60 protein-coding genes and 1 pseudogene are annotated in these 57,671 nt (G+C 38.0%); 15 read left to right on the top strand and 46 right to left on the bottom strand.

All coding sequences use genetic code 11. The features are described from left to right. Positions 1-116 precede the first annotated feature (116 nt). The 20 genes from AW165_RS19490 to AW165_RS16835 form a co-directional block, all read right to left on the bottom strand. Positions 117-257 carry a hypothetical protein gene (locus AW165_RS19490; RefSeq protein ID WP_032003705.1) on the bottom strand — a complete coding sequence of 47 codons (141 nt, stop codon included), beginning with the start codon at positions 255-257 and terminating at the stop codon, positions 117-119. A gap of 356 nt (positions 258-613) precedes the next feature. Then, positions 614-1,075, bottom strand: coding sequence for a hypothetical protein (locus AW165_RS16920; RefSeq protein WP_060466510.1), 462 nt, complete (start codon positions 1,073-1,075; stop codon positions 614-616). Between the two features lie 115 nt (positions 1,076-1,190). After that, positions 1,191-1,670: an SMI1/KNR4 family protein gene (locus AW165_RS16915; protein WP_032003707.1), complete on the bottom strand. Its 480-nt coding sequence runs from the start codon at positions 1,668-1,670 to the stop codon at positions 1,191-1,193. 66 nt (positions 1,671-1,736) lie between these two features. Continuing rightward, positions 1,737-2,243, bottom strand: coding sequence for a DUF2247 family protein (locus tag AW165_RS16910; RefSeq protein WP_060466509.1), 507 nt, complete (start codon positions 2,241-2,243; stop codon positions 1,737-1,739). Positions 2,244-2,342: 99 nt separating this feature from the next. Beyond that, positions 2,343-2,822: a hypothetical protein gene (locus AW165_RS16905; protein WP_060466508.1), complete on the bottom strand. Its 480-nt coding sequence runs from the start codon at positions 2,820-2,822 to the stop codon at positions 2,343-2,345. A 24-nt stretch (positions 2,823-2,846) separates the two neighbouring features. Next, complete coding sequence (locus AW165_RS16900) at positions 2,847-3,542, bottom strand: hypothetical protein (protein WP_060466507.1); 696 nt, start codon at positions 3,540-3,542, stop codon at positions 2,847-2,849. Positions 3,543-3,704: 162 nt separating this feature from the next. After that, positions 3,705-4,547 (bottom strand): hypothetical protein, encoded by an 843-nt coding sequence (locus AW165_RS16895; protein WP_060466506.1) that lies wholly within the window; start codon positions 4,545-4,547, stop codon positions 3,705-3,707. 173 nt (positions 4,548-4,720) lie between these two features. Then, a complete protein-coding gene (locus AW165_RS16890; protein WP_060466505.1) occupies positions 4,721-5,299 on the bottom strand; it encodes an SMI1/KNR4 family protein in 579 nt (192 codons plus the stop codon). A 78-nt stretch (positions 5,300-5,377) separates the two neighbouring features. Beyond that, a complete protein-coding gene (locus AW165_RS16885; RefSeq protein ID WP_060466504.1) occupies positions 5,378-5,893 on the bottom strand; it encodes a hypothetical protein in 516 nt (171 codons plus the stop codon). Positions 5,894-6,027: 134 nt separating this feature from the next. Beyond that, entirely contained in the window at positions 6,028-6,357 is a 330-nt protein-coding gene (locus AW165_RS16880) for a hypothetical protein (protein WP_228138762.1), read from the bottom strand. A gap of 56 nt (positions 6,358-6,413) precedes the next feature. Then, positions 6,414-6,977, bottom strand: a complete 564-nt coding sequence (locus tag AW165_RS16875; protein WP_212823879.1) for a TetR/AcrR family transcriptional regulator — start codon at positions 6,975-6,977, stop codon at positions 6,414-6,416. A gap of 234 nt (positions 6,978-7,211) precedes the next feature. Then, positions 7,212-7,373 carry a hypothetical protein gene (locus AW165_RS19675; RefSeq protein ID WP_153227538.1) on the bottom strand — a complete coding sequence of 54 codons (162 nt, stop codon included), beginning with the start codon at positions 7,371-7,373 and terminating at the stop codon, positions 7,212-7,214. Positions 7,374-7,740: 367 nt separating this feature from the next. Then, entirely contained in the window at positions 7,741-8,643 is a 903-nt protein-coding gene (locus AW165_RS16870) for a bile acid:sodium symporter family protein (RefSeq protein ID WP_032034041.1), read from the bottom strand. A gap of 73 nt (positions 8,644-8,716) precedes the next feature. After that, entirely contained in the window at positions 8,717-10,357 is a 1,641-nt protein-coding gene (locus AW165_RS16865) for an AMP-binding protein (protein ID WP_060466502.1), read from the bottom strand. A gap of 68 nt (positions 10,358-10,425) precedes the next feature. Continuing rightward, on the bottom strand, positions 10,426-11,799 hold the full coding sequence (locus AW165_RS16860) for an outer membrane protein transport protein (protein WP_060466501.1): 1,374 nt from the start codon (positions 11,797-11,799) through the stop codon (positions 10,426-10,428). A 157-nt stretch (positions 11,800-11,956) separates the two neighbouring features. Beyond that, positions 11,957-13,780, bottom strand: coding sequence for an acyl-CoA dehydrogenase (locus AW165_RS16855; RefSeq protein ID WP_060466500.1), 1,824 nt, complete (start codon positions 13,778-13,780; stop codon positions 11,957-11,959). Between the two features lie 3 nt (positions 13,781-13,783). Continuing rightward, positions 13,784-14,251, bottom strand: a complete 468-nt coding sequence (locus AW165_RS16850; RefSeq protein ID WP_060466499.1) for a MaoC family dehydratase — start codon at positions 14,249-14,251, stop codon at positions 13,784-13,786. Between the two features lie 2 nt (positions 14,252-14,253). Beyond that, entirely contained in the window at positions 14,254-15,165 is a 912-nt protein-coding gene (locus AW165_RS16845; RefSeq protein ID WP_060466498.1) for an SDR family NAD(P)-dependent oxidoreductase, read from the bottom strand. Positions 15,166-15,210: 45 nt separating this feature from the next. Continuing rightward, a complete protein-coding gene (locus tag AW165_RS16840; protein WP_039762566.1) occupies positions 15,211-15,966 on the bottom strand; it encodes an SDR family NAD(P)-dependent oxidoreductase in 756 nt (251 codons plus the stop codon). A 12-nt stretch (positions 15,967-15,978) separates the two neighbouring features. Next, on the bottom strand, positions 15,979-16,743 hold the full coding sequence (locus AW165_RS16835) for an SDR family oxidoreductase (protein ID WP_060466497.1): 765 nt from the start codon (positions 16,741-16,743) through the stop codon (positions 15,979-15,981). A gap of 178 nt (positions 16,744-16,921) precedes the next feature. Here AW165_RS16835 and AW165_RS16830 point away from each other — a divergent pair, with 178 nt between their 5' ends. After that, positions 16,922-17,857 (top strand): LysR family transcriptional regulator, encoded by a 936-nt coding sequence (locus AW165_RS16830; RefSeq protein ID WP_060466496.1) that lies wholly within the window; start codon positions 16,922-16,924, stop codon positions 17,855-17,857. Between the two features lie 39 nt (positions 17,858-17,896). Here AW165_RS16830 and AW165_RS16825 read toward each other — a convergent pair whose 3' ends face one another. Genes AW165_RS16825 through AW165_RS16805 form a run of 5 tightly spaced genes read right to left on the bottom strand, consistent with a single transcriptional unit; the run spans position 17,897 to position 22,524 of the window. Further along, the gene (locus AW165_RS16825) at positions 17,897-18,772 is read right to left on the bottom strand and encodes a metal-dependent hydrolase (protein ID WP_060466495.1); all 876 of its coding nucleotides are present in this window, start codon (positions 18,770-18,772) and stop codon (positions 17,897-17,899) included. 35 nt (positions 18,773-18,807) lie between these two features. Continuing rightward, positions 18,808-20,037 (bottom strand): NADH:flavin oxidoreductase/NADH oxidase family protein, encoded by a 1,230-nt coding sequence (locus AW165_RS16820; RefSeq protein ID WP_060466494.1) that lies wholly within the window; start codon positions 20,035-20,037, stop codon positions 18,808-18,810. A 57-nt stretch (positions 20,038-20,094) separates the two neighbouring features. Beyond that, a complete protein-coding gene (locus AW165_RS16815; RefSeq protein ID WP_060466493.1) occupies positions 20,095-20,964 on the bottom strand; it encodes a metal-dependent hydrolase in 870 nt (289 codons plus the stop codon). Positions 20,965-20,977: 13 nt separating this feature from the next. Then, on the bottom strand, positions 20,978-21,724 hold the full coding sequence (locus AW165_RS16810) for an acetoacetate decarboxylase family protein (RefSeq protein WP_060466492.1): 747 nt from the start codon (positions 21,722-21,724) through the stop codon (positions 20,978-20,980). Then, positions 21,721-22,524: an SDR family NAD(P)-dependent oxidoreductase gene (locus AW165_RS16805; RefSeq protein WP_060466491.1), complete on the bottom strand. Its 804-nt coding sequence runs from the start codon at positions 22,522-22,524 to the stop codon at positions 21,721-21,723. Before AW165_RS16805 ends, AW165_RS16810 begins: the two co-directional genes overlap by 4 nt. 107 nt (positions 22,525-22,631) lie before the next feature. Between AW165_RS16805 and AW165_RS16800 the strand changes: the two genes are divergently transcribed. The 3 genes from AW165_RS16800 to AW165_RS16790 all read left to right on the top strand — a co-directional run bounded on the left by AW165_RS16800 (position 22,632) and on the right by AW165_RS16790 (position 25,487). Beyond that, the gene (locus tag AW165_RS16800) at positions 22,632-23,678 is read left to right on the top strand and encodes an AraC family transcriptional regulator (RefSeq protein WP_060466490.1); all 1,047 of its coding nucleotides are present in this window, start codon (positions 22,632-22,634) and stop codon (positions 23,676-23,678) included. Positions 23,679-23,758: 80 nt separating this feature from the next. After that, the gene (locus tag AW165_RS16795; protein WP_060466489.1) at positions 23,759-24,328 is read left to right on the top strand and encodes a TetR/AcrR family transcriptional regulator; all 570 of its coding nucleotides are present in this window, start codon (positions 23,759-23,761) and stop codon (positions 24,326-24,328) included. Between the two features lie 139 nt (positions 24,329-24,467). Further along, positions 24,468-25,487, top strand: a complete 1,020-nt coding sequence (locus tag AW165_RS16790) for an MBL fold metallo-hydrolase (RefSeq protein ID WP_060466488.1) — start codon at positions 24,468-24,470, stop codon at positions 25,485-25,487. A gap of 57 nt (positions 25,488-25,544) precedes the next feature. On the opposite strand, the gene AW165_RS16785 is transcribed toward AW165_RS16790, so the two are convergent. Further along, entirely contained in the window at positions 25,545-25,913 is a 369-nt protein-coding gene (locus AW165_RS16785; protein ID WP_081325743.1) for a hypothetical protein, read from the bottom strand. Between the two features lie 202 nt (positions 25,914-26,115). After that, positions 26,116-26,805: a type 1 glutamine amidotransferase domain-containing protein gene (locus AW165_RS16780; protein ID WP_060466486.1), complete on the bottom strand. Its 690-nt coding sequence runs from the start codon at positions 26,803-26,805 to the stop codon at positions 26,116-26,118. Between the two features lie 155 nt (positions 26,806-26,960). Here AW165_RS16780 and AW165_RS16775 point away from each other — a divergent pair, with 155 nt between their 5' ends. Together AW165_RS16775 and AW165_RS16770 are read left to right on the top strand one after the other, a co-directional pair. Continuing rightward, positions 26,961-27,377: a MerR family transcriptional regulator gene (locus AW165_RS16775; RefSeq protein WP_060466485.1), complete on the top strand. Its 417-nt coding sequence runs from the start codon at positions 26,961-26,963 to the stop codon at positions 27,375-27,377. 75 nt (positions 27,378-27,452) lie between these two features. Beyond that, positions 27,453-28,259: a type 1 glutamine amidotransferase domain-containing protein gene (locus tag AW165_RS16770; protein WP_060466484.1), complete on the top strand. Its 807-nt coding sequence runs from the start codon at positions 27,453-27,455 to the stop codon at positions 28,257-28,259. Between the two features lie 61 nt (positions 28,260-28,320). Here the strand turns inward: AW165_RS16770 and AW165_RS16765 are convergent, their stop codons facing one another. The 3 genes from AW165_RS16765 to AW165_RS16755 all read right to left on the bottom strand — a co-directional run bounded on the left by AW165_RS16765 (position 28,321) and on the right by AW165_RS16755 (position 31,630). Next, on the bottom strand, positions 28,321-29,388 hold the full coding sequence (locus AW165_RS16765; RefSeq protein WP_060466483.1) for a saccharopine dehydrogenase family protein: 1,068 nt from the start codon (positions 29,386-29,388) through the stop codon (positions 28,321-28,323). 15 nt (positions 29,389-29,403) lie between these two features. Then, on the bottom strand, positions 29,404-30,642 hold the full coding sequence (locus AW165_RS16760) for an NADH:flavin oxidoreductase/NADH oxidase family protein (protein WP_060466482.1): 1,239 nt from the start codon (positions 30,640-30,642) through the stop codon (positions 29,404-29,406). 157 nt (positions 30,643-30,799) lie between these two features. Beyond that, positions 30,800-31,630: an alpha/beta fold hydrolase gene (locus AW165_RS16755; RefSeq protein ID WP_060466481.1), complete on the bottom strand. Its 831-nt coding sequence runs from the start codon at positions 31,628-31,630 to the stop codon at positions 30,800-30,802. A 328-nt stretch (positions 31,631-31,958) separates the two neighbouring features. On the opposite strand from AW165_RS16755, the gene AW165_RS16750 reads away from it, so the two are divergent. Then, positions 31,959-32,855, top strand: a complete 897-nt coding sequence (locus tag AW165_RS16750; RefSeq protein ID WP_060466480.1) for a hypothetical protein — start codon at positions 31,959-31,961, stop codon at positions 32,853-32,855. Between the two features lie 449 nt (positions 32,856-33,304). Beyond that, complete coding sequence (locus tag AW165_RS16745; RefSeq protein WP_060466479.1) at positions 33,305-34,915, top strand: bifunctional 3-(3-hydroxy-phenyl)propionate/3-hydroxycinnamic acid hydroxylase; 1,611 nt, start codon at positions 33,305-33,307, stop codon at positions 34,913-34,915. 32 nt (positions 34,916-34,947) lie between these two features. Here AW165_RS16745 and AW165_RS16740 read toward each other — a convergent pair whose 3' ends face one another. The 9 genes and pseudogenes from AW165_RS16740 to hcaE all read right to left on the bottom strand — a co-directional run bounded on the left by AW165_RS16740 (position 34,948) and on the right by hcaE (position 44,187). Beyond that, complete coding sequence (locus AW165_RS16740; RefSeq protein WP_060466478.1) at positions 34,948-35,844, bottom strand: LysR substrate-binding domain-containing protein; 897 nt, start codon at positions 35,842-35,844, stop codon at positions 34,948-34,950. Between the two features lies 1 nt (position 35,845). Continuing rightward, a pseudogene (locus AW165_RS16735) lies at positions 35,846-37,035 on the bottom strand (MFS transporter). Between the two features lie 168 nt (positions 37,036-37,203). Continuing rightward, positions 37,204-38,412 (bottom strand): 3-(3-hydroxy-phenyl)propionate transporter MhpT, encoded by a 1,209-nt coding sequence (gene mhpT, locus AW165_RS16730; RefSeq protein WP_060466477.1) that lies wholly within the window; start codon positions 38,410-38,412, stop codon positions 37,204-37,206. A gap of 420 nt (positions 38,413-38,832) precedes the next feature. Continuing rightward, entirely contained in the window at positions 38,833-40,053 is a 1,221-nt protein-coding gene (hcaD, locus tag AW165_RS16725) for a 3-phenylpropionate/cinnamic acid dioxygenase ferredoxin--NAD(+) reductase subunit (protein ID WP_060466476.1), read from the bottom strand. A gap of 10 nt (positions 40,054-40,063) precedes the next feature. Continuing rightward, positions 40,064-41,020 carry a 3-carboxyethylcatechol 2,3-dioxygenase gene (locus tag AW165_RS16720; protein ID WP_060466475.1) on the bottom strand — a complete coding sequence of 319 codons (957 nt, stop codon included), beginning with the start codon at positions 41,018-41,020 and terminating at the stop codon, positions 40,064-40,066. Between the two features lie 62 nt (positions 41,021-41,082). Continuing rightward, complete coding sequence (gene hcaB / locus AW165_RS16715; RefSeq protein WP_060466518.1) at positions 41,083-41,898, bottom strand: 3-phenylpropionate-dihydrodiol/cinnamic acid-dihydrodiol dehydrogenase; 816 nt, start codon at positions 41,896-41,898, stop codon at positions 41,083-41,085. 2 nt (positions 41,899-41,900) lie between these two features. Further along, positions 41,901-42,227 carry a 3-phenylpropionate/cinnamic acid dioxygenase ferredoxin subunit gene (gene hcaC, locus AW165_RS16710; protein ID WP_060466474.1) on the bottom strand — a complete coding sequence of 109 codons (327 nt, stop codon included), beginning with the start codon at positions 42,225-42,227 and terminating at the stop codon, positions 41,901-41,903. Then, on the bottom strand, positions 42,227-42,787 hold the full coding sequence (gene hcaF / locus AW165_RS16705) for a 3-phenylpropionate/cinnamic acid dioxygenase subunit beta (RefSeq protein ID WP_060466473.1): 561 nt from the start codon (positions 42,785-42,787) through the stop codon (positions 42,227-42,229). The genes hcaC and hcaF overlap by 1 nt, the downstream gene beginning before the upstream one ends. After that, positions 42,784-44,187: a 3-phenylpropionate/cinnamic acid dioxygenase subunit alpha gene (gene hcaE / locus AW165_RS16700; RefSeq protein ID WP_060466472.1), complete on the bottom strand. Its 1,404-nt coding sequence runs from the start codon at positions 44,185-44,187 to the stop codon at positions 42,784-42,786. The genes hcaF and hcaE overlap by 4 nt, the downstream gene beginning before the upstream one ends. 266 nt (positions 44,188-44,453) lie before the next feature. Between hcaE and hcaR the strand changes: the two genes are divergently transcribed. Next, complete coding sequence (gene hcaR / locus AW165_RS16695; RefSeq protein ID WP_060466471.1) at positions 44,454-45,353, top strand: DNA-binding transcriptional regulator HcaR; 900 nt, start codon at positions 44,454-44,456, stop codon at positions 45,351-45,353. 113 nt (positions 45,354-45,466) lie between these two features. Here hcaR and AW165_RS16690 read toward each other — a convergent pair whose 3' ends face one another. The 7 genes from AW165_RS16690 to AW165_RS16660 all read right to left on the bottom strand — a co-directional run bounded on the left by AW165_RS16690 (position 45,467) and on the right by AW165_RS16660 (position 53,276). Beyond that, positions 45,467-46,327 carry an alpha/beta fold hydrolase gene (locus AW165_RS16690; RefSeq protein WP_060466470.1) on the bottom strand — a complete coding sequence of 287 codons (861 nt, stop codon included), beginning with the start codon at positions 46,325-46,327 and terminating at the stop codon, positions 45,467-45,469. A gap of 184 nt (positions 46,328-46,511) precedes the next feature. Then, on the bottom strand, positions 46,512-47,822 hold the full coding sequence (locus AW165_RS16685) for an OprD family outer membrane porin (RefSeq protein WP_060466469.1): 1,311 nt from the start codon (positions 47,820-47,822) through the stop codon (positions 46,512-46,514). 416 nt (positions 47,823-48,238) lie between these two features. Next, entirely contained in the window at positions 48,239-49,258 is a 1,020-nt protein-coding gene (gene dmpG / locus AW165_RS16680; protein WP_060466468.1) for a 4-hydroxy-2-oxovalerate aldolase, read from the bottom strand. 11 nt (positions 49,259-49,269) lie between these two features. Then, positions 49,270-50,175: an acetaldehyde dehydrogenase (acetylating) gene (locus AW165_RS16675; protein ID WP_060466467.1), complete on the bottom strand. Its 906-nt coding sequence runs from the start codon at positions 50,173-50,175 to the stop codon at positions 49,270-49,272. Between the two features lie 11 nt (positions 50,176-50,186). Beyond that, positions 50,187-50,984: a 2-keto-4-pentenoate hydratase gene (locus tag AW165_RS16670; protein ID WP_060466466.1), complete on the bottom strand. Its 798-nt coding sequence runs from the start codon at positions 50,982-50,984 to the stop codon at positions 50,187-50,189. 502 nt (positions 50,985-51,486) lie between these two features. Continuing rightward, positions 51,487-52,281, bottom strand: coding sequence for a TorF family putative porin (locus AW165_RS16665; RefSeq protein WP_060466465.1), 795 nt, complete (start codon positions 52,279-52,281; stop codon positions 51,487-51,489). Between the two features lie 80 nt (positions 52,282-52,361). Beyond that, positions 52,362-53,276: a LysR family transcriptional regulator gene (locus tag AW165_RS16660; RefSeq protein WP_016140852.1), complete on the bottom strand. Its 915-nt coding sequence runs from the start codon at positions 53,274-53,276 to the stop codon at positions 52,362-52,364. Between the two features lie 100 nt (positions 53,277-53,376). On the opposite strand from AW165_RS16660, the gene AW165_RS16655 reads away from it, so the two are divergent. The 6 genes from AW165_RS16655 to AW165_RS16630 form a co-directional block, all read left to right on the top strand. Then, positions 53,377-54,483, top strand: coding sequence for a muconate/chloromuconate family cycloisomerase (locus tag AW165_RS16655; RefSeq protein ID WP_060466464.1), 1,107 nt, complete (start codon positions 53,377-53,379; stop codon positions 54,481-54,483). Positions 54,484-54,506: 23 nt separating this feature from the next. Further along, entirely contained in the window at positions 54,507-54,797 is a 291-nt protein-coding gene (gene catC / locus AW165_RS16650) for a muconolactone Delta-isomerase (RefSeq protein WP_060466463.1), read from the top strand. 160 nt (positions 54,798-54,957) lie between these two features. After that, positions 54,958-55,878 (top strand): catechol 1,2-dioxygenase, encoded by a 921-nt coding sequence (catA, locus tag AW165_RS16645; protein WP_060466462.1) that lies wholly within the window; start codon positions 54,958-54,960, stop codon positions 55,876-55,878. A gap of 134 nt (positions 55,879-56,012) precedes the next feature. Further along, positions 56,013-56,684 (top strand): 3-oxoacid CoA-transferase subunit A, encoded by a 672-nt coding sequence (locus AW165_RS16640; protein ID WP_017386040.1) that lies wholly within the window; start codon positions 56,013-56,015, stop codon positions 56,682-56,684. A gap of 18 nt (positions 56,685-56,702) precedes the next feature. Beyond that, positions 56,703-57,356 (top strand): 3-oxoacid CoA-transferase subunit B, encoded by a 654-nt coding sequence (locus AW165_RS16635; protein WP_060466461.1) that lies wholly within the window; start codon positions 56,703-56,705, stop codon positions 57,354-57,356. A gap of 12 nt (positions 57,357-57,368) precedes the next feature. Next, the coding region (locus tag AW165_RS16630) for a hypothetical protein (protein ID WP_081410705.1) at positions 57,369-57,671 on the top strand (303 nt) is incomplete at its 3' end.

Raw genomic sequence — 57,671 nt, 5'->3', positions numbered from 1 at the left:
AAAGACAAAATATATTTTTAAATTTTAACAGTCAACAATAAAATAAATAAAAACCACTACAATAAAAAGCCCACCTTCCGATGAGCTTTTTATTTAATTAAAATTAACGGTATGTATTAGGCGTTAAATTCTGCTAATACAAAGTTTTTTACTATTTCATCAAAATTTGGTTTTAGAAGAGTTGGCTTGCTATCTTTTATAGTTTTATACCAATAACTCGCTGCAACTCCCATACTAATCAAAGCTAACAATTTCATTGCTCACCTCACTTATTGGGAAGAGTGAAACTTAACGTATCATTCGCGTTTGTAGTGTTCCAACTCGTTTTAGGGAGGTTTCTGTATATTTTTTAAGCAATGTGTAAAATAAAAAACTCCCATATCTTCGTGAACTTTCTCTAATGTCAAAAGTGCAATTTAGTTATACTTAGCCCACTATAAAGCAATCCAGTATTTACCTTGCACAGGTTCAATTTCAGAAGTTCTATCACTACAATCGAATTATTTCAAACACTTAGGATTTCATAACTACAACTGTGTCACCCAAATATCCAACAATATAATGAGATTGGAAATACTACATTTTTGCTATTAATTTTTTAAATCTTATTTAGCTACTCAAACATTATTTTTGACTCAAATGATAATTCGCCATCCTCGTAAATATCTTTAAATAATTTTAATGATAATTCTAAATCTTGATTAACATATTTTGCTTTCCATTCATCTTCATGGGGTTCAAAAATATAAATTTCATCAGGATTTTTAGCGGCTCTGTTCACAAGACGTAAATAAGTACCAGCAGGATATTCTTCATTTTCACTAATACTACATCCCAACAAATAACCATATCTAGAATCACAAACCATGCTGTAGCTATCAATATCACTATATGCTAATCGCTCAGACTCTTCAGAATAATCTGCGTCTGTCTTATGAATAATGACACTACCTCCAAAATAAAAAACGTTCTTAATTATATTTGATAATTTTTCCCAACCCATTTCTTTTAAATCTATTCTTTTCTCTGAAAAAAATGGGGTTCTTACTACATAACTACAAACATATAAAATCATTACTAGCCTTTAATATTTACTTTACCAATCGCTCTGTCTCCAAATTGTTATTTTTCAACTATTGAGCACTTTTAAATAAATTATTATTTAAAAATCATAAAACTATCGTAGATTGCTAATACTCAATAAATTCATGTAATGAATTTATAAAATGCACAAAGTTATCTGCTAGATACAGAACCTTTCTTTTACCCTCATTTATTCCAAAATTATAGAATTCATCATGTAAAACAAGCACAATCTTAGGTTGATCTTTGATCCAAGGAAATCTGTAATCGAAACATATAAAATTTCCACCAGGTGTAGATCCAAAGCTAATTAACTTTCCCTCATAGTCATCATCGCCTTCAGGAAATTGCATCCCTTCTATTCTAGGTTCATGCAAGTATCCTCCTAACTCTACTGTACTGATATTTAGCTCACCGTCAGTATCAACATAGTCAAAGCTAGAAATTTCAGGATAGATGCCATCATGTTGAGAAATAAGTTCAACATATTCTGGTGGAAATATAACTTCTAAGGTAGCTGCAAAATTTTCAATAATTTCTTTATTAATTGTGCCATTTGGATACTGATCCCCAATATCTTGTAGCATTTGATGGTTGTCCACTATTTAAAAAATTTGCCTAATATTCTTAAGTGTCATAAATCACATAGTGCTTTATTTGTACATTAGAGCACTCTGTTGTAAATAATTTTCCCAATTCTTCATTAAGCGATTAATATTTTCTGCATGAGAATACAATGAAGGATCGTATCCATCCGTAGGAGGCATATATTTAATAAAATTATCGATTTCGGCTGGATAATCAAAATCTGTATAAATACGTTCCACCTCATCTAAAGGATCTTCAAAACTTTCTCGATTAAGCCAGAGCCAACTAAGAATTACATATAACCATTTTTGACTGATGTTCTCATATTCATCTTCTTTAAAGGTAGGACATAGTTCATTAATAAAAAGAGTGATGTTCTTTGATTCACTCGGAATAAGGAATGACAGCTCAAGTTCAGCTTTAGTATAGTTCCCTGTTAATACAATATTTTCTGCTTTTTTTATTGGTATTTCTGAAGTAAGGAGATTCTTTTCATAGCCCCATTTGATATCACACCATGAAAGGTTCACCTTTTCATTAATAAAATCAGCAGGTATTGGATACAAATTCATGTCATTGTGCCTCTGGCCTACTAAAATGCCTGTAATTCAAATATGTGCAAAATCTTCACAAGTAATAGTTATTGATTATCAAGCGCATATTTAAAAATATTATAACAATTTCAAATTAAGTCTTTTAGCTTCAGCTTGATTGCCATACCACCACACGGCTTTGTCTTTCATTGGTGCAGACATTTCTTCATCAACCCCATAATATTCCTCTGGATATTTTGGAGCTGGGCTACCATCTTCAAATCTAGTTAATGTTGTATTATTAATGAATAAATCATATGCCTGTTGATGACAATTTGGGCAGGGAGGTAATGAACTTAAAAACCGTTTTAGTTTATTTTTATAGTACCCTCTGTAAATTGATCCACTGTCAGGTATATTACTATCATCTTCATTCAAAATAGGATCATTACGACCTGTTATCCATAGAATGGTATGGCAATTTGTACATTGCGCACCTAATGGTTCAGCTCTTTCATATTCGTTTATACCGTACTGCAAACCATGTTGCTGATACCCTTTCAGATAGTAAGGTATTACTGCTATTTCACTAGCTGCTACCTGATGTAAAGATCTCATAGGTACTCCTTTTAGGATTCATTTTTAGAAGAAAAGATAGAATAAAAACATAAAGCAACTACCAAGTCCTATTGCTACCCATGATATTAATTTAGATATAAATCTATCTTCTTTAAAAAAGAATGGTAAAACCCATTTATTGATGTCTATTTCTCTTAGCCAAGATAAATACCAAGGAAAAGTTAAGGCGAATATAAGAGAACTTGTGAACATAGCAACAGATGAAGGTCTCTTGTAAAATTCAGACTCACTCATTTTAAAAAACATTACCCAAAAAATTACTTCTAGAGCGCATAGCACGACACATAAATAAATATAAAACTTATTCTTCAGATTAGTGATAAAAATTGGGGTTAGTGTCCAGAATGGGAAAATGAGTCCAAATCCAAGTCTAAAACCATATAAATCATCATGAATTTCAAATAGAAAGAACCGTAGAAATACTATTACATAATAAAGAACAAAAAATATAAGGCTTAAAAACTTAATTCGATTAAGAGTGTTAGAGTCAAGGTCTAAAACAATAGGTTTAGATATTAAATATCCAAAAAAATAATTAGCATAGAAACTAATTAGATAAATAAATATGGAAGAATATGACTCATAGTCAAAAACATTATACAAGAATAAAGATAAAGTCCAAAGCAATCCAAAAATAAAGAAATTTTTAGCAATAATAAAAAATGGAGATTTGCTTCTAAGAACTGATGGCTCAATCATAATTTGCACTGCGGTATACCCATCTATACATAGCCATTTCTAAGTAATGACTATAATTAATTCAAATTTATCAATATATTCGGTAGATATATAAATTCATGCCATTGTATCCTCCTGTACCCCCATCTGTTTGCAACCAAACTTTTGAGTAGGTTGATTCAGCTACAAAAAATTTATCTGTATCGTTTCAAGCAAATCATCACTTATCACTTCAAATTCTTTAATTTTTGCTGAATGAGTGTTCATTAAAGGATGATTTAAAGATATTTCATCTAATTTATCTAATGCACGTAATTTATTAATCACATGAATTTCAAGTGGCAATAAAGTGAATGGAGCGTTTATGAATTTTGGAGGATACTTACGTAAATCATTATCTATTAATTCTTCACAGTGTAAATTTGCTATATCTATGAGTAATGGTTCTAAAAATACTGTGTCACATGACCAATTATTTATCAAATCTTTAAATTTTCCATCTATCTTTGATTCTAATGTAAATTCTTCATTAATCCATTTGTAATAAGCCCATAATGAAAAATAGTCATAACTTAAAGGGAAATCAGATAGAAATTTTTGTTGTAAACAAAACTCCACTTGGCGCGCTAATTTCTTTGCTAAATTTTTATTATTCAATAGAATTGCCCAAAAAAGTAGTGCAGAAAATTCTGAAAAATACTTCTTTAACTCATGTACATTCATTTTATCTAAAGGTTTTATTTTAAAATCATTTAATTGTAATGCTCTTCCCACCTCTGCATACATCAAGGCAAGATTTAAACTATTTAAAGCATCCATATCTGCCTTATTATTTTCAATTTTTAAGAATGCCAATTGGGCATAAGATATAGACATACTAACTATATGATGAGGAAAAAGTATATCTTCCCCATCTAAGGTATCTAGTATGTATTTTTGATCAAATTTTAATGAATTAATTAAACTTCCAATACTATATTTTTTATAACATTTTAATAATTTATTTAATTCTCTTATTTCTTTCATCAGGCAATCTCAATAGGTTTCACAATATAAGAAAATATTTCTTAAGAATGTTTAACTTAATAATTATAAATTTAAAAACCAATATTTCGGAATAAAATTATTTAAAATTCATAAGATAGTTTTAATATATAGCTTGTAAAACTTTTTACAAATAAAGTTGTATTATTTCTAATTTAGCTAGAAAGCAATAATCTTCCTGTTGTTAACTCATCGAATAAAGTAGGATCTTCATCACCTCGACTTGTGCCTTGAGACGAATATGAACCTAATCTCTTTCTGTATCGAATTAAGTACTCAAATAGTGTTCCAAATCTTTTTACTGTATTGCTATTTTCATCCCACTCATAAACAATATCATTAATATCCTTTGTATACATGAAGAAAATATTAGCATGTTCATTCTCACCACAAATCTCAAAATATTGTTCTTCAGCTAAATCTAATTTCTCACCACTCTCTCTATAATTGATAGCAAGTTCTTCATCAGCCATTAAATTTTTTTGCCTTTGTATATTAAATCCCGCATTTCTATAATATCTGTATATGTAAAAATCATCACCAAAAATCAACCCTCCTGAACATTTACCCATAGTTGTTAGCAACTCTTTCAATTGACCATGCACAGAAATATTATTTAATTTCTCAATTTCAGCGATTTCTTGTTCTGAATATCCATTAACCTTTTCTAATTTTTCAATAAAATAATTTTTTTCAGCTTTAATAGAAGAAAGCATAGTCACCAAATTACTCATATAAAGTACCTTATAGATTGGGAAGCCTTGAAATAGATCTATAAATATTCACAACTTAGTATACCAAATTAAAAACTTTTACACATAATTACCATTCTCATCCAGCTCGTCTTTTGGCCTATTATGATAATCAGAAATTAAAAAACTAAAATAATCCATCATATTAGCCATAATGCTTCTTGAAAAATTCAAGTCCATATAAATTCCATATTTTATCTTTTTATGTGCATCAAAAAATGTTTGCATAATTATACTAAAGAAATCCAACCAATCATCATCAACATTTTTATTTCTGTTATTGGTTATAGTTATTGATAAAATTTCATTTCTTTTTTCTGAAAAAATACCGATCAAATACCCTCTTAAATAATCATGAAATGCTGACAAATTCCTTCCAAATTGTTTTGTATTTGGATGAATATCATTCAAATATTCTCGATTATTTCCATATATTTTATCACCAAAAAAATCATAAACTTCTTGAATTTCTTCAAAATCAGATATATCAAAGTAAACTTTAATAACTTGCTTACTTGTAATATCTTGCTCAGTAAAAAAATGACATGAGTCATCTTTCATTTTAATATTCTGCACAATAAAACTCCAACACTATGAAAAGATTAACGTAGTTTTCATTCATACTTTTCACTGCGGCATATCCAATCTATACATAGCCACTCCTATATTAAATTAACAACTATATTTTTGAAAAGTTAATTCATATAGACTCAATAATTAATATTTCCAAGTTGTTTTTTAAATATTTTTAATGCTTCATGTCTAGTTTTTTGTGTATATCTTTTTGGCATACTTGCTATTTTATTAAGTATTAAGATTATTTCATCAGAAATATACTCGGATTTTTTATTCAATAGGTTTAGAGCTAATATTGTCCAATATTCTGAAGTACTATCTGATAGAGCAAAAATAAGTATTTCTCTAATTTGTTCAAAAGAATAGACTTCAGCAATATTATCAACTTCTTTATTTTCAAGTATTAATAAACCATCCCTCACATCTTGCATTAAAATCCCCTCAATTATTTGTTTAGTTTTCATAGTCTACAGTTATAACTTTAAATTAATCTCTAACCTTTAGTGAGTAAAATTTAGAATTAAACATTATCAAATATTACCCCAAAAAACCTCTCCACCACCACATCCCTCTCTTCCAAACTTTTTGAGCTTAAAATCTGGAACATCAAGCCATCAATTAAGTTTAAAACCATGTCGGCACTTGGTTTTAACGCATGGGTGTCCAAACTAAAAACCAAGTCAAAAAGTTCTTTAAGCAGCCATTTTCTATATTCAAGCGCTATACGGTAGGCCTGCGGGTAAATCTGTTTAGTTTCAAAAATGGCTTTAAGTAATAGATAGTACAAGCTATTAAAATTGACATGTAAAACAATAATCTCTTTGAGTTTATCGCTTGAGGTTCTGTAACGGCTTGAGTAAATAATTGCCAGCACTTCTTCTTTGAGTTTGCTTTTTTGAAAGGATATGCACATTTCAATAAGTCGCTGTTTTGAGTGAAAGTAGTTATAAAAAGTGGCTTTAGGAATCTTGGATTTTTTGACGATTAAGTCCACACCCGCATTGTGAAATCCATAGAGATTGAACAGCTCTATTGCTGTATGAATAACCTGTAATTTTTTGGAAGATCTTTCTAAAGTTGGCATCATTTTACCGTTATAAATTCTTGTTGTTGCTAAAAGAGATAAAAAAGCCTGTGCCTTTTCTGGGAGAAAAAAAGGCACAGCAAAGCCGTAAAGACTTTGCTTGGCACATCTCAAGTTTTATTGTTGCTAAGTTTTAGACGTAATAATTTAAAGCCTGAAAAGCCTATGGCTCATCAAACTGCTTTAAAATTTTAAGTTGTGTCGAGATAGTTTTTGACAGTGACTGCCGATAATTTATGAATGTGCATAGCCAACTCCTTCTTTTGGGAGTTCTGCCAAAGCATTATAAATTATGGTGGCAGAACGGAAGCGGGTTGACGGACTGGTTTCAACTCCAGCACACTCGAAAGTGTCCCACTCCCGTCCTACCGCTACGGGAGGGAACGAGGTGTGCACACAAGACTACTCCTCAGAAGAAATAATCCTGATGTGGTTGAAATAGCGGTCCGTCAAAACCGGCTGGCAATGTAGGCCAGCCCGCAAATGGTAATCTTCAATATTTGAGCTGTCAATGTGAAATTGGCTAGAAATTATTTAATTAAATTATTGTTTTTCATTTAATTACATAATTAAGGAAAACCTTAAATATTGGCTTAACAATTTGCTTTTATAACAGCACTCTAACGCTTTCTTTTTATTATGACTGCGTTTGCTCGGCCATAAATATTTTAAATTTTGAGACTAAAAAAGGAGGTATTAGCCTCCTCTTTTATTTCAAACTCTCAACATCTGGTGGTAATTAAATACCTTTATCTGCCAGATATTACTGAAGATTCTTTGAGTACGTTTTAGGTGATATTTGGGTGATGTCTTTCTTTTCTAGACGATTTAACAATGTGCCAAAGATTGCAGCAACAATGTACATAAATAATGAATAAACTGCTGCTGGCATAGCGGCCATACTGCTTGCCATTACTGTAAAAGCAATGGTCATGGCTAAGGTACTGTTATGAATTCCAATTTCAAACGCGCAAGCTTTTGCCTGAAAGCTATTTACACCCAATAATCTTGGAACAAAATAGCCAACCATTAAACTACATACGCAGAACAGCAAAGTTGCCAATCCAATTTGTCCAATATACGTCATCAGATTTTGGTAATCTCGCGCAATTGCTAATATGATGATTGATACGAGAAAAACGATAGCAAAGATACGCACAGGTTTATTGAGCTTTTCAGCCGTATGCGGCGCAAAATGACGAACTAACATCCCGATCCCAACGGGCACTAGAATAATGAGAAAAACCTGTATGATTTTAGAGAATTGCAAACCTACATTTTGTCCATTTTCCATAAAGTGCTGTATTGCAAAATTCACGATTAATGGAAGTGTAAAGGCAGCAATGACCGAATTTATAGCCGTTAAAGTAATATTTAAAGCGATATCTCCTTTATAGAGATAACTAAATAAGTTAGCTGTTGGCCCGCCCGGTGATGCAGAAAGGAGCATTAATCCAACAGCAAGCATTGGTGGTAAAGCAAGAACCTTACAAATAATAAATGCAATACCGACTAAAATAACCAGTTGGCAAAATAATGCGATAAAGACGGCTTTGGGGTGTTGTCGCACGCGTTTAAAGTCATTTATGGTCAACTCTAGGCCCAAACCAGCCATAATAATTGCGAGTGCAATTGGTAAAAATACGGTAATTAATCCTGAACCCATAATCTCATTCCTTTTTCATTTATTTATGGACCTTCTAGTCCCATACGCTTATGTTTTTAATTAAAAGTTTTTATTAAACCTTTAGTTCTTTTCTTAAAATTTTACCCACATTCGACTTGGGTAATTCATTGATAAATTGAATATAGCGTGGTTGTTTGTAGCCAGTCAGGTTTTCTTTTGCATAGATTTGGATTTCTTCAACCGATAAAGAGTCATCCTTTTTGACAATAAAGGCTTTAGGCACTTCACCCGATTTTTCATCTGCAATACCAACCACGGCGACTTCTAAAATTTTGGGATGTTGGGCTAAAACTTCTTCAATTTCGTTCGGAAAAACATTAAAGCCTGAAACTAAAATCATGTCTTTTTTACGGTCAATAATTTTGGTATAGCCTTTTTCATTCATAAAGCCAATATCACCCGTTCTAAAGAAACCATCAGCAGTCATGACTGCTTTCGTTTCTTCAGGTAAATTCCAATAACCTTTCATGACCTGCGGGCCACGAATTGCAATTTCTCCAGTTTCACCGGGTGCTAATTGATGACCTTCATCATCCAAAATTGCAATATCCGTGCTCGGTACAGGAATACCGATCGTGCCACTAAAAGTATTAGAGATTGGCGGGTTAAAGGTCGCAACAGGCGACGTTTCTGATAAGCCATACCCTTCACGGATAATACGTCCTGTCAGTTTTTCCCATCCATCGGCAGTGGATTTCAAAATTGCCATACCGCCGCCAGTGGTAATTTCTAAACGGCTATGGTCCAGCTTATTAAAGCCTTCATGATTAATCAGTGCATTAAATAAAGTATTTACAGCAGGAAAAACCGTAGGACGATATTTTTCAAAACAATGTACAAGAGCATCTAAATCACGCGGATTTGGAACTAAAACAGTGGCATAACCTTTGTTCATTGCACTGTGCAATAAACAGACAGTAAAACCAAAAATATGATAAAGCGGTAAGGCACAGATCGCTATTTCATCTTCGAAAGCATCTCGGTCACCTAAGTAGCTTTTAAAAACCACATTATTTTGTAATAAGTTGGCGACAATATTTTTATGGGTTAATTCTGCGCCCTTGGAGACACCTGTTGTTCCGCCCGTATATTGTAAAAGCGCAGTGTCTTCAAGAATAAGCTTAGGACGTATATAGTCTTGGGCATTTGTCTTCAATAAGATTTGCTTAAAAGCGTATTTTTTAGAATCTAAGGTGTCTAATTCAGTAGGTTGGTCGACCAACATTTCAGTCATGGTGGTGGTAATAATTTGTTCAACCGAAACTTGTTCTTTGACTGCCTCATAAACAGGTAAAAACTGCTCTAATATAAATAAGACTTTTGCGCCAGCATCATTTAATTGATGCTTTAATTCACGGGCTGTATAGAGTGGATTAATATTGACTAGAATGTAACCTGCACGAATGACGGCAAGTGAAATAATTGGGTACTGAATAATATTGGGCATCATCACGGCAACACGTGTACCTTTTTCTAGCCCTAAACTTTGCAAGAATGTTGCTACTTTTCGACTATATAAATCGATTTCAGCATAAGAAAAAGATTGATCTGCAAATATAAAAGCCTTTCTTTGCTGGAACTTATTAAAACTGTTGTCCCATAAATCGAGAAGTGAAGTGTGTTCATCCGGCAATGTAATCGTACTTTCTATATTCCATTGCTTATATTCGTCTAACCAGATCTGTTTTGTCATCTTATCGTCCTTTATGATAGAGAAAAATTTCGATTTTCTTCTGTGTCATCTATGTCATTATTGTTAAGTTAAAATTTATAACCAATTTTCAAACCGTAACCGATTGAATAGTTATTTTTATATTCACCCACATAATATTCACTGCCTGCCTGAGCACCAAGCTGACCTTTGGCATCACCAAGCCATAGATACTTCATTCCACCTGAAATAAAGTATTTTGAAGTTGGACTATATTGTGCACCAAGACCAACACTGTAATAACCTTTAGCTGGCCCGCCTGTGGACACGCGCTCACCTGCTCCCGAGTCCCAACCTACAGAAACTGAACCCGACCATTTATCGCTTAGGCGTTGTCCAATTCCAAGATTGGCAGACCATTGATCATCATAATAACGAACCAGATTAAAACCATTTGGACGACTTGGCGTTGATAGAACCCCAACAACTTCTGAGATTTCACCAAAACGATACGGTTTAAACTCAAAATCGTTCCAGTGAACCCAACGCACGTTACCGAACAATAAAGTACCTTTGCGTAATCCGGTCTGAAATTCCAAATTTACTGACTCTGGCGCTCTAAACTTAGTTGAGCCTGATGTGCCTGCTTCGGGTAAGCCCGCAACAATACGATTGAGTGCCTCCTTACGCGATTCAGTGAGTTGTCCTATAGAAACCATATACGCCAAATGCTGATCAAGAAAATCACGGCCTTGCTGCGTACTTAACATATCAACCAATGGCGCATTTTCATTGGCAGTCACTTCATGCATAATCTCTGAACGATAGGTCAATGAGGCTTTAATGGCTTTTTCGGGAATTTGATAACCAAATCCTGCCAACCATCCCCAATCTCCAACCTCTTTGGCATTAAAGTCATAGCCATTATATAAACTGAAAACTTGACCTCTTAAATTGACGTTACTTTTAAATGTCTGATAAACAGGACCTGCATAAAAATTCCAGTTCTTATCCGGTTGATAACCAAATATCAGACTAAAATTTTGCATAACAAAATTCGATTTGGTGTTACCTGTTACGACTTCTCCACCGGTCTTTTGGGCAAGTGTTGCTGAATCAATGCCTGGTACTAAAATCGTATCACTCGGCTTAGCAACAAAACTGTTATTTCCATAATATTCAGAGTCGGAAGTAAATGGCTGATCGTAAAGAAAACCAAATGAGAACTGAGGTGCTAACTGTAATTTCAAAGCTGCACTGGGACGATAATCAGAGTTTGCAATATCAGAAATACTATTACGCGTTGGGTTTGTACCCGCTTCTTGTCCTTCTAACGAAGTGTCTGAAACAGATAAACTTGCCTCAAAATAATTACCAGGTTGTAGAAATGCAGAAATTGATTGTCCTGTTCGATCAAATGCTGCTGCATAGAGTGGGCTCGTACAAAATGAAGCCATGACCATGACTAATGTTTTCTTTTTCATCTTTTAATCCGTCCTAGATTTTTATTTTTACTTATTAGGGCGCTCTTTACTGAACGCCTGATGTTTGTTTTTACATAGTGATTCTTATTAGGCATTTTCTATAAAATCAGGTTGTTCTCCTTTTTTGTCAAACGGTGCGGTTAAGGAATGGTTCTAACTAGAACCATTCTTCTGACATATTGAGTGGAGTCGTCTCTACCGGATCAAGTACCGCTAACCAACTCATAATTTTCGGCATTTCCCAACCAAAGAAATAATCACAAGCTGCAAGCTTCCCACGCAGAAAATCAGGGTCTGTTGAATTTGGCATGAGTTTATGAATGACTACTGCTTGATCAAGCCATAACCACCCCACCACAAGATGCCCAAAGGCTTCCAGATAATTGGCGGCATTTGCCAGTTGGAGTTCTACATCGGTTAAGGCATGTAATTTCTCTGTTACATTTTGGATGAGTTGCCACTTTTGAGCTAAGTGATCTGCATGATCTTTTAACGAAGGCTCTGCTTTAGCTTGCGTAATGGTATTCATGATTTTTTCATGTAATAGTTTCATCGACAGCCCTTGATTAAGACGAGTTTTACGTCCTAATAAATCGAGTGCCTGAATACCAAATGTTCCTTCATGGATTGGATTGAGTCGATTGTCCCGATAAAACTGTTCAACGTTATATTCACGGGTATAACCGTAGCCACCATGAACTTGAATTGCTAAATCATTTGCTACAAGTCCCCATTCAGAAGACCAGCTTTTCACCACCGGAGTTAATAGATCAAGTAATTGATTGGCTTGATTACGCTGCTCGGCATCTTCAAGTGAGTGAATATCATCGGTTAAGCGGGCTGCATATAGGCACAGTGCCAATGCACCTGAGACATATGCTTTTTGCGCCAAGAGCATACGGCGGACATCCGCATGTTGAATGAGCGGGATTTGTGGAGAACTTGGATTACGTTCGCTACGAGAGCGACCTTGTACTCGGTTTTTTGCATAATCTAAAGCATGCAGATAACCAGTATATCCCAATGCTGCCGCCCCAAGTCCAACCGAAATTCGGGCTTCATTCATCATATGAAACATATAGGCCAGCCCTTTACCAGCTTCGCCGACTAGCTCGCCAATTGCACCTGCTTCTCCTTCGGGTGTGAAACGACCTTCCCCAAAATTCAGCACGCAGTTGACTGTTCCCCGATAGCCCATTTTATGGTTAATTCCAGCCAGCACCACATCATTGCGTTCGCTTGGCTGTCCATTTTCATCGAGTAATTTTCGCGGTACAGTAAACAATGAAATGCCTTGCACACCTGCTGGTAATTGTCCATTTTCATCTGGAATTTTTGCCAAAACTAAATGAACAATATTGTCAGAGATATCGTGCTCGCCGCCTGAAATCCACATTTTGTTTCCAAACAGACGATAACGACCATCTTCTGTTTTAATCGCACGTGTACGAATATCAGCAAGACTTGAACCTGCTTGTGGTTCAGATAAACACATCGTTCCGAAACATTTACCTTCCATCATGGCGTTGACATAGGGTTTCACTTTTTCAGGTTCACCATGGGCCATTAATAAATTTGCATTACCAATGGTTAAAAAGGCATAGCCTGCTGTTCCTGAATTGGCACCGAGTAGATATGCCATACCTGCACGCTCAATGGTATTGGGTAAGTTCATACCATTCCAATCTGATGGAAAAGCTGCACTCATCAACCCCGCATCAGCAAAGGCCTTAAGCGCGACTCCGACTTCAGGATTGACAGTCACACGTTCACCATCAAAAACAGGTTCGTTACTGTCATTTTTTTTATTATGAGGAGCAAATAAATCGGTTGCCAAAGCCTCGTAAACGTTTAAAACAGACGTATATTCAAAACGGTCCTGTCCTGCAAAAGAATTGCGTTGACTAAGTTCTTCGACTTTTAGCCAATCGAATAGCAAAAAATCGACATCACGGCGAGAGAGAATCAATTCATTGCTCATGGTTTATTCCTCTACATTTACAAGTGTAAGCCACTCTGTCACAAGTGCCGGTTTTGCCTGATCTTCGATTTCAATCGTGACTTCCATGATCAACTGATAACTTCCCTTATTTTTTTGGGAAACATTTTTTAAGTGAAAATTTCCACGCACCCGCTTACCGCTATGTACAGGACTCATAAAACGCAAATTATTGATGCCATAATTCACGCCAGATTTCTGCCCCTTTACAGTCGGCAACACCTGAACGGCCATCGCTGAAAGTAAAGAGAGTGTTAAAAAACCGTGGGCAATGGTGCCACCAAAAGGTGTCTGACGAGCAGCTTCTTCATCCACATGAATAAATTGATGATCTTGTGTGACATCCGCAAAGGTATTAATCATGCTTTGATCAATGGTCATCCATTGCGAGCTACCTAATGCTTGGCCTTGCAACTCAACCAGTTGGTCGATGCTTAATGTATTTTTTGTCAAAATTATTCTCCTGCCATTAATGAAGCTTTTTTCAGCTCAAGCTCACCCTGAGCGCCTCCTCTGACAGGCACAAACTCATCTGTTCGGTCTGAAACATCAGCTAAACGTTGTGCTAAAACATGCGGAACTTGTTCATCCGTACCTAAATAAATTCCTTGAGTAAGGGTAATGTGGGCAGCTTCAAAACTACCTGCGCCAGCACAAAGAATCATACGGGTAGGTGCATCTTCGCTAACCAAAGTCGCGATTGCAGGACTGACCGCACTTGGAGCAAGAGCTTTAAGGGCTTCTTCAGGTAATAATCCTTCAAGCATACGAGTTGCAGCTGTTGGTGCTAGACAGTTCACCCGAACATTAGATTTTTCACCCTCTAAAGCCAGTGTCTGCATGAGTCCAACCAATGCCATTTTTGCAGCACTGTAATTGGACTGCCCAAAATTGCCGTACAAACCTGAGGATGACGTGGTCATGACAATACGACCATATTTTTGCTCACGCATAATATCCCATACAGCTTTAGTGCAATTTACGGCCCCCATTAAGTGGACATCAATCACGGTACGGAAGTCATCTAATGACATTTTACTAAAGGTTTTATCTCGGAGAATTCCAGCGTTATTAATTAAAATATCTACACGTCCCCAACGGGCAATTGTTTCATCTACCATCTGTTGAACTTGTTCAATATCAGTGACTGAAGCGCCATTTGCCATCGCCTCGCCACCCGCTGCAATAATTTCATCCACGACTTTTTGGGCCGCCATGGTTGAGCCGCCCTTTCCGTTTACATCACTACCCAGATCATTCACAACCACTTTTGCACCCAAACGAGCCAGTAACAGCGCATGTTCTCGCCCTAGACCAGCGCCAGCACCTGTAACAATAGCCACTCGATTGTTTAAATTAATTGTCATGATTTTTTCCTAAATAAATGAATAAGATATTATTTAATAAATGTTTTAATAAGCTGTCACGCCGCCATCAATTGCAATGGCTTGACCTGTGAGATATGAGTTTTCTTTGGCACACATCATCAGCATCATTGCCACCACTTCACTTGGATGGCCAAGACGCTTCATTGGCGAGGCCTGCGCTAAAAAGTCTTGTTTCTCTTTGAGTTCACTGTCGACCACCATCGGGGTGGTTGTATAAAATGGACAAATTGCATTAACTCGAATGCCTTTATTTGCATATTCAATCGCTGCTGTTTTGGTTAATCCCACCACAGCATGCTTTGCCGCAGAATAGGCAGCCAATTTGGGAGCCGCACCTAAACCTGCAACAGAAGCAACATTCAGAATAATGCCACCACCTTGTTGCAACATCTGACGAATTTGATGCTTCATTCCAAAGAACACACCTTTGGCATTGACGGCAAAACTCAAATCCAGATCTGCTTCATCGGTATCAATAAAGCTTTTCATAGGCGGACTCATACCTGCATTATTGATCCCGACATCGACTCTACCAAACTGAGTAACTGCACTTTGCACCAAAGCCTGTACATCTGCTTCACAACTGACATCACACACTTGCGCAACCACCTCTACTCCTGCTTGGCGTAGCGGTTCAACTACAGTATTTAACCCTTCAATATTCAAGTCACCCAACACTAATTTTGCACCATACTTCGCCAGTTGCTCTGCCAGCAATGCACCAAATCCACTCGCCGCACCTGTGATTAAGACCACTTGACCTGAATAATGTTCGTACATTGCTATTCCTCCCTAAATAGTTAAACCGCCATCAACTACAATACATTCACCATTGGTGTAACTCGCAGCATCTGACACTAAATAAAGTACAGTTCCAGCCATTTCACGCGGTTCTGCGTGACGGCGTAATGGAATTGTGTCCATCCAGCTTTTATAAATATCTTCATTTTCAAATAGTGCCGAAGCAAATTTAGTCTTGGTAAGACCCGGCAATAAAGCATTCACTCGAATGCCCAATGGTCCACATTCTTTTGCAAAGGCTTTGGTCATATTCACTACCGCAGCTTTGGTAATAGAATAAATACCTTGTCGATCTCCGGGTTGCAGGGCATTTACAGATGCGGTATTAACAATTGCACCGCTGCCCTGTTCTTTCATTAATTTGCCCGCTTCAATAGACATGAAGAAATATCCACGAATATTGACTTCAACCGTTTTGTTATATGCAGCAATATCCGTATCAAGAATATGACCAAAATAAGGGTTGGCGGCCGCATTGTTGACTAAAATATCTAAACGCCCATGTTCTTTACGGATATATTCAAAAATTTCTGCAATATCTTCTAACTTACCCACATGGCAAGCAAAAGCCTCCGCCTTTCCATTTGCTGCAATAATTTCATTAGCAACGCGTTGGCAATCTTCAATCTTGCGACTAGATACAATTACATGTGCACCTTGTTCTGCTAAAAGTTTGGCAATTTCCTCACCAATACCACGGCTTGCACCTGTAACTAAGGCTATTTTTCCAGTCAAATCAAATAAATGTGTTGCCATATCATTTCCTTATGTTCATAGGTTTTATAAAAATTAGTTGTAATCAACGCTTCTAAATTTGGTTACCACAAGCGCTACATTCAAAATTCACAGTATTAATCACTCTATTTCTTATGCTATTTCCTGACCATATCTAACTTGTTACAATGAATAAAATGAATTGTTTGAATAACAAACTATGAATGAAATGAATAATAATATTGCCTCTCTTGCTCGTATTGACCTGAATTTATTTCGTGTATTTGTGGCAATTTATAGAGAAAAAAATCTAACACGGGCCAGTGAACAACTTTTTCTAAGTCAACCTGCTGTTAGCCATGCATTAGCTCGTTTACGTGATCATTTTAATGACCCATTATTTATTCGAGATGGACACGGTGTTGTTCCATCACCTTTAGCCAAACGTTTATGGCCTAAAATTGAACAGTCATTACAACTTATGCATCAAGCAATTCAAAGCACGCATGACTTTGTACCAGCACGAGATTTAAAGCATCTCACAATTGCTATGAATGATGAGTATGAAGGAATTTTTTTACCCTCTATTATTCAGCACTTAACTCAATTTAATCCTAATTTGCAGTTAAATAGCGTACGCATTGATCGTAAAAACTTAAGACATGAGCTTTCTACGGGGAAAATCGATTTTGCGATTGATGTGCAACATTCGGTTGAAGATAGCATTGGTTATGAATGCCTTACTAAAGATCAATTTGTAGTAATAAGTCGCAAGCAGCATCCTTTATTATCCACAACAAACCTAACCAAAGAAATTTATTTAGAAGCTAAGCACATTACAGTGTCTTCTCGTCCCACAGGTCGTGTTTTTGAAGATTTTTTCTTATCTAAACAAGGTATTAAAAGAACGATTAGTTTCCGCTGCCAACAATATGAAACGGCAATCCGATTAATTACACAAATGGACCATTTACTCACGATTCCTCAATGTCAAATTGCTCATTTTAAAGATGCTTACCCTCAAATTAAGGTGCATCCGCTACCGATAGATATTGTTGGATATCAGATGAATTTATATTGGGATCAGCAAAAGTCCCATGAACACCAAATCGTATGGTGTAAGAGCCAAATATTGCAGCTTATGAATAGTTTATAAAATCATTTCAAAACTGATTCAGAAAGATAATACAGTCATTTAAGTGACCTGTTGGTAATTACCATCATTTAAAAATGCCAATGCTTGCTCAGTTGATCCCTCATTTAAAGGATTATGATGAGGATTAAAATATCGCAAGCAAGCACGTATTATATCGTCAACCTTAGGCACACGGTCTTGTCGAGCTGCTCGGAAATAATCTTTGAAACGAAAACGATGTGGTAATTGTGCATCCTGTTCTACTAGATTTTCTACAGCAATATAAGCCAGAACAATAAATAGCGGGAACGTGAAAGCTGCCGCCCCAACCCGAAGTACATTGCTATTGCTAAAGTATCTAAACATTGCATCGGCTACTTCACGGTGTTCTACCTCTTCAGCTCCATGCCATTGCAATAAACGTAACATTTCTACATCGACAGGTGCTTGTTGTAGCCCATCTGCATTGAGAACCCAATGTCCTAACACTCCAGTCAAATGTTCGGCGGCAGCCACCATGGCTAATCGGGTCGTTAACCACAATGACTTTAAGCGTGGGTGCTTCAATTCATAGCCTAATGGTTTTGGGCCAATCATGTCATTAAATATCCAATTCATCATCTTGGTATAACGACTTAAATCAATACCTAAAGCCTCTATATGCCTAGTTCCGAGAGTATGTCCATAACTATGAGCACCCTCTTGTTTAATGAAAGCAATTGCTGCCTCTTTAAGTTTTTCATCTTTAATATAAGGCAATGCATCTCTAAATGTCTGACAAAACCAACGTTCAGGTGCAGGTGTAATCGGGTTAATTGAATTTAATATTTGAGAAACAATTGGATCGTCATAAATCCAATGCGTTGGCGTTTCAGTAAAATTAAATACAGGACGCCGCGGAACAATCACATGGTTTTGTCTGATTAAACTATTCATGATTACAATTCCTTATATTTCAAAAGGGCTTACCATTAATCCTGAGTCAAAATGTTAAAGCCCATACGTGGACCAAAGGCAATTAATGTTCGCACTAAGCCCTTAATCGCTTTGGGTTGTTGCCCACTGCTAATACGGCGAAATTGCGAAGCATGCCAAGCTAGTTGCAAATAGGCATCTACTGGTTTGTATCCAATGGCTGGAATTTTTGCTGGTTTTAATACCGATTTTCCGGCTAACAGTTGTTTTGCTAAATCTGGCTGTACTGCAAAAGGCCGAGCCAATCCAACCAAATCGACCGTTCCATTGGCAACAATATGGTTCATAAAATCTACATCACGCAGTCCACCTGTTAACATCAGTGGTAATTTGCTTTGTTTGCGAAGTGCGGTGGCATAGTCAATAAAATATGCATCACGCTGAGCAGAACGATCTGGTGCATAGCCTAATTGCGCAGGAGATTCATAATTCCCGCCTGAAATCTCTAATAGGTCGATCCCTTCTGCTTCTAAAGCTAATGCAATTTGTAGAGACTCTTCCTGACTTAAGCCGCCCTTTTGAAAATCGGCAGAGTTGAGTTTTACACTTAATATTTTGTCTTTGCCTATTGCAGCTCGTACAGCTCGAACCGTTTCAATCAACATACGGCGTCGATTTTCAGGACTTCCTCCCCACCCATCTGTCCGAACGTTAGCCAAAGGTGATAAAAATTGCGAGAGTAAATAGCCATGCGCTGCATGTACCTGCACGCCATCAAAGCCAGCTTTAACAGCAAGCGCAGCAGTTGTAGCAAATCGATTGATCTGCTCATATATTTCCGGTTCGGTCATCGCACGTGGAATGCGAAGAATATTCATGGCAGGTAAATCAAGACCGACTGCTGATGGTGCTATGGGCTTTTTTAAAAGTGGCAAGACAGCAACACGGCCCGGATGGTTAATTTGCATGATGATTTTGCTACCATTGGCCTTAGCCGCCTGAGCCCATAACTTATTTGCTTGTAAAAATTGCTCATCTTGTAAAACAACATTTCGGGGCTCAACAAAGGCGCGATGATCAATCATCACGTTGCCAGTAATTAATAACCCAGTGCCACCCCTCGCCCATGCTGCATAGAGTTGCTGTAAGTCAGTGGTGGGCGAACCATGTCGATCTGCTAATTGTTCACTCATGGCCGACTTTGCAATACGGTTGGGTATGGTTATGCCGCACGCCAATTCTAATGGTTGCTGTAACGGAGAATTTGTAAATGTAGACTGTGCCATGATAATTATTCCTAAAATTGTTTGTTCTTTGGGTGCTACATAAACATCAGCTTTTGATCAATTCAGCAGCTCTTCATTGAAATATTGCTTTTTTAATAAGTTCATCATGTCCCGATTGTCATGCTTCCAAGGATGAAAATCTGCGGAGAAAAAGTCGAGATAGTGTTTGCCAATCCGTCTAACTAGACCTTGTTTTCCAAGCAAATAACGGAAACCTTGATAAAGTTCTTTTAAGTCTCTTTGTTTTCCAGAAGCTCGTAAAAGTTCGGTTGTTCCTCTGCTGGTAATGATAAGAAAAGAAAGCGTAGTTTCTAACATCACCAGCCGTAAGAAATAAGGTCTATTGACCAACGACTGGTACACATCAAAAGCCACAGCTTTATGTTCTGTTTCTTCAATCGCATGCCATGCCCAGATTTTCCTTACATGGGTATTAAATAGCTCTAAATCTTGGGGTGCGGTACTAATGAAATAGTCAGCTAAAATTGCTGTGAGGTGTTCCATACATACCGTGCAAGCTAACTGATGTTCTAAAGAAAACCGTTGCTGCAACATGCGGTTCATCTTTTTAAAGCGTTTATAAATGCGTGCAACTGGGTAACCTTTTTTAAGCATCATGGCATTAAGTGCATCATGCTCTTTACCGTGATGCGCTTCTTGGCCAATAAAAGCTCGGACTTGTTTAAGCAAAATAGGATCGCTAATTTTGTCCTGATAATTCCGCACACTATGAATAAATTGACGTTCACCATCTGGAAAAGCACTCGATAATGCAGTCAATAACATCGTAAGCAAGGCATTATTATTGAACCAGAACTCTGGAATTTCATCTGGAAAGGCAAAGTCCATTACTCTTACAGGAATATCAATTGAAGCTGAGATTTTAGAAAAATCTTGTATTTTTTTTGATTGAAAGAGCGCATTCATATTTATTCTCCAGTTATAAAACACGAGGATTAAACTGACGCAATAAAAATAATGGCGTACGTAAACGAGGTATTTGAATTGGAGGAATTACCCCACCTGACAAATCAACTCGATGCAGTCTTGCTTCAATGACATTACCTAGTCCCATCTCATGTAAAGGGTCATTTTCAGTACCCGTAAAACGTAGGTTCATTTCTACACGACGGATTTCAAGTGGGTGTTCTTTCGGGGTAAATCGAACTTCACGAGGTAAACCAATCCCCAATCCACCTGTAATATTTCGATGTGGTAAACCTAAAATTGGAGGCGCATCATGAATGACTTCACCCAGCTTGGCTTCCATTTCAATGAGTGTTGTACCGCGGCGTGAGGCATTGCTAACAATACGTTTTCCGTCATTTTCCCAGCTAATCTCACCCATCTTTTTAGGGTAGCCCAGCAACTCACGTCCAATAATCATGGCGCGATCATCATCCAAAATCATCCAAGGGCAAAAGATTCCTGTTTTATTGCCTACTTTAATATGAACGAATAAACCCGCTTCATGGTAAGCACCCGTATAGACATTTTCTGGGAAATAAGCACAGAACAAATCAGCTCTGGCAGGTTGAACCAGTGTCATTCCAGACGGTAACCAACGAGCCATCGCTTTTTCATCGACTTCAACAACAGCCGTCAAATACTGAGCATTGTGATACAGCTTATTACCAAGATTGGCTAAGCCAAGTGGAACACTTAAATCATTGATGAGTTGTCTCATGATTTTAATCTCGAAAATACTTGTTTCAGAATTGGGAGCAAAATAATGCGCGGGGTATAACGTCCCCCAAAAGTTTGCGCCTGTGCAATAAAACCGGGAATCACAATACGGCGATTGCAATCCATACCTTGAATCGCTTCTTTCGCTACTCGTTCTGCCGTCACCCAAACAAAATTTCCACCGACTCCATCAATTTTGGTGATACCCGCAACTTCATTAAAACCTGTTTTAGTAGGCCCTGGAGCAAGTAAAGTACAGGTCACTCCTGTACCAATTAGTTCGCTATGTAAAGACTCTGCAAATGAGTTTGCAAATGCTTTAGTTGCCGCGTATGTGGCATTTGCTGGAGTCGGTTGATGACCAGAAGTAGAACCTACTATCAGTATTGCTCCGGATTTTCGTTTAAGCATTTGTGGCAACACAGCTAAAGTCAGGTCATGAATTGCCACACTATTGACTTCGACTTCTTCGCGCTCTCGATCTGCATCTAACTCTTGAAGTCGTCCAAAAGTTGCGAAACCTGCGTTATTACAAAGAATGGAAACCTCAATAGTCTCTAAATATTGACGAAACTTAGCTCTAGCTTGTCTATCTCCCAAATCACATGGATATAGATCTACGGATATTTGATATTCAGCTTTTAGTTTTTCAGCCAGTGCTTCTAATTTTTCGACACGGCGAGCGACTAAAACTAAGGAATAGCCTCGTAAAGCGAACTGTTTTGCTAACTCTTCACCAATGCCCGATGAAGCACCTGTAATCACAACGCGAGATAAGGCTCGTGGAATAGGTAGACTCATAATTCTTGCTCAAAATAGAATAAATTGATTATTCCGAAGTTTTGACTTGAGCGTGAGATGTAGATCAGACATACTGATAATCATTTTCGGCCATAATAAAAAACAATATGAAAGATCCTTATGGGCTATCCAAAGCCAGCATTCCTATTTCTTATGCTCATTTATTATTAGAAATTATGGTAGACAAAGGATTTTTAGCCCTTGAGATTTTGAAAAAAAGTAAAATTCCCTTAACACTTTTAGACAGATTAGACGCCCGAATTACCCCGATGCAATGGTCTAAACTGGCATGGGAAAGCTTAGTATTGTCAAAAGATTCTGGTTTGGGATATGAGTATGGAATAAAACTGCGCTTAACTGCTCATGGGCCAATGGGATATGCCCTCATGAGTAGTCCAAATCTGCGTCAAGCTATAGAGGTTTCAACACAATTCTTTAATATGCGGTTAAAAGATTATCAGATTGCTCTGCTAGATGAGCATGAATTTTCTATTATTGAAATTAAAGAAACTCACCCTGTTGTCAGCAATCAACCCACCCAAGCCGAAACGCTTAGACGTTTTTTTTATGAGTGTCTAATGATTGGAGTGATTCAAGCTGGTCAATTTTTGAGAGAGCATGATTTTTCTGATATTGAATTATCTGTTGACTGGTCAGAACCTAGCTACCACAAAGCTTATCAACACCTATTGCCTACTATTCATTTTAATCAACCAACCAATCAAATTCGGTATAAAAAACAGCTTTTAGATTTACCTATTAAAATGGCGGATCCGATTGCTTTCAAACAAGCTCTAGCCCAATGTGAAGCTGAACAACTCCGCTTTTCCGAACAAATTAAAGATATATGCCTGACCGTAAAAGCAGAGTTAAATTTAAACCCACAAGTCGGTTACCCTACATTTGATGAAATTGCGAATCGCTTAAACATGTCTAGCCGAACATTACGGCGCCATTTAAGCCAAGTCGGTTCTTCATATCTGCATCTATTAGAAGAAGTGCAACAAAAAGAAGCTGAAAACTTACTACTCAATAGTGATATGGAAATACAAGAAATAGCTCTTTATTTAGGCTATATACAACCCACAAATTTCACTCGTGCATTTAAGAAATGGACAGGTCAAACACCGATTACATTTAGAAAGAATCAATAATGTTGATCAAACAAAATATCTCTTGCTGTCTTAATATTTTTATGTATGATTGAGTAATCACTCAATTAATATTTTTGTATATGGCTCGTCCTCGTAGTGAAGATAAACGTAATGCAATTTTAAGTGCTGCTATCGAAACATTGGCAGAGCTTGGCGAGCGTGCGTCTACCTCAAAAATTGCCAAAGTTGCTGGCGTGGCAGAAGGTACTTTATTTACCTATTTTAGTAATAAAGAAGAACTGCTGAACCAGTTATATCTTTCGCTAAAGGCCGAACTGCGTCAGGTGATGATGCTTAGTTACCCGACTAACGCTAACCTGCAAACACAAATGTCGCATATCTGGCAAAGCTATTTGGACTGGAGTTTAGAAGCTCCCCTTAAACGTAAAGTCATGGCGCAGCTTTCAACATCGGAACAAATTACTGAGCAAAGTAAACAAATTGGTATGCAAACTTTTTGTGACCTCACCCAAAACATTCAAGAACGTATTAACGATGGCAAGTTAAGAGACTATCCGCCGTTATTTATTGCTTCAATTTTAGGTGCGCTTGCCGAAGTTACACTCAATTTTATTGCCCAAGACCCTTCTCAAGCCGAGCGTTATCGCAAATCTGGTTTTGAAGCGTTTTGGCATGCAGTTTCAATATAGATAAAAGTAAGGATGCTCGGCGTCCTTATTTTTGAATGAATTAATGAGTGAGTAAATACTCATTTAAATAAATCATAATAAGCACTTAGCCCAAGTTCTTATTTGTACATATAGGTTTGTTCCAATAAGGAAAAATAAAATGACTATTTCAAACACAACAGACTTGCCTACTCCCTTAATGCCATCACAGCAACACAATGGCAAATTTAGAAATACACGTCCGAACCAACACCAGCCTTCGTTTGGCAAAACGCTTCAACTCATGTGGAAGTTTCTATTTAACAAACCTAAAGATACCGTTCCAAACAAAGCAATTCCTGTTTTAAGTTTGTCGAAAGAGCAGTTATTAAGTGCACCCGATCGCTCTCTATTTCGTTTGGGCCACTCAACTATCTTACTAAAACTGCAAAATGAATTTTGGTTAACCGACCCAGTTTTTTCAGAGCGTGCATCACCTTTTCAGTGGCTTGGACCAAAACGTTTCCACCAACCACCAATTAGTATTGCTGACTTACCGCCCATTAAAGGCGTGATTTTGTCGCATAACCACTACGACCACCTCGACTACCATGCAGTGATGCAGCTTAACGATAAAGTTGAGCATTTCTTAACACCACTTGGTGTGGGTGACACACTCATTAAATGGGGAATTCCAGCAGAAAAAGTTCAACAACTTGATTGGTGGGATACTACCCATGTAGATGGACTAAAATTGGTGGCTACCCCTGCTCATCATTTTTCAGGCCGTGGTATGGGCGATAGTAATGCGACCCTTTGGGCTTCGTGGGTGATTATTGATAATGACTTACGTGTATTTTTTAGCGGTGACACAGGCTATTTTGATGGATTTAAAGAGATTGGACATCGTTATGGCCCCTTCGATCTAACCATGTTAGAAACTGGTGCTTATGACCCAGAATGGCCTGATGTTCACATGCAGCCAGAGCAAACTTTACAAGCACATATCGATTTAAAAGGTCATCATTTGTTGCCTGTACACAACGGTACTTTTGACTTGGCGCTTCATGCTTGGGACGACCCGTTTGAACGTATTGTCGGTTTAGCTAAAGAAAATAATTTAGCCATTAGCACACCGCAAATGGGTGAACTCTTGAATCTTAATGAACCACATGTCGAAAATTATTGGTGGCGTTCGTAAGTTTGAAGAAATTATTTGGAGAGTAAAAGAATGCTTTTGCTCTCCAATCTTAATATTTTAACTTGTCTTATGTGCCTTCCAAGGAAACTTAATTGTGCATAAAACAAAAACCAGAAATAAAAATTGAGAAATATACATATAATTCAGCAAGTCTCGGCCCACTTTTAATGTAATCCAAGTGTTGTGAATGACATCACTAAATATAATGAGAAAAGTTAGAATTAAGCCGATACGAGGTCTATAAAATAGAAGAATTGCTGCAAGTGGATCAATAAACGTTAAAGATGTCCAATAAATACAGGTAAATAGTGGTGCATTGTTATAGTCCCAAAACAAACCGTGCATTAGAACTGTTTGTAAATGATTGAACCCTGCACCGATAAGACAAAGTGCATAAATACATCTAATAATAAATTCAATTTTCAAAACAACTCTCTTATTCATTCATCGTGCTATGTAAAAACTATTTTTATTTAAATAGGATGTTTTAAATACATCCACATAAAACAATATATTAAAATTAATTATAATCTTTTAAGTAGTACCTTTATGCCCAGTTTTTAATTTATTTTAAGCTGAGTAAAGAAAATGTAGTGGAGTTAACCACCACATTTTCAAACATAAGAAGTTAAACATTTAAAGCTTCTATAATCGCTAAAGCCGTCTTTCTAGCTGAAAACGGGTTTTGACCAGTAATTAACTTGCCGTCTTGAACAACATGTGGTGCAAAGGGAATAAAAGCTTTCTCGTAATGAGCGCCGTATTCTTTCGCTAACTCTTCGGCATTGTACGGCACTTTTTTTGCCACTCCGGCCAAGACCTCTTCACTCCAAGCAAAGCCTGTTAACTTCTTATCTTTTATCAGTCGCTCGCCATTTGAAAGTCTTACATTGAGCAAGCCACAATATCCGTGACAAACACTCGAAACGATGCCGCCATTTTCATAAATATTTTTGGTGATTTCTTGAAGTTCAGGGTTATCTAAAAAATCCCACATCACACCGTGACCACCTGTGTAATAGATTACGTCATAATCTTGCCAATGAATATCGGAAGGCTTAAATGTATTTGCTAGCAGCATAATAAAAGATTGATCTTTTTCTCGGTCTTTAACAGACTTATCTGCAACTAAAGGCAAAAGTGACTTAGGTTCAATTGGAGTTTTACCGCCATTTGGGCTAACAATATCTTGTATGTAACCTTGCTTTTCAAATTCATCATAGGCATGGGTGAGTTCGCCTAACCACAGCCCTGTTGGTTCATCTACATCCTTATAGCGTGAAACATTGGTGACGACGTGTAATATGCGTTTAGACATTTTCTCACCTCATTTTTCATATTTATAATTCTATTCTTTCATCTATCAAAGCATATAAAGCTGTTAATGAAAGTGTGTGGTTAGTAAAGTTATGAACCTTGCTTTTACACTACTATAAGTCTAAAGTTAACTTGAATGTCAATAGAGTCTGTGCCATGAATATTAGCGAGTTATCGAAACTAAGCGGCTTAAGCACCCCTACAATTCGTTACTACGAGCAAATCAAACTCTTACCTAAAGCAAAAAGAAAATCGAATGGTTACCGTGAATATACCGATAACGATTTAAAACAACTTTCTCTTATCCAACAAGCCCAGCAAGTTGGTTTTTCTTTAGCAGAAATTAAAGCTTTTTTGCCTTCAAAAGTTGCCACTTGGAACCATGATGCCCTTATTCAAACAATTGAATTAAAAATTCAGGAAATAGAACTTTTAGAACAAAAACTCAAGGTGAGTAAACAAAACTTACGTACCATGATTAATGCCATTAATGACAAACCTGATGAAATTACCTGCGAGCAAAATGCAGAACGGCTCATGACACTTTATTTCGACAAAGCAAAAACACCGTAATTTCTTCGAGACCTATTGACCTTAAAGTGTGCTTTAAACATACGATTGGCTACAGGTGATGAATGAGGACCTGTCATGTTTAAAGTTTGGAATTTTCAGCGTTGGTTAACCATTATTTTTGCCATTTTTTTGACTACACATGTGGTACATGCCGCAGAGTCAGATAAAGCTCAAAGCCTTAACAAAGCAAAGGGAAAAATTTTAGTCGTAATGACCAATCACTCGGCTTACCCTTCTCGTTCGGATAAAACAGGACTTTGGCTAACCGAACTCACTCATTTTTACGATGTGGCTTTAGCTGCTGGCTATGAAATGGATTTTGTAAGTCCTTTAGGTGGTGAAGTACCACTAGATGAACGTAGTTTAAAGTCCATTTACCTAGACAAATCTGCCCGTCAGCATTTAGCCGACCCAGCATTTATGCAGCGGTTAAAAACAACGTTAGGTGCAAGCGCGATTAATCCTTCGCAATACAAAGCCATTTACTATACTGGTGGCCACGGCACCATGTGGGATTTTCCAAACAATAAAGCCTTGCAAAACATTAGCGAACAAATCTATCACGAAGGTGGAGTCGTTTCAGCAGTATGTCACGGCGTAGGCGGTTTATTACCTTTACAGGATGAAAACGGCAAATCCTTAATTGCAGATAGAACCGTGACTGGTTTTGCAAATATTGAAGAAACACTTTCAGGCATTAAGTCTCAAGTTCCTTTTTCTTTACAAAATGGACTTATTGAACGTGGAGCAAAATACAAGGAAGCATTTATTCCGTTTACCTCATATGTGGTTTCAGACGACAGAATTATTACTGGACAAAACCCTCAGTCGAGTAAAGAAATTGCCGAGGCAGTTGTGAAACGTTTAAGTACCATTCAATAAATTGATAAAACATCCATATTGAAAAGCCAATTACAGATTAACTCTCTAATTGGCTTTTCTTTTAAGTAATAACCAGTGGACCAGAACCCGGTAGTTCGGTCACTAGCTTATAACCCATCAATTTTGCAGGTGTGTATGTACCACCCTTAACGGTATTTTTGAGCAAATAATTCACTACAGTCAGTGAACCATTTACCGTAAGGCTATAAGCGTTTTCCGTTTGGATACGGGCGGTTTTGATTTCCCCACGTGAATTTCTTGCTTCACCCCAAACATAGGTGGGTACTTTTGCGCGAAGTTCCTCATTTGGCCCAACAACCGTTTTTTCAATACGCGATTTAATAAACTTCTGTACAGCATTTAGTTTTAATACTGGGCGTAAATAGTTCATCATTTTCGCGCCCATAATCATTTTGGGAAATGCAGGTACAAATACTTCAATGTTTGGAATACCTGTTGTATAGAACGCTGTAGATACGTCTCCCCATGGAACACTCATGGCACTTTTTTTACCGTCACCAAAATCAATGGTACGCACATAATGGGCTAATGGAACGGTGGTAATTTTTCCGTTTTTACGAATTTTTCCGCCTTCGGCCATGCCTTCTGTACTTGTTTTAGCAGTACCCGGTGAAAACCCTGTTCTAGAGTCAAAACCAAGTGCTAAATGGGTCGCATCTGGCAATGCTTCTTTCAGTGCAGCGGCAACACAATCTGTCGGGATCACATCGAAACCGACACCAGGACAAAGCACAACATCGGCTTTTTCAGCTTGACTGTTAAGTGACTGTGCCAATTCAAATACGGCGATTTCACCAGTAATATCTAGATAGTGAGCACCAGCCTTTATACAAGCTTCCATCATGGGTTTTGATGTTGCTGAAAATGGCCCTGCACAGTGCATCACCAATTTAAAGCCTTGGAGTTGTTCACTTACCGCATCTATGTTATCCAGCCCAAAAGCTTTATAGCTGAGTCCCAGCTCTTGAGCTAATGTTTCAACCTTAGCTTTGTTACGACCAGCCAGAGTTGGTTTTAGACCTTGGCGTACAGCTTCACGAGCGATTAACTCGCCCGTGTAGCCATTTGCTCCATAAATTATCCAGTTTGAATCGTTAGGATTTGTCATAACACAACTCACTTATTAAGAAGCAAATGAATAGTCACGCATGCCTTTTTTGTATTGGCGGGTACGGCATGACATCGCTGATTGTTGCAAAATTAAAGCCCAAGCTGGTGAAACATTTGGTTTTGTTTTTTTACCAGAGCTTAAATTACGTAACTGGAATTTGACCACCGCCATATTGGCAAGTGAAGCAAGTGTTTTGTTCTTCCAAGTAATCGGTTTTAATTCAGGAGTAAGATTCTGGCCTTGTTTCCAAGCATTTGGCAAATTAGGTTCAATCGCTAGAGCTGTGGCAATACCGACCATATCTACACCGCTTTCAACTACTTTTTCTGCCACTTGTTTACGGCGTATACCACCTGTCACCATAACAGGCATTTTGGCAACTTTACGAATCTCTTGCGCAAATTCTAAAAAATAAGCTTCACGAGCAAGAGTACGGCCATCACGTGCTTGACCTTGCATGGCAGGTGCTTCATAGCTACCGCCTGAAAGTTCAACCAAATCTACAGCGTGTTCATTTAGCATTTTAACTACTTGTTGAGCATCTTCAGCGCTAAATCCACCGCGTTGGAAATCGGCTGAGTTCAGTTTTACTGCAACAGTAAACGTAGGCGAAACGACTTTACGAACTGCTTCCACAATCTCAATTAAAATACGAGCGCGATTTTCTAAAGAACCACCCCACTGATCTTGGCGTTTATTGCTGAGTGGTGAAAGAAACTGGCTTAATAAGTAACCATGTGCTGCATGAATTTCTACACCAGTAAACCCTGCTTTTTCACCTAAACGCGCCGTGTTTGCAAAACGCTGAATCACCTCGGCAATCATAGATTCAGTCATTTCAATTGGCGTATTAAAGCGATTTGACATTTTGCCAAGATCAAGTGAAATAGCCGATGGCGCCCAAGTCTGCTGACCAAGGTTCGCTTGCATTTGACGCCCCGGATGGTTAATTTGAAGCCAAATCTGAGCGCCTTTTGAACGACCAATTTGTGCCCATTTTTTAAAAGTATCCAGATGCTTTTCATCTTCAAGCACTACGCCGCCCGGTCCAGTCATCGCTCGGCGGTCTACCATCACATTTCCAGTAATAATTAGACCTACGCCACCATTTGCCCAAGCCTGATATAAACGCATTAATTCTTCTGATGGTGCATGATTTAAATCAGCCATATTTTCTTCCATTGCCGCTTTAGCAATACGGTTAAGAACATATGAACTATTTGGGAATACTAATTTTTCGAACACTTTCATTGGAATGACCTCATTCAGAATGGCTTTACTCTAAGATTAAAGCTAACTTTAATGTCAATATCTTTTCTTATTTCTATATTGAATCAATTGAGTTCATTATTTTTATATAAAAAAGAGGCACTCAATGTGCCTCTTTTTAAAAGATTAAAGCTTGAAATTATTCGCGAATAAATGCCAATAAGTCAGCGTTAATCACTTCATGGTTTACAGTTAACATGCCGTGAGAAAAACCTGGGTAGATTTTGAGTTGGCTATTTGGGAGTAACTCAGCAGATTTTACGCCAGAAGTTTTATAAGGTACGATCTGGTCGTCATCGCCATGCAACACCAAAACAGGAATGGTGATTTTCTTTAAATCTTCGGTGAAGTCAGTTTGTGAGAATGCCACAATACCATCGTAATGCGCTTTTGCACTGCCCGTCATACCCTGACGCCACCAGTTAGCAATAATACCTTCAGATGGTTTCGCATTTGGTCGGTTAAAACCATAGAACGGGCCAGATGGAAGATCTCGGAAAAATTGCGCACGGTTTGTGAGAACCTGATTTTGCAGATCATCAAAAACTTCTTTTGGTAAACCTTCAGGATTATTTTCAGTTTTAACCATCAGTGGCGGAACGGCACTCACAAGAACAGCTTTCTTAACATTTTCCTGACCATGACGCGCAATATAGTGAGCTACTTCACCGCCACCTGTTGAGTGGCCAATATGAATTGCATTTTTAATATTCAGATGTTTAACCACTTCTGCAACGTCATCTGCGTAGTGGTCCATATCGTGACCATCCCACACCTGATTTGAACGTCCATGCCCCCGTCTATCATGAGCAACTACACGAAAACCTTCTTTAAGGAAAAAAAGCAACTGTGTGTCCCAATCATCTGAACTTAAAGGCCATCCATGATGAAAAAATAAAACTTGGGCATCACGTGGTCCCCAATCTTTATAGAAAATTTCTACGCCGTCTTTTGTGGTTACATATCCCATCTTTGTTCTCCTGGTGAAAAACTGCTTGTTGATTCGTTATAAAGGATTGAATATTTATACTAATCTTAAAGTTAACTTTAAGGTCAACTATATTAATCATCTTTTAAAAATAAAATTTATATGAAGACGCTCATCAAGTTTGTATCTTTTTAATCTTCAATTGTTTTTATTTTATTTCTTTTAAATGTCAAAGATTTGACATATCAAAATTAAAGCCTTGACTTTAAAGTTAGCTTTAAACTTATAGTGCCCATATTGGCTATTAATTAACACGTCTTAAAATATACAGCATTAGCTACTCGGTCAATTAATGTAAAGGTGAACTCCAATGAATATAAAACAACAATTTACTGAGGTTGAATTTGGGCAACAAAAAGTCAAAGTACCCAAAGGTGGTTATTATGACCGCTTTAGAATGAATCCTGACCTAGACAAAGTGGCTCAAGATCCAGCTGCTGGCAATATCGACTTTTTCCGCAATATTCCTAAAAAAATCGTGGAATCCCGAGTAGGTCCTGTTTGGGCACCCAACTTTTATTATCGTAGTGCAAATGTTCAGTTGTTAATGCTTGCTCCGATTAAGCAAATTAAAGCAAAACTTCCCGCTGCTTTAACGCCGTTACAACCATTTCCGGGCTATGGTTTGGTCGCCGTCACATTCTTTACCTATTCAGTTTGTGACAATGACCCTTATAACGAAGTATCGATTGCGATTATCGTACGTCAACCTAATGCTCGTGGTTCACATATTGCAGAGTTAATGAAATCGATGCGTCAACGTCATTTTTATGCGCATGTTTTAGCTTTGCCTGTTGATACTGAAATCGCCAGAGTCCGTGGTGTATATGGTTACCAACTACCAAAATGGTTAACTAAAATTGATGTCGACATTAATTCAAAAGAAGCTCAAGCCAATATTTTTGATCTTAATGGAAAACTAGATTTAAGTTTAAAAACTGCTGTTCCTACTTTAAAACATGTCGATTCTGAAACACATATTAATAAAGCAACCATGCTACATGTAGTTGATGGGAAGTGGCACCGAACAGACGTTCAATCTAATATTCTTTCTTTTGCGCAAAAGCTTTTTCCAAAGAATGTTCAACTCGAGAAAAATGAGGGGCCTTTAACTACGTTGCTAAATGAATTAGGAGCTTCAAAAATTTTACGCTTAGATGTTATTGAGGATGCTCAGGTGGCCCTTAATTTGCCTACTCCACTATAGGTTTATTATTCGAAATATCAAAAAGAGACCAATTTATGGTCTCTTTTTATTTTTAGATTGCTTTTCTGGTAATTTCACAATTCAGGAGTCATAAAAAATAGCATGTTTAAAAAAATGTAACATCCAAATCTGTGATAAATCAGAGGTTGATATCTCTTCTAGTACTGAGTTTTATACTTTTACGAAAATAGTTAGATGAAAATAATGGTAAATGAAAAGGTTGATTAAACGTCGCTCTCAATCTCCATGCAATAATATATAATTTAAAACAATGATTGGATTTAAAAAACCTATTACAAAATAATGAAAAAACATTTAAATACAATGTATTAAAATAAAAAATGTATACATTACCCTTCAAAAAATCATCTTATTAAACTATCGATTAAATTTAGCTTTGTTTCAATTTTGATATTAATAAGAAAACTTGATAGTAAGGGATATTTACTGTGAATCAGACTCAACATCACACCACGGAAGTTGCAATTTTAGGTGCAGGCCCAGTTGGGTTAACAATTGCAAATTATTTAAGTAAACAAGGTGTACAAGTTACTGTTATTGAACAACTAGACCAACTCATTGATTATCCAAGAGCGATTGGTATTGATGATGAATCATTACGCACGATTCAGTCAGTAGGTTTAATCAAACAAGTTTTACCGCACACTACCCCTAATCATGCTATGCGGTTTTTGACCCCTAAAGGTCGCTGTTTTGCGGATATTCAGCCTATGACTCGCGAATTTGGCTGGCCACGTCGTAATGCATTTATCCAACCCCAAGTTGACCGTGTTTTACTGGAAGGTTTAGAAGCCTATCCAACCACAGAGGTGCGTTTTTCACGTCAATTAAATAGCTTCTCTCAAGACAAAGACCATGTAACGTTAAATTTAACGACTAAAGATCAAAAGCAGGAAACTGTTCAAGCGCAGTATTTAATTGCTTGCGATGGTGGAAATTCATTTGTACGCCGTACACTTAACATTAATTTTGAGGGTGAAACTGCTCCAAACCAATGGATTGTTATTGACCTTGCCAACGATCCACTGGCGACGCCTCATGTATATTTATGCTGTGATCCAGTACGTCCTTATGTATCGGCTGCTTTACCACATGGTATTCGTCGTTTTGAGTTTATGGTAATGCCTGGAGAGACTCAGGAAGAATTGAGTAAACCCGAAAATATTAATCGTTTATTGAGTAAAGTTTTACCTCATACGGACAATATCGAAGTGATACGTCAACGTGTTTATACTCATAATGCACGCATTGCAGATCGTTTTCGTGTAGACCGTATTTTATTAGCTGGAGATGCAGCGCATATTATGCCTGTATGGCAAGGTCAAGGTTACAACAGTGGCATGCGTGATGCTTTTAATCTTGCTTGGAAAATGGCATTAGTCATTAAAAAAATTGCAAAGCCAGAGATTCTAGACAGTTACCAACTAGAAAGAAAAGACCACGCTCAAGCCATGATTAATTTATCTGTTTTGGCAGGACATGTTCTTGCTCCACCAAAGAAATGGCAAGGTGTTGTTCGTGACGGTATTGCTTATGTACTAAATTACATACAACCAATAAAACGTTATTTGTTAGAAATGCGTTTTAAACCCATGCCGAAATATCATCAAGGCATATTGGCACCTTTTCCAGAAAAAAATACACCTGTTGGCAAGATGTTCATCCAGCCTCATGTTCAGCTTGAAAATAAAGACAAAGTTTTACTCGACGAAGTGATTGGTAATAACTTTGCCATTCTTGCTTGGGGAGTAAATCCTACTTGGGGGATCGCACCAAATAGTATGAAAAAATGGGCTAAATTAGGCATTAAATTTATTCAAGTCATACCTGCGGTTCAGTTAGACGCCCCGAATCGATCTTCTGACGAACATGTAATTACCATTGGTGATGTAGACACTGAAATTCGCTCATGGTTTAGCCAAACAAATCAATCTATGGTGATTTTAAGACCTGACCGTTTTATTGCAGGGCTCGCTATTCCTCAAACTGTAAATAGTATAAGTGAAGAGCTGTTCCAAAAAATGTATTTGATCAACTAAATATAATTAAGCCATTCTTTAGAATGGCTTTTTTAAAATGCAAAATTTAGATGAAACTGTTTTTTAAGTACATCCAAAATTAAATCTATAGCTTTGTTTACATGATCTTTGCGATAAGAAACATATAGACCTATCATTGGTAAAGGTTCTACAGTCTTTTTAACTAGAATTTTATCCCCTAACAATGGGATAACATACTGAGGAACAAGGCTCCAACCAATTTCCATTCCAACTAAATTAACATTGAGTAAGATGTTGGTTGAATGCTGCACAATATGAATATTAAGTTTAGATTTTTTAAAAAAACCATCAATAATTCGATAAAGCTCAGGTGAGGCTTCTTCATTACACATCACAAAATTATGATGCTCAAAACTTTTTATACTAATGCATTCTTGCTGTGCTTCTGGCGAGTTTTTAGGAATAATTAAAGTGAGTGGCTCTTGGAAGATTTGAATAGAAACCAGTTCATCTGTATTTGCCGCATAACGCGTAAAAGCAATATCTATTTCCCCCTTTTTAAGCGCCTGTAGTTGAACATCATCAGTTAAACTTTGAAAATCAATTTTAAGCTCAGGGAAATGCGCTCTAATATTCGGCATGATATAAGGAAAAACTTTCATTTCAGCGACTGGAACAAAGCCAATATTTAATTGTTCTTGTTCAACTTTTGCAGTTTGTCTAGCCAAGCTAATCGCTTTCTCTGTGTGCTCTAATATAATCAAAGCTTCTTTAAAAAAAACTTCCCCTGCTTTTGTAAGCTCGACTTTTCGTTTACTGCGTATAAAAAGCTGAACACCAACTTCATCTTCTAAATCTTTAATTTGTTGACTGAGCGAAGGCTGTACCGTATGCATTCGTAATGCTGCTTTTGTAAAATTCAGCTCTTCAGCAACCGCAACAAAATAACGTAAGTGACGTAATTCCATGTCATATCCCAATTTTTGTCTTTATATCTCGATCACATAGCCAACGATATAAAAATAAAGTCATTATCGTTACCCATGCACACAACTGGTAAGTTTTTTCATAGCCTATTTGAGCAATTATAAGTCCTACCAGAACCGAACCAATTGCCATCCCTAAATCAAATAAAGTAAAAAAGGTTGAAACCGCATACCCAATTCTGTTTTTCTCAACCGTTTGTATAGCCATCGTTTGAAAAACAGGAAAAAGTGATCCGTACCCTGCACCAATTAAAACCGCAGCAAACCAATATTCCCACTGGGTTTGTATTTGACTCACCAAGAATAATCCTACCGCAAAAAGAATAAACGAAGGATAAACCACTGAGTTAGCTCCTCTTTTATCGTATGAATAGCCAACCCAAGGACGCGCGATAATCATTGATATTGCAAAGATAATAAAAAAATACTTGTTTCAGCAAGTAGGTGTTTCGTTTCGCTATAGACACTAATGAAACTCATAATGCTTGAATAAGCCATTGCAATAAATAAAGCAATCACACCGATAGGAACTACTCTTCTTTCGATAATATCGTTCAAGCTAATTTTTTGCTTTACTTGAACAACCTCTCTATCTTTTAACGACACAACTGGTATAAGAAAGCAAAAAACCAAACCTAGACACACAATTAAAGTGAGAAGAATAAATAGGTTATAAAAACTAGTGTAACGTACAGTAGCTAGCGCAATCATTGGCCCAAATACAACCGCTAAATTTGTAGACATGACGAAATATCCCATGCCTTCGCATTTCCTCTGCTCTGGGATGAATTCATTCACAATAGGTACGGTGACCGTAGTTAAAATACTAAACCAGATTCCATGCACGAACCGGATCATCAGTAATATCCATAGTTGATTTACACATAAATAACCAAGGGCCAAAAATGCAAACAGTAATGCTGAACCTCGCAACACTGTTTTTTCGCCGAAACGTTCAATGATCAAACCAGCAAAAGGACGAATGGCAATCGATGAAATCAAAAATAAAGTTAATGCCAAACCTGCCTGACCAATTGAACCAGATAATTCTTTTAAAATATAAAGGGGTAATATGGTGAGCAAAGCATAGTAATAAATGAATAAAAAAAGGTTGTTTAATACACAAAGGATAAATGAACGATTCCAAAGCTTTTGCTGGGCAGCTGGGTACATTTCTCTTACTCAATTAAGATTATTTTTAAAACACGAAGTAAATTCAGCTGACATTTACAATGATTGATTTGTTCTAAGCTTGCAGTGAATAGATTTGAGGTTTCTTGAATAGTTTCATAAATGAAAAAAGCTCCGAAAATATGAGCTTTTTTCATTGTTCTATTTGAGTTATTTAGTCTGCTGATGTAATCGACGAATCACCAAAAGCATCAGTAATGCTGAAATGACAATTCCAGGAATAGCAGCGGAAATAACACCTGTAGCACCACTTCCCATAGCAAGTAACTGACCAGCAATTGCGGGACCCAACATTGCACCAATACGGCCAACTGCTGCAGCACTACCTACGCCAGTTGCCCGGATTTCAGTCGGGTACACAATACTTCCAAAAGCATATAAAACGCCTTGACCACCAATGGTAAATGTTCCCATTAAGGCTGCGGCTGCATACATTGCAGTTAAATTTCCAGCTCCATTTAAACTAAATAAACCAGCTAAAATACCTATGTACATAAGTATAATCACATAAGCTTTATTCCAGCGGTCAATCAAGATACCCAATACAACTGTACCAATGGCAGCTCCCATTTGGAAAAATACTTGAGCTAAGCTGCCCTGTTGACGAGAGAATCCTAACTCCATAAATAGAGACGGTAACCAACTCAACATGATGTAGACAATCATCAAGGTAAAGAAATAGCTTGCCCACAGTAATAAGGTCTGCGAAGCATAATTATTTTGAAAAAGGTTTTTAAAAGAGCTTTGTATATGTGTAATCGATTTATCTTGAAATCTCGTTTGTAAAAACTCTCGAGATTCTGGTAAAAATTTGATCATAAGAGGAATCACAAGCAATGGAACAATTCCTCCTACATAAAAAATCGTTTGCCAGTGACCGCTTACATCATAGGCTGCTAGCAAAGATACTAAGATAGCTCCTATTGGCATACCACAATACATTAGGCCAACGGCACGACCACGATTTTCGTTAGAAACAGCTTCTGAAACAAGAGCAATCAAATTCGGCATTGCAGCTCCTAAACCAGCTCCAGCAAGAAAGCGTACCAATAGCAAAGTATAGAAAGTATTTACCCAGACTGTAAAAAGGGTAAATACAGCAAAAATAGCCACAGCTCCGATCAATACCATCTTACGACCAATACGATCGGCATAACGTCCACCAATTAACGCGCCTGGTAGTAAACCCAATATTCCTGCACTAAAAAAAATACCGAGTTGAGAGCTATTTAAACCAAAGGATTCTCGAATACCAACAGCCGCAATACCAGCTGCCTGTATATCAATTCCCTCAATCACAGCGATTAGAAAACAAATGGCGATCGTAATAATAGAGTGCTTATTTCCTGCACGGTTCATAGAAAAATCCTTTTCTATCAGTTTGAAAAATCACAACACATCATTTATTAATCACTTTGATTTCGACATTAGCCTTAAGTTTTATTTATTCGTAAAAACAAAAAAGAAAAATTTTTTATTTTCTTTAATATATTTTATTCTTAGACAAATCATTTATAGTTAAGTATAAAAATTAAATTAAATTTCAACTATTTAGGGATAAATTTTCAAGCTTTTAAAATTTATATATCTAAAAAATATATTAATCTAGATGAAACAAAACTGCTTTTTCAATAGTTAAAAGTTATTATACAGTTCAAATTAAGTATTAATGCTTTCAATTTCTATGTGATATCTATAATCAGGCATAAAAAAACCGTCATATAATCATGACGGTTTTTCTTTTCAACGTTAAATAGGTCTTTAGTATAACGACTTTATTTAAATTAATTTTCGCAATTCAATTGAGACATCTAGCATTTTTTCTTTATCAAAGGCGATAGAACTAGAAACCAATTTTTTTAAATGCCTCACATCTTTAGCTTGATTAACAGCAATACCAGCAACAACAATGCCTTGATCTAATCCAAATAGGGTAAATCCCACTTTTTGATTTTCTTGCGGATTCATATTGCCTCGAATATGCCACTCTTTTGCCGACATATCTCCAATAAATTGAAAGTTCAGGTCATATTGGTCCGTCCAAAACCATGATGGATTTACTTTAGGATGCTCTACCTGCATAACATGACGAGCAAAAGTACCCGCTTGGTTATTAGCATTTTCCCAAGTTTCTATACGAATATAATGACCATTATTACGTAGTTGTGTTGCTACATCACCAGCAGCATAAATATCTGGATGGGAAGTCTGACAATTTTCATTCACTTTAATAGCAAAATCTACGTCTAAACCAGCGTCTACGGCCAATTGGGCATTTGGTACAATTCCAATGCCATAAACCACAGCATCGGCAATGATCTCTTCACCACTTTCCAATAGAATGACAATTTCTTCGCCGCGCAGTTCGGTATCAGCAATTTTCACGTTGAGTCGAATATCAACACCTCGACTACGATGCTGATCAAGTAAAAATTCACTAATTATGGCTGGCGAGCGCCCCATAATCATTGGGCTTTGTTCTAGCACAGTTACATGACAGTCTCTAAAACGAGCACTGGACGCTAACTCTAAACCAATAACTCCACCGCCCACCAATACAATCCGATTCTTTGGCTGAAAAACTGGAATTAAAGCTTGTGAATCGTCTAGATTCCGTAAGGTATAAACCTTTTTACCCAACTCATCCAAAACCGGAAGACGGCGAGGTGAACCACCAGTTGCCAATAATAACTTGTCATAATAGACGTGTTCACCATTTTCCAAAATCACTTGATGTTGTTCAGGTACAATCTTTACAACGGCATTACCTTTAATGAACTCAACACCTAGGTCTTCTAGTTTCTGTTGAGAAAGAATCTCAATTTTAGTTTGTTCAGGTCTGAGAATCATATCTTTAGACAAAGGCGGACGCTCATAAGGTAAATGGGGTTCATCACCTATTAAAATAATTCGACCTTCATATTTGTTAGCACGTAACTCTAAAATAGCGCTTGCACCAGCTTGCCCGGCACCAATAATGACAATAGTTTGAATATTCATTGCTTACCCTTTATTTCAGCTCGGCAGAGACTATGCCAAAGCCAGCAATCCATTCACTGATTGGTTCATAGCAATGTAAGGTCATTTCATAATCACCCACTGTGTGTAGTGCAGCAAAAGCAGCCATCCAAGTTCGGACTTCTTGTCCCCCGCGCCCACCTTCACGGCGAATTTCATCTTCAGTCATATTTTCAAGCGCAGCAAAGTTTGCATTTTTGAATTTTTCCAATAACTGTTCGTCCCACTCTGGATTAAGTGGAACAGATACGCTCTTGTCACCTGCCGCTAAACGCTGTCCAACTGAAATGATTTTGGCCTGACGTGTATTACGAGCTTCAACAGTTGGGTTACGTCCGGCAATTAGAAAGTCTTCAACTTCTGGTGGTGCAGAGCCCATTTGAGGGGTTGGTGGATCGTGTGAAAGTCCACCTGTGCCCAAAATTAATATACGTTCATTTTCTAGATTAATTGAGTTGATGAAAGCCCCAACCGCTCGTCCTAAAGCAATAGTTCGTTTTGTCGTAGGCATTGGCGCAGCAGCACCATTAATAAATATTGGAATGGTTGGATAACGATTAAGTTGACCATCACATAAAAAATGCAGCGGTTGGGTTACACCATGATCCGCTTGCATACGATATGAATATGCAACATCTACACCTTCATCAAGGACTTTTCGAATTAAATTTAATGCTGTGTTTTCAGGCACATTAAGCTCACCGGGACCATAATTCCAGTCACCTGCTGCTGTTGCACGGACACCCACACAGAAACTCGGCATTAGATCATAAAAGAAGCCGTTAAAATGATCTGGTCCAAAGGCAATTATTAAAGTTGGGTCGTATGCTTTGACCTCTGCAGCGAGCTTTTCAAACGTCTTACGTACCGTTTGTTCTTGGTGTTGTTCTGCTGGAGACGCAAATTCCATTAGCGGGCTATGAGAAGCGCAAATAAGTTTAACAGTCATGATTAGCTCCGAAATAAGACAGTTTTTAGCTGTCTTATTAGTCCATTAATATCGGATTAAAATTAAGCATCAAAAAAACCAGCGTTCGCTTGGCGTAAGCCACGAATACCCAAACCACAGTCAGCATTTATAAAAACACCCGATAATGGTCGGTTATTTTGACGAGATGCGAGTAATACATAAGAGCCCGTCATATCTTCAGGTTCTGGTAAAAATTTCAGTGGCATGCCTTGCCCAATTTTTTCTGGGTCACGTGCATCAAGAAGCCCTAGATTTTCTTGCCCAAGCGAAGCAGCGCCCTTTACATTGACATTCATACCAGAGGGAGAAACCGCATTCACGCGGATTTTAGGTGCTAATTCATAGGCCAGTTCACGCACTAAACCTACACCAGCATGTTTTGAGGCAGTATAAATTGGCCCACCACCAGATGAATAAAAAGCCGAGTTCGATAAGGTAAAAATCATCGAACCTTCGGTTTTAAGTAGCTCGTCTAAAGCAGCTTTGGCACCCAACAAATAGCCTTTTGTATTGATGCCCATAATTTCATCAAAAGCAGTATTTAACTGTTCACCGCTCATGTTGACGATGTCAGCATAATGATCCCAAATACCAGCGTTCCCAATAAAACAGTCTAGTTTTCCAAAGCGTTCTACGGTAGTTTGCACGGCACGAATGTTATCTTCAAAACTAGCCACATCTCCTGTCACTGCTACAATTTTGTCACCATAGCGTGCGATCAATTCATCTACTTTTGATTGAGACCGTTGCAATACACTCACATGTGCACCCTCTTGTAAAAAGCGCTCAACCAATGCAAGTCCTAGTCCCGAACCTCCACCAGTAATCAGTGCAACTTCACCCTCTAGCCAGCCCATCATTACGCTCCCATCATTTCAACATAAAGTGCGCCGTCTTCAATTACCACTGGAAATGTCTGAATTGGATCGGTCGCTGGTACACATTGTGGTACACCTGTTTTTAAACAAAAGCGTGATGCATGGAGTGGGCATTCAACCGTACCATCATCTTCTAAGTAGCCTTCAGACATGGAGGCATTACCATGACTGCATTTATCATTCATGGCAAAAAACTCACCGTTAAAGTTAAACACTGCAACTGCTACAATATCCCCGACATTACAATCAACTTTTAGGGCTTCGCCTTCATCTAACTCATCAATCTGACAAACGAAAATCTTACTCATTAGAAAAACACCGTAATATTGTGGGAAGTCAAAGTTGCTTGATCGAGGGTGATATCGCGTTTAGAAATTTTCCAGCCTAAGCTACTGCTATCGTCTTTTTGAATCAGATCAACCCGTTTACCCACATAAATCAACACATCTTTTTCTTTCTGCGAGCGATAAAGCAAATAATTGCTAGAAACCTGATATTCATTTGCTTGCTCAGTTGCTTCAACTCGAATATTAGTAATTAAGTGTCGTGTCCGTGATGGCGGTTCTTCGGACCACGACATCCCTGTTTCTAATTTTGCTACACGGCGCTCTAACACAAATTTGTCATCGTGATAAATCCACGTGGACGGTGGTGCAATACATTTACGACGATCGCGAGTTTGAGCATTTGTCGTTGTTTTGAGCGTATATAAAATATCTTCGCTTAAAATATCCAACCAATCTCGAAATTTCCAATCATCTAACAATTGTGCTTCTGCATATAAAAACTGACTAATGTCGTGATGCAGTTCTAATCCGATAGAACGCCATACTGGCTGTGGCTTCAATGAGTCAACGATCTGGTTCATTTCACAAGCTCCTTCTTGTCTTTTTTAACTGCTTTTTTCAAAAGTTCTTGTTCATAAGCCTCATCTGCACGTTGCACATCTTCCCATTTTTCATGCATCAATAGGTTTGCCCAGTGGCGATACATGCCACGCGCTGCTGTTTCAGAGAAAACATGATTGGTAATACCCGGAATACCATCCTCACGGTATTTTTCGTTGCCAAGACCCATTTCCATAATGAGCTTGCTTTTACGCGCTTTATAACCACGTAACACTTTCTGGATCTCAATCCAGTTTTCACCATCATCTGCTTCAGCAAAACCAGCTGGGCCAAATGCTCGACAAGCATTCAACTCCATCGCTTCTTTGATGTGCTGCGGTGCTGCTTTATCTGTAATACAAAAAGCCCAAACTTCGGTTTTATCTGGTCCACGTGGATGCCAAATACGCATCGTCGTCATACCATTCAACCAAGACAAAGTTGGGAACATGGTGTTATGTCCAGCCAAGCGTAAAGCACGTGTGTCGCCCAAACGCTCTTTGGTTTCCTCATAGGTTTCACGGAAGTAATCTGCTACTTGGCCATCTACCCAGAAATTGGCATCTGGTTTTTCAGTCAGGAAGAAACCGGAACCATGACCGCGTTGTCCATATTGCACACAGCTTTCTGCTGTTTCCCAAACTGGTCGTGCAGTTTGTGCGCTACCTAATGCTTTAGATGCATCATCATTTGGTTTACCACCTAGAACTTGTACTGCTGAGGCATGCGAGTACGGCGCGTGGTATTGATCAGAAGCAAACTGTTCTGCTGCAAATTTCCAGTTACAGTTAATCTCCCATTTATGAATGCCACCAATAACTTCTGAACCACCTTCACGGCGGTCAATCATTGCATCGAGATACCAAGCAATATCACCCATATAGTCGAGTAATTCAGGTGTGTCATCAGCCCAGCATCCAAAAACCAAACCTTTGTAGCTAGCAACACGTGGAACTTCTTGCAATCCCCATTTTTCTTTACAAGCACCATGTGGGAAGGCAACACCTTCTAATGGAATATCTTTAAGCGCACCATCAATCCCATAAGACCAGCCATGATATGGACAAGTAAATGCACGTGTATTACCACAATCGGCGTAGCTGACTCGCATAGAACGATGACGACATTGATTTAATAACGCCTTGATAGAACCATCTTTTTGGCGAGTAACAATAATGGGATCTTCACCCATATATGTGTTGAAAAAGTCCCCTGATTTTGGAATTTGGCTTTCGTGGCAAAGAAATAGCCAGCAACGTCCAAAAATACGTTCTAACTCCAATTCGTATAATTGTGGGTCTGTGTAAATAGATGGCGAGATACGTCCATTTTGTGCGTCGACTAATGCATCGATTTCGCACACATCAATTTTTCCATTCATGAGAAGCACTCCTGCTGCCGCCAAAAAAAGCACAACATAAAATTCAGTTTGAATGGATAATGATTTTTTAAATGTTTTAAGTGAAATATTTTATTTGTTTTAAATTAGACTTTTTATGAATTATTCATTATAGGTTTTAAATATTAAAATTAATTTTGCCTGATACTCATCAGCAGTTTTTTATAAACGGATTTATGGTTTTCAACCATTTAGCATACTTTATTAACCGCTAAAGTTAATAAGAGGATTTTTGGATCACAACTGATATGGAATTACGTCATTTACGCTATTTTATCATGGTCGCAGAAGAGCTTAACTTTAGTAAAGCGGCGCTTCGTCTTTACACGGCCCAACCCTCTCTTAGCCAACAAATTAAAGACCTCGAAGATGAGGTTGGCGTAAAACTATTATATCGTACTAAACGTAAAGTTGAACTCACCGAAGAAGGAAGCGTATTTCTTGAGCAAGCGCGTTTAACGTTAGCTCAAGCAGATAAAACGATTGCAATGGCTCGTCAAGTTTCGAAATTTAAAAAACAACAACTGACGATTGGTTTTGTTCCAGTAGTAGAAATGAAAGTTTTTCCATCTGTTCTTCCAAGTTTACGGGTACAAAATCCAAACCTCAAAATTGAATTACGCAGTATGAATAATACCGAACAAATGGAGGCATTAAAGAATGGAGTCATTGATATTGCATTTATGAGGGATAACTTAAATAACGATGAAATACAAAGCCAGTTCGTATTACGTGAACCGCTAATGCTATTGCTTCCTCGAAATCACCCACTTGCACAATACGAACGTATACCCGTCAAGCTTTTAAACAATATTGACTTTATTATTCCATCTTCAGAACAGTCTTCAATTTTACATCATACAATTCTTAATTTTGCCGAAATACACAATATTAAATTTAATATTGTTCAAACTGCACATAATATTTTATTTAATATTAACTCAATAGGAATGGGGTTAGGCTGTGGCATTTTACCTAGTTATATAGAACCATTAACTTTAAATAATATTGTCACTCGCCCCTTAGATGTTGATCTACCTTTTTTAGATTTATATGTCAGCTATAGAAAAGATGCTGAGTCTTCGGGTGTTAAAGAGTTTATCGATTTATTGAGTAAAGTTTTTTACTTAAATATTAATCGGTCTTAAAATCCTTAAGTTAATACAAAAGTCTAAGATGATTTAAAAATATTCAACAAAAACAAATTTATAATTTAAGAGGAGGAGAAATCTGTTAGTTCTCCTACTCTTCTTTCTATCTTTTATTTAACATCATGTAATGCTAAATATTGTTTAATGATCTGGTTAAACTCATCAGCTTTTTCAACTTGCGACCAATGCCCACATTGACTAAATATATGAGCATCAGCATTCGGTACAATATTCAAAATATCCCAAGTACGTGATACAGGAATAACTACATCTTGCACACCATGAATAAGTAACACAGGAATCTGGATATTTTTCATTTTATCGAAATCGAGAGGAAACTCGAATCGGTCACGGTCTCGAGCCCCAACCACTTCCATTAATCGATCTGATGCATAGTCATTTTTAGCGGCCTCAAAACGAACTTTAACCAATTCATCAGTAACTAAAGACTTATCTACTACAAACATTTCTAAAGTTTTACGGATACCATCTTCTGTTAATTCAGGATTAGCATGTGCTTTAAGTGCTGCCGTTTGTTTAGCACCCCCCGTTCCCATTGATACAATACCCAGTACACGCTCTGGATAATCCAATACAAACTGGAATGCTAACCATCCCCCTAAAGAATTACCAACCAACCAAGTTTTTTCAATACCCAGTGCATCTAGTACTCGAACCGCGTGATCTACCCACTCACGAATACCATAAACAGTTCCTTCTGCAACAACAGTTTGGCCATAACCAATTGAATCAATTGCGATACAACGTCCTTGCTCAGCAATTTGTGGTAAGTTCAACCACCAGTTTGCTGCTGCTGAAACACCCGTACCAGAACCATGTAAAAATAAAATTGGAGTACCTTCTCCAAGCTCATGATAATGAGTGAGCTCGCCTGCTGCAGTTTCAATCCATTTATCTTCCAAACCAAAAAATGGATCTGTTTTATATTCGGGGATTTGTACTGTTCCCATCTTATTCCTCTTACAATTTGTACAGCCCAACCCAAGATTAGGCCGATTTAATACGCCAAATTTCAAATGTTTTACTCACCTATATTACCTGTTCACAGCACCTAAACTGATACTTGTTTACGATGAGGTGATATAAAATAAGTATTAATAAAAAATTGTTATTTAAAGAAATATTTAAAAGTATTTAAAATTTATAGGTGTATGTCGTTGCAATACGATGTTCCTGCAAATCACTCTTTTGGCCAGCAATATTGTCAAAATTGACATCTATATATATCCACTGGAATCCCAAACCTTTTAACTTCCCTTCTGGCACTACATAATTCAGAATAAAGTTGAATTCATCTTCTTTGCCTTTGCCTGTTAATGCACTTGATTCATATGCTGAATCGACACCCCAGCCATGCCAATATTTGGCAGTAGTTTTCAATCCTTTAATACCTAGTTCACTAAAATCGTAGCTATAGGTTATACCAACGGATTTCTCATCTTTACGGATAAAACTCGCAACTGACCAGTTATCTAAATAAGGCTGTGGTACCCAACCTGCAAGTGTTGGAAAATACGGAGCGCCTGTTGCTGCACTCGGATTACTACCATAGTCGCCAAACATTTGCTGATAAGACAAACCTACGCTGTGCGAGCCATAAGTTAAGGTTGAGCCTATAGACAATGCTTGATTATCAATATCACCATACAAGGCATCTCCCGACTCTGCATTGTCGAAAAAACGTATGTGTGAATCGACTTTTAACTTGTCATAATTATTTTTATAGTTCACACCCAAGTAATTTTGACGATAGATATTCGTCACATCGCCATAAAAGTAACTTGCAGACCAGTTTTGATTTAATTGGTAATCTATGCCCGCAACATACATCCCATCAGTTTTACCATCATTATTTAATGCTTTAGGCCATAGACCAAAATCCATTGGCTGATTTTCATAACGGGCATTGATACTATCCAAATAACCTAACGTTAATTTGGTGTTTTTAATATCTTTTGACTCTAGCCATACACCATTGTAAGTGGTCAATAATTGACGAGATGGGTCAAAATGAATTACTGGTGTTACAGGTAAAATTTCACCAATTCGTAATTCAGTTTGGCTGATTTTCGCTTTAAGAGTTGCTCCTATTTTTCCAAACTGACGCTCTTGTTTTCCTGTGCCTGTACCAGAAATTCCACTATACGGCAGAACCCAATCGGCATTACGGTCACGACCATCCAGACGCACAGCATACTGTGCCAACACATCAACACCAAGTTGTAATGCCCCAAACTCTGCATAGCCCGATTTTGCATCCAGTGTCGCAGCTTGTGACCAACTACCCCAGTTTTTTGCAGGGGTGTCATCATACTGGCGGTCTAAATAGAAGTTTTTAAATTTCAGCTGAACCTGACTATCTTCAACAAAGCCTGCATATGTGCCAGTAGCCCCTATTGTTGCTATTGCGCAAGCCATTGCGATCCATAACGTTTGACGACGCATTGCGTACTTCCTTTCAATCAATCCATGAAACAAAGCCCTATCATGCTTAACTCTTTTTTTATGAAAAATTCGACTAGAGTATTAAGATATTTTTCTTTTTAAACTCAATACTTTAAAAAAATGTTACTTTTCCAGTAATGAGGATTTTTAACAGATCATTAAAAACGATTAATCATTACCTAAAAACCAGAATAAATATTTGTTATATATCTATTTTTTATTAAAGTATCTTTATTTAAATTTGCTATTTTTAATTTTCTAATCGTTTTTTTATTTAAATAGAAACTCATCCAATCAAAAATGATGTCCATCCATTTATAGAAAATAACACTTATATCCAAGTTATTTCATCTAGATCAAATCATTAGATGTAAAAAAGCACTCTCGTGGAGTGCTCTTTTTCATTTGTAAAAGACTTATGCGCTCATTACTTTCGCTTTTGACATGGTCAAGGCAAGATCTTCAATCATATCCTCCTGTCCCCCAACCGTACCACGGCGACCAAGCTCTAATAAAATTTCACGTGCAGAGACACCATATTTAGCTTCAGCACGTTTTGCAAACAACAAGAAAGAAGAATATACACCTGCATAACCTAATGTTACTGCATCACGATCGGCACGAATTGGATTTAGCATCATTGGTATAACAAGGTCTTCTGCAATGTCTTGCACTTTAAACAAGTCTACGCCTGTTTCTATATGCATACGATTTGCAACCGCAATAAATAATTCAAGCGGCGTATTGCCTGCTCCTGCTCCCAATCCTGCGGCCGCTAAATCAACTCGGCTTACACCAGCTTCAACCGCAGCAACGGTATTGGCAACGCCCATACCCAAGTTATGGTGACCATGAAAACCTAACTCAATATTGCTATCAAGTTCTTGGCGGAGTAACCCAATCCGATCAGTAACATCTTGTGGCAACATGTACCCAGCTGAGTCTGTAACATAAATACAGTTAGCACCGTAAGACACCATTTTTTTTGCTTCTTGTAGCAAATGTTGTGGCGATGCCATATGAGCTAACATTAAAAAGCCTACTGTATCCATTCCCAATTTACGGGCAGCAGTAATATGCTGTTCAGATACATCTGCTTCTGTACAGTGTGTTGCAACACGAATGGTTGAAACACCAATTTCATGTGCCATTTTCAAATGATCAACTGTTCCAATGCCAGGCAATAACAACGCTGACACTTTGGCATTTTTCATGCGTGGCACGACGGCAGATAAATACTCTTCATCTGTTGCAGCAGCGAAACCGTAATTAACGGAACTACCCCCTAAGCCATCACCATGAGTTACTTCAATTAAAGGTACTCCCGCCTCATCTAACGCACTTGAAATGGCAATCATTTGCTCAACTGTAGTTTGATGGCGTTGAGGATGCATACCATCACGTAAAGTCATATCATGCACAATAATCTTAGACATACGGTTTCTCCTTAAACAACTTCAGCTTTTTGATTAGATAAAACACGTTCTGCAAACATTTCTGCAGTACGTGCAGCTGCCGCAGTCATAATGTCAAGATTACCTGCATATTTCGGTAAATAATCGCCTAAGCCTTCTACTTCAAGAAATATAGAAACACGATTACCATCAAATACAGGGCCATTCACCAGTTTGTAGCCCGGAACATATTTTTGGACTTCTTTGATCATGGCATTGACTGATTCCGTAATTGCAACTTGGTCAGGCTCTCCTTCAACTAAACAATGAACCGTGTCACGCATCATTAATGGTGGTTCAGCTGGGTTAATAATAATGATGGCTTTACCTTGTTTGGCACCACCAACTTTTTCAATTGCTCCAGCCGTAGTACGAGTAAATTCATCAATATTTTTACGCGTACCTGGGCCAACCGATTTTGTTGATACAGTCGCAATGATTTCAGCATAGCTAACTGTCTGTACTTTTGAAATCGCTGCGACCATAGGAATAGTTGCTTGCCCACCGCAAGTCACCATATTGACGTTAGGGACTTCACCTGCGTCTAGCAGAGCTTCTAAGTTCACTGGCGGCACACAAAATGGACCAATTGCCGCAGGCGTTAAATCAATCATTAACACGCCAAGCTCATTAAGCTTACGGCTATTCTCTGCATGTACATAAGCAGAAGTCGCATCAAAAGCAATTTTGATATCATCTTCAAGTACATGAGGTAATAAACCATCAACTCCATCCGATGTAGTCTTTAAACCCATTTTTGCAGCACGGGCCAAGCCTTCAGAAGTAGGATCAATCCCTATCATCCATACAGGTTCTAGCACTTCACTACGCTGTAATTTATACAACAAATCTGTTCCAATATTTCCCGGACCGATTAAGGCACATTTGATCTTATTCATTTCCCTATCCTTTATTCAGTAGCAAAGCATGCGGTAACTGAGTCGAAGCCTTCAATTTTTACTACGAACTCATCTCCGGCATGAGCTACAACCATTGGACCCAATGCCCCTGTTAAAACAATATCTCCAGCCTGTAACGGGCGCCCGCGACGTACCATTTCATCGGCCAACCAAATAGCTGCATTCAACGGGTTGGCCAAACAAGCTTTACCCACGCCCTCTGAGACAATTTCACTACTACGAGTCATGACCATTTTGCAGTTCACTAAATCAAGTTGATCAAGCTGTACTGGACGCGAACCTAAAACAAAAGCCGCACTAGAAGCGTTGTCAGCAACAGTGTCAATTAATGAGATTTTCCAGTTCTCAATACGGCTATCGACGACTTCAATAGCAGGCAAGGCATAGTCTGTAGCACTAATAATGTCTGCATATGTATGTCTGGTTTGGGTTAAATCATGTTTGAGTACAAGCGCAATTTCAGCTTCAACTTTTGGCTGAATTAATTTACTTATTGGAATTACATCACCATCACCGTATGCCATATCGGCAAATAGCATTCCAAAATCAGGCTGATCCACCCCAAGCTGAGCTTGTACGGCTTTTGAAGTCAATCCAATTTTACGACCTACTAAACGGCGCCCTTCCGAGAGTGCACGTACAGTATTGATTTCCTGTACTGCATAAGCGATATCCACACTTGCCTGTTCACCACCGAGTTCAGCACGTATTGGAACAATCGCAGTTTGTGATAGTTCAGCCTGCCTTAAAGCCAAAGCAACTGAATCGACAACAGCAGAATTTGACATCAATATTTCCTTAAACTGCAAAATTGAATGTTTACTGCGTACGAAAGGTATAGAACGGAATACGAAGTTCAGGCAAAGTTAGAAACAACAAATCCCTTGTATTTTCCGAGACAGCTACCTACGGGAACGTACATATAAAACACAGCTTAAGAATGGGAAAATCCCTAATTAAATGCCAATACTTATTTTGTTTCATATAATAGTTTTTATTTATAATCAACCCCAAAATGCTGTTTAAAAATTTAATGCTAAGTAACTATAATAATTTTATTAATCAATATATTTTTTTAGAGGTTAGAAAAATACTAATTTTCAAATTTTATATATTACACTAGATAGTCTCACGTTTAGTTATTGTTGAAGATGCTTAAGTAGTCCTTAATTTACCTACTGCAATTCATTTTAAAATATAAATAAAAAGTCCATCTTAACTACGTTTAAAAGTTTGGATTTACTAATATCTTTCAAGCGTAGTTAATCAGACAATATTAATAAACTTAACTTAGAACACCTTTTTTACAGACACTGTAAATGTCGAATCAATCGGATTTGAAATTGGCGCATCAGGTTCACCATTACTATACTTTTTATAGAAACCATCTTTGTCCCAAGCTTTGGCATACGCTAAACCAGTAGTCCAGCCATCCCCTAAATCTTTAATCAATTCGACTTTCATATCTTGAAAGTTAGCTTCCGAGAAATTTTTAATTCTTTCATAGCCATAGTGAGCACCAAAAGTCCAAGACTCATTGATAGGCTGAGTAAAAGTTAGATCTAGATAAGTTGTTCCTCGTGAACGTTTACCTGCTGGGCCACCCATCGTATCTGAGTTATAGCCTGCATAATCTGGAGTGTAGGTAATAAAATATTTAAGAGTCAAAGGCCCATAACCAATTTGAGGCACAATTTCGCCATAGTTATAACTGGTACTTCCCGTTTCAGGCGTACTTTTAGCTCCCGGATAGTAGTAATAAAAAACCGTCATTCCAGCTGAAAACTTATCAAAAGTTTTTATATAACCTGTATAAAAATCCCACTCAACTGAAGCATTTCGAAGATAGTTAGAACTTACATTTGAAGCCCAAGTCCCTACAAATAATCCATTCGGATTTGCATAATCTAGACCAATTTGTAATGCAGGCTTGCCCCAAGTTTGTTGAAAACCACGTGATATATATTGACTTGCGAAGGTTACATTAGCACTGTATGGAGAAATTTGTTCTTGTTCGTTTACTTGTTCAGCATGTACAACACCAGTAGACATAATAAGAGAAGCCATCCCTAAAATTTTTCTCATCTAATAATCCTTTTAAATATTACCTATAGGTTTAAAGTTTTAAAATAACATGATAATTCAATTTAAAACGTATTAAAAAGTTATAAATTTAGATTTCTCGACACTTCTTCTTGACTATAGATCTCTTCAATACAGTCTAAAATTTTAGGAATATATGAACTTTGGTCCATGTTGCGCATAGATAGAGAAATAGGACTATAAGCTTCTAAATCTAAGATATTCAAATAAGTTAGATTCTTCATTCCAATGTCACAGGCGCTTTCGGGAATAATACAAATACCCTCTCCAGATGCCACTAAGCCAAGTGCCATATGAATTTCGCGGACTTCAGTCAGTTTGGCAGGAACAAGACCTAATTTGGTAAATAAAGCTTGAATAGTGGTCGAAAAATTCGGTTTAGGTGTTGTGGGATAAGAAAAAATTGTCTCATTGATAATTTGAGATAAATAAATTCCTGATTCTTGGAACTCACTTAAAGGATGTTTTTTATGGATAGCGAGTTTTAATTTTTCTTTACGAAGTAGAAGTCGCTTAATGGCAGGATCGCTAATAGGTAGCCGTCCAAAACCTAAATCAATTTTTCCTAACTTTAAGGCTTCGACCTGATCTCGTGTACCACATTCAATAAGCTCGACATGAATGTCAGGATTTTTTTGTCTAAATAGATAAATGACCTGTGGTAATCGCCCATAAAGAAGCGAACTCACATAGCCAACTTTAACAACATTCTCGACCAGCTTCATTTTTTTAGCCATAGAAGCTGCTTGAGCCGTATGCGTTAAAATCTGAACAGCATGTTGGTAAAAAAACAGCCCTGCTTCTGTCACTTTTAATGGACGTGAGCCTTTCACGAACAGATCAATGCCTAACTCTTCTTCTAGTTTTTTAATTTGACGCGTGAGCGGTGGCTGAGCAATAAAAAGCTTCTCAGCGGCTTTAGTCAGACTTTGTTCTTCAACAACGGTAACAAAATAACGTAGATGTCTTAATTCCATTAATATACCTTTTTAGTATCTTAAAATACCGTTCTATATCTATTTTAGGCTATTACATTCTTCTATGGTATGTAAACAAGTTTGAAATAGTTGAAACTTCATGTATAGAACCATAGAAACCATACTTGTGGATATTCCAACTATCCGTCCTCACCAGCTGTCTGTGACTACAATGCGTACTCAGACTTTGGTGCTCGTTAAAATTACGACCACGGATGGTATTGTAGGTTGGGGTGAAGCGACCACCATTGGTGGACTGAACTATGGTGAAGAAAGTCCTGAAAGTGTCAAAGCCAATATTGATACTTACTTTGCACCATTACTCGCATCAGTTAAAGATTTAAATGTTGCTCAAACACTAAAACTGATTCGTAAGAATATTAATGGTAACCGTTTCGCGAAATGTGCCATTCAGACTGCTCTACTTGATATTCAGGCAAAACGTTTAGGCGTGCCATTAAGTGAAGTTTTAGGTGGCCGTCTGCGTAATAGTTTACCTGTACTTTGGACGCTCGCGTCTGGTGACACAGAAAAAGATATTGCTGAAGCTCGAAAAATGATTGAGTTAAAACGTCATAACACGTTCAAACTCAAAATTGGTTCACGCCCTTTGCAACACGATGTTGATCATGTGATTGCAATTAAAAAAGCACTCGGTGCAGATATTAGTGTACGCGTTGACGTAAATCGTGCATGGTCAGAGCTGGAATGTATTCAAGGTATTCAACAGCTTCAAGATGGCGGGATTGATTTAATTGAACAGCCTTGTGCTATTCAAAACACAGAAGCACTTGCTCGCCTCACCCATCGTTTTGATGTTGCAATTATGGCAGATGAAGCTTTAACTGGTCCCGACAGCGCATACCGTATTGCAAAAAGCCATGGTGCTGATGTATTTGCAGTAAAAATTGAACAATCTGGCGGTCTGATCGAGGCATGTGAAGTTGCCAAGATTGCAGGTTTAGCAGGAATCGATCTTTATGGCGGCACTATGCTTGAAGGCCCTGTAGGTAGCATTGCTTCTGCTCATGCATTTGCAACCTTTGAAACATTAGCGTTTGGTACTGAATTATTTGGTCCGTTATTGCTTACCGAAGAAATTTTGAAAGAACCGCTGCGTTACGAAAACTTTGAATTGCACTTGCCAACGGCTCCGGGCTTAGGCATTGAAATTGATGAAGATAAAGTCGAGAAGTTACGTCGTTAAGGCAACAGGATAAGGAGTTTCCCATGTTATTTCATGTACGTATGGATGTGCATATTCCACTTGATATGCCAGCCGACAAAGCAAATGAAATTAAGGCTGTTGAAAAAGCCTATTCGCAAGAATTACAGCGTCAAGGCAAATGGCGTCATATCTGGCGTATTACAGGTCAGTACTCAAACATCAGTATTTTTGATGTCGAGAGCAATGAAGAATTGCACAATATTTTACAGGGTTTACCTCTCTATCCATATATGGACATTGAAGTGATGGCACTTAATCGCCACCCTTCTTCTGTTCGTGATGATGATTCGTAAACCAAAAGAATTTTTTAAATGTGATCTCTGAAGTCCATTTAAAAACCAAGCAGATTATTCAGAAGGTAACAAGGAACGTGGCGGCAATTATTCGCTAGCAAAACAAAATGCCCGCAGCGCTGCCACCCAAAACCGTATTGCATACTTAAGGAGTTTTAGTATGAACCGTCAACAAATTGATGCGCTTGTAAAACAAATGAATGTCGACACTGCAAAAGGCGAAGTTGATGCACGTGTTCAACAAATTGTAGTGCGCCTTCTTGGGGATTTATTTCAAGCCATTGAAGATTTAGACATCCAACCTTCAGAAGTATGGAAAGGTTTGGAATATTTCACAGATGCTGGTCAAGCAAATGAACTTGGTCTTTTGGCAGCTGGCTTAGGTTTAGAGCATTATCTTGATTTACGTGCAGATGAAGCAGATGCCAAAGCTGGTGTTACTGGCGGTACACCACGTACCATCGAAGGCCCACTTTATGTAGCTGGCGCGCCTGAATCTGTTGGTTTTGCGCGTATGGATGATGGTACAGAATCTGGCAAAATCGATACCTTAATTATTGAAGGTACTGTAACTGATACTGATGGCAATATCATTGAAAATGCCAAAGTTGAAGTATGGCATGCCAACAGTTTGGGTAACTATTCATTCTTTGATAAGTCTCAATCTGACTTCAACTTACGTCGTAGTATTTTGACTGATGCTGATGGTAAATATGTTGCATTAACAACTATGCCTGTAGGTTATGGTTGCCCGCCAGAAGGTACAACTCAGGCCCTTCTTAACAAATTAGGCCGTCATGGTAACCGTCCATCTCACGTTCATTACTTCGTTTCTGCACCGGGTTACCGCAAGCTAACTACTCAATTCAACATTGAGGGTGATGAGTACTTATGGGACGACTTTGCTTTCGCAACGCGTGACGGCTTAGTTGCAACAGCAGTTGATGTAACTGACCCAGCTGAAATTGAACGCCGTGGTCTAGATCACGCTTTCAAACACATCACATTTAACATCGAACTTGTTAAAGATGCCGCTGCTGCTCCTTCAACTGAAGTTGAACGTCGTCGCGCTAGTGCTTAATTGAAAGTATATGTGAGTTAAAAGTTCGCTTTTGACTCACAAAATTTATTCCATTTATTACTACCATTAAGAATTTAAATAAATTTTTAGCGGTAGTAATACATCACGTTACCTCATGCTCTAGGGTTTCTCACATGATTGACAAAAGTAAGTCCTCACTAAGCGAGGTTCTATCGCAGATTAAAGATGGTGCAACCATTCTGATTGGTGGTTTCGGTACCGCAGGACAACCCGCTGAACTCATTGATGGTCTTATTGAACTCGGTGTTAAAGATTTAACCATCGTCAGCAACAATGCCGGTAATGGCGATTATGGTCTGGCGAAACTGCTTAAGGCTGGTTCAGTTAAAAAAGTAATCTGTTCTTTCCCACGTCAGTCAGACTCTTATGTATTTGATGAACTGTACCGTGCCGGAAAGGTCGAGCTTGAAGTCGTACCGCAAGGTAATCTGGCGTGTCGTATTCAGGCAGCAGGTATGGGGCTAGGTGCTGTATTTACCCCAACAGGCTTTGGAACTCTTTTGGCCGAAGGTAAAGAGACCCGTGAGATTGATGGGAAAGATTACGTACTCGAATATCCGATCAAGGCTGACTTTGCCTTGATTAAGGCCTACAAGGGCGACCGCTGGGGCAATCTGGTTTACCGTAAATCTGCACGTAACTTTGGCCCGATTATGGCGATGGCTGCTGATGTCACTATTGCTCAGGTTTCTGAAGTTGTGGAGCTAGGTGGATTAGACCCAGAGCACATTATCACCCCAGGTATTTTTGTACAGCACGTTGTACAAGTAGCGCCAGCACAGTAAGCAATAAGGAGAAATAACATGAGCTACCAGAAACTCAGCCGTGACCAGATTGCACAACGTGTGGCACAAGATATTCCAGATGGTGCCTATGTGAACTTGGGTATTGGCCTACCCACCAAGATTGCCAGCTACCTACCGAATGACAAAGATATTTTTCTTCATTCTGAAAATGGTTTATTGGCTTTTGGCCCACCGCCAGCGGCAGGTGAAGAAGACCCTGAACTGATTAATGCGGGTAAAGAATTTGTGACCATGCTTGAAGGCGGCAGCTTTTTCCACCATGGCGATTCATTTGCGATGATGCGTGGTGGTCACCTTGATATTGCAGTACTCGGTGCATTTCAGGTTGCTGCGAATGGTGACTTGGCCAACTGGCACACGGGAGCACCGGATGCAATTCCTGCGGTAGGTGGTGCGATGGATTTGGCGGTTGGTGCCAAGAAAGTATTTATCACCACAGACCATGTGACCAAACAAGGTGAGCCGAAGATTGTGGCTGAGCTAACTTATCCAGTAACGGGTAAAAAATGTGTTGACCGTATTTACACGGATCTTTGTGTGATTGATGTGACTAAAGATGGTTTAAAGGTGATTGAGAAAGTTGAAGGCCTTAGCTTTGATGAGTTACAGGCTTTAACCGATGCAACTTTAATTGATGCGACTCAAGAGTAAGGAAGTAGGGAAATGACATTAAAAAATGCTTATATTATCGATGCCATCCGTACTCCATTTGGCCGTTATGCCGGTGGCCTTGCACCTGTCCGTGCAGATGACCTTGGCGCTGTGCCGATTAAAGCTTTAATCCAGCGTAACCCGAATGTAGATTGGGAACAGGTCGATGATGTGATTTATGGCTGTGCCAACCAAGCCGGTGAAGATAACCGTAACGTTGGCCGTATGTCAGCACTTCTTGCAGGTTTACCGTATCAGGTTCCAGCAACCACCATTAACCGTTTGTGTGGTTCTTCACTCGATGCGATTGCCATT

It is taken from the genome of Acinetobacter sp. LMB-5, from assembly GCF_001541635.1.
Classification (GTDB): domain Bacteria; phylum Pseudomonadota; class Gammaproteobacteria; order Pseudomonadales; family Moraxellaceae; genus Acinetobacter; species Acinetobacter pittii.
Note: the sequence above shows the minus strand (reverse complement) of the source record. Positions and strands in the feature narration are given on the sequence as shown.

Coding starts and splice junctions, on each gene's coding strand:
- AW165_RS16905 (WP_060466508.1), bottom strand. CDS start 2,822: ATGAGATCTTTACATCAGGTAGCAGCTAGTGAAATAGCAGTAATACCT.
- AW165_RS16875 (WP_212823879.1), bottom strand. CDS start 6,977: ATGCCAACTTTAGAAAGATCTTCCAAAAAATTACAGGTTATTCATACA.
- hcaC (WP_060466474.1), bottom strand. CDS start 42,227: ATGAGTAAGATTTTCGTTTGTCAGATTGATGAGTTAGATGAAGGCGAA.
- AW165_RS16830 (WP_060466496.1), top strand. CDS start 16,922: ATGAATGAAATGAATAATAATATTGCCTCTCTTGCTCGTATTGACCTG.
- AW165_RS16860 (WP_060466501.1), bottom strand. CDS start 11,799: ATGAAAAAGAAAACATTAGTCATGGTCATGGCTTCATTTTGTACGAGC.
- AW165_RS16720 (WP_060466475.1), bottom strand. CDS start 41,020: ATGACTGTTAAACTTATTTGCGCTTCTCATAGCCCGCTAATGGAATTT.
- AW165_RS16865 (WP_060466502.1), bottom strand. CDS start 10,357: ATGACAAAACAGATCTGGTTAGACGAATATAAGCAATGGAATATAGAA.
- AW165_RS16670 (WP_060466466.1), bottom strand. CDS start 50,984: ATGTCAAATTCTGCTGTTGTCGATTCAGTTGCTTTGGCTTTAAGGCAG.
- AW165_RS16685 (WP_060466469.1), bottom strand. CDS start 47,822: ATGCGTCGTCAAACGTTATGGATCGCAATGGCTTGCGCAATAGCAACA.
- AW165_RS16740 (WP_060466478.1), bottom strand. CDS start 35,844: ATGGAATTACGTCACTTACGTTATTTTGTTGCGGTTGCTGAAGAGCTG.
- catA (WP_060466462.1), top strand. CDS start 54,958: ATGAACCGTCAACAAATTGATGCGCTTGTAAAACAAATGAATGTCGAC.
- AW165_RS16790 (WP_060466488.1), top strand. CDS start 24,468: ATGACTATTTCAAACACAACAGACTTGCCTACTCCCTTAATGCCATCA.
- AW165_RS16780 (WP_060466486.1), bottom strand. CDS start 26,805: ATGTCTAAACGCATATTACACGTCGTCACCAATGTTTCACGCTATAAG.
- AW165_RS16755 (WP_060466481.1), bottom strand. CDS start 31,630: ATGGGATATGTAACCACAAAAGACGGCGTAGAAATTTTCTATAAAGAT.
- AW165_RS16770 (WP_060466484.1), top strand. CDS start 27,453: ATGTTTAAAGTTTGGAATTTTCAGCGTTGGTTAACCATTATTTTTGCC.
- hcaF (WP_060466473.1), bottom strand. CDS start 42,787: ATGAACCAGATCGTTGACTCATTGAAGCCACAGCCAGTATGGCGTTCT.
- AW165_RS16915 (WP_032003707.1), bottom strand. CDS start 1,670: ATGCTACAAGATATTGGGGATCAGTATCCAAATGGCACAATTAATAAA.
- AW165_RS16655 (WP_060466464.1), top strand. CDS start 53,377: ATGTATAGAACCATAGAAACCATACTTGTGGATATTCCAACTATCCGT.
- AW165_RS16690 (WP_060466470.1), bottom strand. CDS start 46,327: ATGGGAACAGTACAAATCCCCGAATATAAAACAGATCCATTTTTTGGT.
- AW165_RS16805 (WP_060466491.1), bottom strand. CDS start 22,524: ATGAGTCTACCTATTCCACGAGCCTTATCTCGCGTTGTGATTACAGGT.
- dmpG (WP_060466468.1), bottom strand. CDS start 49,258: ATGTCTAAGATTATTGTGCATGATATGACTTTACGTGATGGTATGCAT.
- AW165_RS16825 (WP_060466495.1), bottom strand. CDS start 18,772: ATGAATAGTTTAATCAGACAAAACCATGTGATTGTTCCGCGGCGTCCT.
- AW165_RS16855 (WP_060466500.1), bottom strand. CDS start 13,780: ATGAGCAATGAATTGATTCTCTCTCGCCGTGATGTCGATTTTTTGCTA.
- hcaB (WP_060466518.1), bottom strand. CDS start 41,898: ATGGGCTGGCTAGAGGGTGAAGTTGCACTGATTACTGGTGGAGGTTCG.
- AW165_RS16845 (WP_060466498.1), bottom strand. CDS start 15,165: ATGACAATTAATTTAAACAATCGAGTGGCTATTGTTACAGGTGCTGGC.
- AW165_RS16800 (WP_060466490.1), top strand. CDS start 22,632: ATGAAAGATCCTTATGGGCTATCCAAAGCCAGCATTCCTATTTCTTAT.
- AW165_RS16900 (WP_060466507.1), bottom strand. CDS start 3,542: ATGATTGAGCCATCAGTTCTTAGAAGCAAATCTCCATTTTTTATTATT.
- AW165_RS16820 (WP_060466494.1), bottom strand. CDS start 20,037: ATGGCACAGTCTACATTTACAAATTCTCCGTTACAGCAACCATTAGAA.
- AW165_RS19490 (WP_032003705.1), bottom strand. CDS start 257: ATGAAATTGTTAGCTTTGATTAGTATGGGAGTTGCAGCGAGTTATTGG.
- AW165_RS16835 (WP_060466497.1), bottom strand. CDS start 16,743: ATGGCAACACATTTATTTGATTTGACTGGAAAAATAGCCTTAGTTACA.
- AW165_RS16880 (WP_228138762.1), bottom strand. CDS start 6,357: ATGAAAACTAAACAAATAATTGAGGGGATTTTAATGCAAGATGTGAGG.
- AW165_RS16910 (WP_060466509.1), bottom strand. CDS start 2,243: ATGAATTTGTATCCAATACCTGCTGATTTTATTAATGAAAAGGTGAAC.
- AW165_RS16775 (WP_060466485.1), top strand. CDS start 26,961: ATGAATATTAGCGAGTTATCGAAACTAAGCGGCTTAAGCACCCCTACA.
- AW165_RS16660 (WP_016140852.1), bottom strand. CDS start 53,276: ATGGAATTAAGACATCTACGTTATTTTGTTACCGTTGTTGAAGAACAA.
- catC (WP_060466463.1), top strand. CDS start 54,507: ATGTTATTTCATGTACGTATGGATGTGCATATTCCACTTGATATGCCA.
- AW165_RS16760 (WP_060466482.1), bottom strand. CDS start 30,642: ATGAAAGTGTTCGAAAAATTAGTATTCCCAAATAGTTCATATGTTCTT.
- hcaR (WP_060466471.1), top strand. CDS start 44,454: ATGGAATTACGTCATTTACGCTATTTTATCATGGTCGCAGAAGAGCTT.
- AW165_RS16765 (WP_060466483.1), bottom strand. CDS start 29,388: ATGACAAATCCTAACGATTCAAACTGGATAATTTATGGAGCAAATGGC.
- hcaE (WP_060466472.1), bottom strand. CDS start 44,187: ATGAATGGAAAAATTGATGTGTGCGAAATCGATGCATTAGTCGACGCA.
- AW165_RS16810 (WP_060466492.1), bottom strand. CDS start 21,724: ATGAGACAACTCATCAATGATTTAAGTGTTCCACTTGGCTTAGCCAAT.
- AW165_RS16840 (WP_039762566.1), bottom strand. CDS start 15,966: ATGTACGAACATTATTCAGGTCAAGTGGTCTTAATCACAGGTGCGGCG.
- AW165_RS16675 (WP_060466467.1), bottom strand. CDS start 50,175: ATGAATAAGATCAAATGTGCCTTAATCGGTCCGGGAAATATTGGAACA.
- AW165_RS16750 (WP_060466480.1), top strand. CDS start 31,959: ATGAATATAAAACAACAATTTACTGAGGTTGAATTTGGGCAACAAAAA.
- mhpT (WP_060466477.1), bottom strand. CDS start 38,412: ATGAACCGTGCAGGAAATAAGCACTCTATTATTACGATCGCCATTTGT.
- AW165_RS16795 (WP_060466489.1), top strand. CDS start 23,759: ATGGCTCGTCCTCGTAGTGAAGATAAACGTAATGCAATTTTAAGTGCT.
- AW165_RS16640 (WP_017386040.1), top strand. CDS start 56,013: ATGATTGACAAAAGTAAGTCCTCACTAAGCGAGGTTCTATCGCAGATT.
- hcaD (WP_060466476.1), bottom strand. CDS start 40,053: ATGAATATTCAAACTATTGTCATTATTGGTGCCGGGCAAGCTGGTGCA.
- AW165_RS16665 (WP_060466465.1), bottom strand. CDS start 52,281: ATGAGAAAAATTTTAGGGATGGCTTCTCTTATTATGTCTACTGGTGTT.
- AW165_RS16920 (WP_060466510.1), bottom strand. CDS start 1,075: ATGATTTTATATGTTTGTAGTTATGTAGTAAGAACCCCATTTTTTTCA.
- AW165_RS16635 (WP_060466461.1), top strand. CDS start 56,703: ATGAGCTACCAGAAACTCAGCCGTGACCAGATTGCACAACGTGTGGCA.
- AW165_RS16815 (WP_060466493.1), bottom strand. CDS start 20,964: ATGAATGCGCTCTTTCAATCAAAAAAAATACAAGATTTTTCTAAAATC.
- AW165_RS16870 (WP_032034041.1), bottom strand. CDS start 8,643: ATGGGTTCAGGATTAATTACCGTATTTTTACCAATTGCACTCGCAATT.
- AW165_RS16890 (WP_060466505.1), bottom strand. CDS start 5,299: ATGAGTAATTTGGTGACTATGCTTTCTTCTATTAAAGCTGAAAAAAAT.
- AW165_RS16895 (WP_060466506.1), bottom strand. CDS start 4,547: ATGAAAGAAATAAGAGAATTAAATAAATTATTAAAATGTTATAAAAAA.